Raw genomic sequence first — 57671 nt, 5'->3', positions numbered from 1 at the left:
ATGGCGAGCTGCTTGGAGACCATCATTTATTCCGGAAGTCTCTTCCGTATGAAGGAAGCACCCACGTGCCGTTTATCGTCAATGATCCGGGCAACCGATTAGGCTTGCAGCGGGGAATGGTGTCGGATCAAGTGGTGGAGATGCGGGACATCATGCCTTCGCTGCTGGAGGCGGCCGGCGTGCCTATACCGGATACAGTCGAAGGAGAAAGCATCTGGAGACTTGCCTCAGCAGAAGAGAAAGAAGGGCATAGCGCTTCGTCTTGGCGCCACCATCTTCATGGCGAGCATGCACAAGGAATGCAGTCCAATCACTGGGTGACCGATGGGAAGGAGAAGTTCATCTGGTTCTCCCAAACCGGCGAGGAGCAATTCTTTGACCTGGTTCATGACCCGCAAGAGCTGCACAATGCGATTGCGGATGAAGAACGTCAGGAACGTATCCGACATTGGCGCTCCGTTCTCATACAGGAGCTTGATGGTCGTGAGGAAGGTTATACGGATGGGCAACAGCTGATTACAGGCCGGAAACCATCCGCAATATTATCCCATATCAAAATATAGCTGCATTTTTGATTGTGCTATATTCGAGCCCATAAAACACGCAACAGGTTGAATCATACCACCAAATAGAGGTGGATTCGGCACCATTCTGTTACAATGAAGTTAAAACCTTTTAGAAACGAAGTTGAATATGAAAATTGAACTAGGACAACAACAAATAGAATGTCATGTAGAATATGGCCCACGCAAGAAGATCTCGATCCATATCGATCCTTCAGGGCTGGTTACGGTGAAGGCACCGAATCATACAGCTGATGATGTGGTGCTGAACGCCGTGAAGCAGTATGGGGATAAGATTATGAATCAACTGCAATCGATTGAGGCAGCTCGAAATGCTCCGAAGGTTAGAGCATACGAAGAAAGTGGCAAGTTCCTTCATCTTGGCCGATATTATTCGCTTGATGAGTTAATCGAGACGCATAATCGTACGGAAGAAGCGCTCCAACATGAACTGAAGAAGTTCTACTTTGCCAGCTGCAAGAAGGTAATCGGGGAACGAATTAAGATCTATCAAAAGCAGCTGAAAGTCACGCCTAAATCCTTCACCATTGAGGAGTCGCAAACGAAGTGGGGCAGCTGCAGCTCGACGAAGCATCTCACCTTCAATTACCGGCTCGCGATGGCGCCCCTTGAGGTCATTGACTATGTGGTCATACATGAGCTCTGCCATCTCATTCACATGAATCATGATCGCTCCTTCTGGCGGCTCGTTGGCAGCGTGATGAAGGATTACAAAGCGAAGGAAGCGTTCCTCGCGAAGTACGGACACGCCATGACATTATAAATAAAAACATATGCATGCTTAAGCCGCCAATTTGGCGGCTTTTTTTCTTGCCCCATATCGAAGCGCGGTCTATCCATTGCGTCCAAGACAATGTAATATCTAATTAGATACCCATTTAATTTAAACATTATCAAATTGATGGACGTATGAAAGGAATGATGATGGTGAGCACAGAGTTTTACTTAGTTCGACATGCTGAAAAAGAGAAGCGTGTTGGAGATGTTTCCATTTCAACCGAAGGGCTAAAGCAGGCTCATATGATGGCCCTTCATTTTAGTAAAATGTCCATAGATAGAATGATTAGCAGCCCGCTGAATCGAGCAAAGCAGACCGCTCAAATTGTTGCAAAAGCCGTTAATATAACCGTATCAGAGGACATTCGGTTACGGGAACGTGCGAACTGGGGAGACTCGCCTGGTCAAACCTTTCAGGAGTTTGTTGAGATGTGGAATCGCTGCAATAAGGAACGAGACTATGTGCCTCCTGTGGGAGACTCCGCTAGGAGAGCCGGTGAGCGGTTGTCTTCCTGCTTACTGGAGCTGTCAGATCAGCATCCACACGAAAGCATGGTTATTGTGACACATGGTGGTTTAATCACAGACTTTATGGTAAACGAATTTACCGAGGAAGAGTTGAACGGTACACACCCGAATTTTATACTGGCACAAAGCGATCTGGCCCCAGAATGTTCTGTAACGCATATCAGGTGTTGTGATGGGCGTTTTACATTAGTCGATTTTGCCAGCATAACTCACTTACTTCATTAAACTAAAGGGGTAGAAATGCCGAATCTGCATACAAAAATGAAGGAGGGAGAGAGGTCCTATACTATAAGAGGAAAGGAAAGAAAGTGACGTTTATGATATCTTCACAGCTTCAACACATTTATTATGTATGATAGTGGAAGTTCATTATTGACCTAAATATGAGTAGGAACATGCCAGCTATGAAGGTTCTTTAATTCATATCGGACAAGGGTTGTCCAAACATGCATGAGGGTCTGGAAAGGAGGTGAACATCATGAACTCCAAGTTCATCGCGATAGTAGGTGCTGCTGTTTTGACACTTGGCATCGGAACTGCTGTCTATGCTTCGGAGGTGGCTCCAAGTACCTTTAAAGACATGATTCCTTTCATGAAAGAAATGCATCCCAATCTCAGCGATTCCGATTTAGAGCAAATGTACAACAATTGTCACGGAAACTCGATCCCTCAAGGGATGATGCAACATAACTCGAATATGCCAGCAGTAAATTCAGGATCCATTTATAATTGATTTAAACCAGCCCCAAAAGACTGTCTATGCACAGTCTTTTTTTTGTTTAGATCATTTTTCTTTTGTCTTCACTTAAATAAACCGGGTAATTGACAGATTTGATATTGATATTGATATTGTTATTTAGTACAAAACCGTGTCATTCTCGGATGGCTTATTGGGGGACTACCAAGTATCGACTCTATAAAGAAAACGGGCTGCTCCCAAAATACAGGTGCAAAAGTTCTAAAACTAAGATAATCTGAATTTTAGATAATGATATCCTTCATTTTATAAAACGATGTCACACATCTGCTGGTTCTCCACTGATTATGAATTTCTCAACATGTCATTACACATTACCAGATTGACAACAACCCGGCTTCTGGAAGTTTTCATGGACAAAACCTAAGATACGGCCCAGAGAGGCCTTCGAAAAGAGGATACATGATACAAGAGAGAGAGGAAAGCCAGTTCTTGCTTCTAACTAAATTGAAACTGCCCCAGCCCCTTTATCCATCTGTGCCACGTCCCCGGCTGCTTGCGCGATTGAATGCGGGACTAAACCGCAGGGCGACATTCGTGACGGCTCCCGCCGGATACGGTAAAACGACACTGGTCAGTGATTGGGCCAGACAACTGGACCGACCCGTCGGGTGGTTATCGCTGGATGACAAGGATAATGACCTCATCCGATTTTGGAACTACTTCATGAAAGCGATCGAACAGGCAATCGGCAGTTTGCCAGACTCCGTCCGTGCCTCAAACGCAATGCTGACTCCCGGTCAATACGAGCCATTTATCGTTGCTCTGTTAAACGAATTGAACGGCTTGAATGAACCGTTTATCCTGATCTTGGATGACTGGCATGTCATACATAATACGGATATCCAGGCATCGGTTTCTTATTTTCTGGAGTATTTGCCTTCCCGGGTGCATCTTTGTTTCTCTAGTCGAAGCAGCCATGGATTTCTGAAGTCGAGATGGATTAGTCGGGACTGGATCCATGAAATCCATACCCGGCAATTGTGCTTCAATTTGCAGGAGACGGTGAATTTCTTCCACATCGTTGAGAAGAGGGAGCTGCCAAGGGAGCAGATTGAACACATCCAAATCCAGACCGAGGGCTGGGTGACGGGACTTAGGCTGATCTCGTTGTCTATTCAGGACGATGAGTGGATGGGAGCTTTCAAGCACGTACAGTCCAACCCTGAACGCGTCGAGCTATATTTATTCGAGGAAGTGTTTGAATCGTTGGACGAGCCAACAAGGCAATTTCTGTTGAACGTCTCGATTTTACAGCGGATGAACGGGCAGCTATGTAAGGTTGTTGCTGGAGAACACGGTGCACAGATGCTGGCCCAGCTGGAAAAACGCAACATGTTCCTCATCCCGCTGGATGAAGACAGGGATTGGTTCCGATTTCACCATGTGTTCGGCGAGTTTCTGCTGAAGCAGCAGCGACGCCTTGATCCTGCGAAGACAAACGTGCTCTTCCAATCGGCTGCAGCCTGGTGTGAATCGCAGGGACTGATGGAAGAAGCGATCGATTACTACTTGGCCGGAGACTATCATTCGGAAGCGATACGTCTGCTAGAACAGTTGAGAAGCTTGATGGTCCGCAGGGAATTCTCGACCATGAAGGTTTGGTTGTCAGCGATTCCCGAGGAACTGCTTATGCAGTATCCTTACCTTTATTTTTCTTACATTTTTTCGTTATTGTGGTCTCAGGAGCTGGAGCTGTCGGAACGGTATTTACAGCTAGCAGAGAAGCATTATGCTGCTTCCTCAGCAAGCTGGAGTCCGGAGGAGAATAATCGCTATTTGGGTTATCTGTATTATGTAAGGAACTTTAAAGCGACCCAATATGACATGGACATGATAAAAGGGCTGGAGTATATCCATCTGTCACTTCAGCATAGTCCTAAAGGAACGGATCTGATCTTCGCATCTCCTCATATGCCACTGTCTCCTTCTATATACAGGTCATACAATGGCAAGCGTGGCGAACATTTGCCTCGGGGCCTTTCGGATACTTTCTTTTTGAGCATGATCGAATTCATGAAACCAATGGGACTACAGGATTCGGTCGTTGTATGTTATGGCGAATTACTCTACGAACGCAACGAGCTGGAGCAGGCGGAGGAGTACTTGAAGCTTGGATTACAAGGCACAAGTCAGGCGCATTACCAACCAGAGAAGGTGTACGTTCCCGCCAGTCTTTTCTTGTCGCGTATCAGCAAATCCAGACAGGATATCAGTCAGGCCGAAAAATGGTTGGAAGAAGCCTATAGAAGGGCGATTGAGGATGGCGCTAAGGCAGCCCCCATCTTGCTCGATGTCGAAATGGCAAGTCTGCGAATGGAGTCCGGAGACTTGTCTGCAGCTGTCGAATGGAAGGATCGATACAAGGTCTCGTCGGATGATCCGGTATCCGTATTTCAGCTATTCGCCTATATCTTTCTCGTTAGGGTGTTGATGGAGACCGGCAACAGTCAGGAGGCATGGACGTTATCGGAGAGATTGCTGCAAATCGCGATAAAAGGCCATCGTCCGATGGACGCCTTGGAGCTCCAAGTGCTTCAGGCGATGCTGCTGCAGATGATGGATAAGCCGCAACAAGCGCTGCTTAAGCTGGAAGAGGCGCTTATATTTGCGAAGCCCGATGATTATATCCGTGTGTTTGTTGATAAAGGCCAGCTGGTGGCACAACTGCTTGCGGTATATGTCCAGCATCGTCAAAAAGGAAACATCCGAGATAAAAACGCGCCTTCACTTGCCTATGTACGGAGAATTTTGTCCGCTTTCGGAGGGACAGCCGAATTTCCGCTACAAGGCAAAGCAACATTGGAAAAGCTTCTGACACCGCGAGAATATTCGATATTTCGTTATATGGAGGAAGGGCTGGACAATCCGGAGATCGTTGAAACGCTCGGCATCGGAATGGGGACCTTGAAGGCACACATCAATCGCATTTACAGCAAGCTGCAGGCGAAAAACCGAGTCGAGGCGATCAAAAGAGGGAAAGAGTTCCAGGGTTAAACACGGAAGGTTGTAACAGGAGGCTCGCCGCACGGCGGGTCTCTTTTATTGCGTAACTATAACCGGGCCTATAACCGGGGTTAGATTCGAACTCTCGAAAGATCCAATATAATGTACATCGTGGCAATTGAATAACGAAAGGAAGGAAAGACCAGATGAGACGCATCTTCTGTATTTCGATGACATTATTACTCGTGATCGGCATCATCCCGCTTCAAGCATTCGCTAATTCGAATGATGCGATGTCCGGCGACGGGACGGCGAACAATCCTTACGTCATCACAACGTTAGATCAATTAAACGCCGTGCGTAATGACTTGAATGCTCATTACAAGCTCGGAGCGGATATCGATGCTTCGGAGACTGCAAATTGGAGTAATGGGGCTGGCTTTATGCCTATCGGCGATGACAAAAACGGCAATAGCCCGTTCACTGGTGTCTTCGATGGAGCGGGACATGTCATCCGCAATCTGACCATGAATCAGCCCAAGATGGACATGGTCGGCCTATTCGGAATTGTAGGCTCCAATGGTGTGTTAGAAAATATCGCTCTCGAAGGTATTTCGATCATTGGAAACAACCATGTGGGCGGGCTCGCAGGGCGCAGCGATGGAACCATTAACGGGTCCTACGTTACCGGAACGGTTAGAAGCAACATGGCCACCGTCGGAGGGTTGGTAGGATACAATGGCATTCAGGGTAAAATAACCTCCTCCTACTCTACGAGTACCGTCACCGGGACCGATTATGTGGGTGGTTTGGCAGGGCGCAGCGACGGGATGGTAAGTGACTCCTATGCTGCCGGTACGATCAGTGGCACCTCTATAGTGGGTGGGTTAGTAGGGGACAGCGAAGGTGGAGAAATCATCCGGTCCTACGCCACGGGTGACGTCAGCGGGAGCGCTGAACACGTCGGCGGACTGGTCGGTTATAATATTTCCGCTCTTATAAGTAGGTCATATGCCACGGGAACAGTCCGTGGCAGGAGTGCTGTCGGCGGTCTTGCGGGCAGCACGGGCCACGGGTTGATCCTTCAGTCATACGCCAGTGGCAGCGTCAGCGGGCGCGATCAATCTGTGGGCGGTCTGGTTGGGAGTAATAGTGGGAAATTGAGCGACAGTTTCTGGGATGCTGAAACTGTCGGCTTGAATAGTGCCTGTGGATACGATACATACGGATCCTGTACCGCGAGCGGCCTCACGACTGCACAGGCACTAACCCAATCGAGTTATTCCGGCTGGGATTTCAACAATGACTGGTTTATGGTCGAGGACTCGACGCGACCATTCCTTCGCTCCGAATGGTCGACCGAAATATGGAACTCGCATCAACTGCAGCTGATGGCAATGGATCTGTCGGCGAACTACATACTGACGCAGGGTATTGATTTCGACACGACATTCACTGATAACACCCGCTCCGATATGTGGGGGACGAGCACAGGGAACGGTTTTGGATTTGAACCCATCGGTAATGGCAGCACTCCGTTCACAGGTACACTCGACGGCCAAGGATATGATATTACGGGCTTATATATCAACAGGAGCAGTTTAATGAGTGTCGGGATGTTCGGTAATATTTCTAGTGGTGAGGTTCGAGACGTTCATTTGAAGAACGGGAATGTCACCGGCGGCCTTCAGACAGGCATGCTGTCGGGACAAAACGGGCCCAGCAGCCAGATTATGAAGGTCCATGTTACAGGGAATGTTACCGGAGCAGGCATGACAGGTGGCCTGGTCGGGAATAACGACGGAACGATTGGCAGTTCTAGCTCGAGTGCTACTGTCGGTGGAGTGGATGAAGTAGGCGGTCTGGTCGGAAGGAACGGCATGGGGAGTGTTACTGAGGCTGTGTATGCTACCGGGAGCGTTAGCGGAAACAGCCATATCGGTGGATTGATCGGCTCGAATGCGGGCCTGGTGTATAACGCATATGCAACGGGTCAAGTCGATGGTCAATTCAATATCGGCGGATTGGTCGGACACAATGATATGAATAGCCAAGTGAACTTGTCTTTCGCCGCCGGGAGCATTACCGGTATGGATTTTGTCGGAGGCCTCGTGGGTCGGAATGAGAGCGGTAAGGTAAATGATTCGTATGCCATCAGCTCCGTTGACGGTCGTTACGATGTTGGCGGCCTCGTGGGAAGGAATATCGGTGATATCAAGACCACGTATGCCGTCGGAAGTGTAACTGGCAGCGGCGAAGTCGGCGGCCTGGTCGGACGGGAATTCGGTACGGTTACCTCGAGCTTCTATAATAAGGAAACGACCGGACAATCGGATACCGGCAAAGGTGAACCGCGGATTACGTCGGAAATGAAACAGTATGCACGATTTGGTACCGATTGGGACTTCAGCGGAATATGGGCGTTACAGGAGGGAGCCATGTTTCCTGTTTTGCAAGGAATTGCAGCCAACCTCGAATGGGACGCTGCTCCACCAACCATCACCAGTGCGAAGATCGAAAGCGAGCATCCGAGCAACGTCATCGTGAGCTTTGATGAAGAAGTCAGCCTCACTGACGCCGGGGGAATTATAATTACAACAGACGGAAAGCCTTCTACCATTTCTCGGGTGGACGGATCAGGAACTAATACACTTGTCCTTAAAGTAGATAAAGCATTTGAAGAAGACCAACAAGTTCTCCTATCCTACGATAAACCATCCGGAAACATTTCCGACCGCGCAAACAATGCGCTGCTCAGTTTAACGGATCGGATCGTCGATAACCTGACTCGTCCCGTTGACCATATACCGCCATCCATCGCCATTACGATGACCACGGCGGATGGAATGGAGTATGTTGATCGCACGTGGAGCCATCAAACGGTTAACGTAAGTGCAGAAGCATCTGACGAGTCTGGCGTCACTTCATTTACGTATTCGCTAAATGACGGCGTGTCGTGGAGCCCTTATTTATCTGATATCGTCCTGGGCGATGAAGGTGTTCATAGAATCGCATTCAAAGCCGTCGATACTGCGGGCAATGAATCGATTGAACGACGCACAGTCTGCATCAGCACAACTGGAATAAACTTGACGCCTACATTAGTGAAGGCGGACGGAAGTGAATATACGAGCGGCGAATGGAGTAGGTCGAGCGTAACTTTGAGCGTCTATGCTGAATCGGCAGTCAGCGAGATCTCCAATCTGACCTATACGCTGAACGGGGGGCTTTCACAAGTCTACGAGAACAAAGCACCCATCGAAATTTCGAGCGAAGGCGAGACGAACATTCGATTTGAGGCGTCCAATCAAGCAGGCAATACGTTATTCCTCGACATCACGGTGAAGATTGACAATACGCCGCCATCGATTACGATTTACCCTAATGGAAGCGAAATGCAGGTAACATCGGTAGTACCGAGGGTGACGGTCATTGATTCAGGGAGCGGCATAGATCCGGCCTCGCTGGAGTTTCAGTGGACGACCGATTCGTCCATACCAGCCACAGGCTGGAGACCGTTTGCGAACGAGGCCGCGCTAATGAAAAGCGGCGTTGACGGTGATTGGTACTTGCATGTAAGAGCACATGACCAAACAGGTAATCCTGTTAACGTGACGTCCAGCCGGTATCGTTTGATAACGCAGAAGGCGAGTGAAGCAAGCGGTTCAAATCTCACTAACGGAAGCCATGTATGTTCACTGCCGAACAACGCCTTTCTTGTAGGCCTGGAAGGGAGAACCATTGCTTTTGAGGGGGGACAGATTCTCATCCCTGCTAAAGCACTGAATCGACCATTTTGTTTATCCATAAATCTAACACTTCCAGATGGTGATAAATTTCTTCTATCTGAAGGAGAGCGAGCAGTTAGTAAAGTCGTTGAGTTTAAGAAAGATGTGTCTGGAAAATTCGATCAAGACGTAACCATCAGCCTGAAATTTGACGCCAACACCATACAAAAAGGCAGTCATGAGCTCCAACTTCGTCAGGTTAACGAAGAAACGAAGGAATGGGAAGCACTGGATAACGTCAACATAGACTGGGATGAGGGGATTATAAGTGGTACTACCGACCACTTTACTCCATTTGCGATTTTTGCGAGAACGATTGTGCCTGTTGAAATCGGTGTTGCGTTTTCCGATATAAAAGGTCATTGGGCGCAAAAGAACATTGAGAATCTCGCAGAAAAGGGCATTGTGAACGGTTATATAGACGGAAGCTTCAGACCTGACCGTACGATGAGCCGAGCAGAATTCGCGACAATCCTGGTTCAAGCATTAAGTCTCACTAATAAAGGCAGTAAGGAATTCGCCGATACCAAGGATCATTGGGCGAGGCAAGCCATTTCAACAGCGTATTCTTACGGAATCATCCAAGGATACGATCCGGTTACTTTTGGCCCCGACGATTTCATTACGCGCGAAGAAATGGCACAAATGGTGGTTCAAGCCTTTCAATTGGATCATCCCCTTACCAACAAAACCTTTATCGATCAGGATAAGATTGCTGTTTGGGCACGGAAAGCGATGTTGATTGCAGTAGATCATGGAATCATGAAGGGTTATCCAAACGACATGTTAAAACCCAAATCTCATGCTAGCCGTGCGGAAGCGATTACCGTGATTTGGCGCGCCATGGAGACAAAATAAAAGGTGTCGATTAACGAGTTGCCGAATATTTATAGCAGAGTTTATTGATTTCGACAGTTAAAAGGAGAAAAAAATGTTAACGACACAGCAACTACAAGACATTGAACAATTGCAAAAAGAGTGTGAACTTCATGATCATGTACAACTGAAGCTAAACTGGGATATGCTCAGAGAACGCAAAACGGAGAATCTGGATTTTTTTCATTATGAGGATGACGAACTAGTAGCGTTTCTAGGTTTATATCCTTTTGGTTCGACTGTCGAAGTATGCGGCATGGTAAAGCCTAATGAACGTCGAAAGGGGCATTTCGGGCGATTGTTTCACCTTGCAATGGAACAAGTAAAATTCAATGGATACAAAAAAATCTTGTTGAACGCGCCTGCGAGATCCGATGCGGCAACATTCTTTTTGAATGAACAAGGTGCTGAATATGCATTCTCGGAGCATCAAATGGAATGGCACGAAACGCCTCTGGAGGAGACAACCGATATTCTTCTCAGACAGGCAACCGAAGAAGACTACGAAATGAGCGTTCGTTTGTCCGTGAGGGCTTTCGGATTGGACGAAGAAGACGCCAGAGTGATGGAGAGCCATCATTTCGCGGATCATACGGATATGCTCATGATTGACGTGAACGAAAAAACGGTTGGGAAACTTCGGGTAAGTCGTGAAGAGGGGCAGGCGTGGATCTATGGCTTCTCCATATTGCCAGAATATCAGGGCAGAGGGATAGGCAGAAAAGCGCTTCGCCAAGTCGTTAAAGAGCAAAGCTCTGCCGGATTTACGGTACACTTAGAAGTCGAAACGAAAAACAACCATGCGCTGAGGTTATATGAGTCGGTTGGATTTAAGGCAGTGCATGTACAAGATTATTATAAATACGAATGCAGATGATAATAATCGAAATTTGTGCAAGAAAAGTCGCCATCAGGGCGACTTTTTCTTTTAACTGGGATTATTTAATTTAACGTATATCTATTGAAGTCTATTTATTCTGCCGATATTGAAGGGGCATATAATTTTATCATTCAGGAGGAATTATGATGAAAAAAACAGTTATTCTGCTCACCAGTGCGGCACTGATGTTTGCGACCGCCGCTGGCACGATCTCAGCCAAACCGGGTAACACCCCACCTGGCAAGACGAGTAACGCGGCATCGACAAAGGGACCTAAAGAAAAAGAAACTCGAAATGAAGAGCCTCAAACCGAGGAAGCAGAGGCATCTGATACGACTAGCAAAGAAGAAGACCAAGTTAAGGATTCAATATCTCCGGAAACAGAAAATACAAACGACAATTCCACCGATAAAGTCGATTCCAAGAACAAAGGACACAAAGGATACAAAGGCTTGCTAAATGCCATTCAAAACGTAGAAGATAAACCGGCAGGCGCCGTTTTAGCCAATATTTTGCTTACCGAATATACGGCCGAGCTGACGGACGAACAACAAAAACAACTTGAAGCCATTATGGAAAAGGACAAGGCGTTAGAAGCGGCGGCGGGCATGCTTGAAACAAACGGCAGCGTGACGGACGCTGTGTATTTGCAAGAAGAAGCTATTCAAGCAAATTTTAAAAATTTGGATCTATACAAAACCATGGGTAAGCTTAACGAAAAGGCGGGTAAAAAGAATGGGGTTAAGCTGTATGTGAACGGCGAAGCTTCGGATGCCGAACCTTTTGTCAAAAAAGGCAATACATATGTTCCTTTTCGCGCCATAGCCGAGGCTTTGGAAGCCGAGGTCATATGGAATCCGGAAAAGCGTTCCATCACCGTTACGAAGGACGGGGTTAGCATTCAACTCCTGGTGGGCAGTAAAACAGCAACCGTTAATGGGAAGAAGGTCTCATTGGATGCCCCAGCCACCGTTACAAAGGGCAATACGTATGTGCCCGTACGCTTCATAAGTGAGGCATTGAATGCAACCGTCAAGTGGGAATCAGAAAGTCAGACCGTTGTTGTTTATGAAGAGGAAGCATAATAGGTAAATTTTTTAGCCGCTAATCTGGAATGAGATCAGCGGCTTTTTTGTTTAAATAAAGTCTTTGATAAAGAGGGGCATTTCGTCTGCCGAAAAGCCGTATGGGAATCAGGACTATGCATGACGCTAAATATGTGTACCATATGTTAAATTTTTTCAGTGTCTTCTTCATTGTAAACGCTTTAATATCGATTTATGACCGACTGAACAGGAGGAGGAGTTATGAAGGTTGCAGGACGTTTCTGCAGGGTGTTATGGATAGTCGTCATGATGGTGTCGGCAGCTGGATGCATGGCGGGGAGGAACGGAGCTGACAGCAGAATGTCCGAATCGGAACGACCGTTTGACAACGTGCGGATTACCGCATATATGGCCAAAAACCCGGTTGCGGATATCCTTCGCGCCCATCTTCCCGAATTCGAGAAGGAGACGGGCATCAAGGTTGATTTTCAAGCGTTGACCAATGAGCAGCTCAGCCAAAAGATGTTCGTACAGATGACGGTAGGTAGCGAAAGTCCCGACGTGTTCATGATCCGGCCTTTGGAAGAGCTGAGTCTGTATGAGAACAATGGCTGGCTAATGCCCTTGGAATCGTATGCCGTATCGGATCCACGTTACGACTTTGCCGATTTTTCGTCAACGGCGCTGGAATCGGTAACGGTGAAGGAAAAGCTGCTTGCCGTCCCGCTTTCAACCGAGCAGCAGATTCTATTTTATCGCAAGGATTTGCTGGAGAAAAAAGAAATCGAAGTGCCGCAGACTTTGGACCAGCTGGAAGCGGCGGTCAAGCAGGTGCACGATCCCGAGCGTGGCGTCTACGGTTTTGTTGCAAGAGGGCAGCGAAGCGCTCTCGTCACCCAGCTCTCGTCCTTCGTATACTCCGAAGGCGGAAATTTTACGAATGAGGATCAGGCGGTACTGAACTCAAAGGAAGCGGTCAAGGGAATTGAACGGTATGTAAGGCTACTCGGAAAATATGGTCCACCGGATGTGCTGAACTACAGTTGGACTCAGTCCGCGGAGTTGTTCGCTCAAGGAAAGGCGGCGTTTTTCACCGATGCCAGCGCGATCTACCCCATGCTCACGCAATCAGGACTGGCGAAGGAGAAGATTGGGTATGCGCTGTTTCCGGCAGGCGAAGCCGGCCGCAAGCCCTACAGCACTACCGCTTGGGGCATTGCGATCAATGCGAAATCGGCCCGCAAGGATGCGGCCTGGGCTTTCATCGAGTGGGCCTCGGGCCGGGACATGGTGCTGCAAGCCCAGAGGATTGGTAACCCGGGAGCCCGGAGCTCGCTGTGGCATGACAAGGAAGGCATCTCCGGCTTTCCGGAGGAGCTGATTCCGGTAATCAATGAATCCATCCCGATCGGAATGAGTTATGATCGTCCAAAAGTCATTTACGTGAAGGAAGCACGGGACATTATCGGCAGCGTTGTGGTGAAGGGACTCATCGGCGAAGATGTCGGGGTTGCTGCGGAGTCGGCAAACGTTCAATTGCAAGAACTGATCGACAGCGAGAAGTAGAGCGAATCGCTCTGACACGGGGGTATGTTTTTTGATGAAGCGGTTAAGGACAAGTACGTTTGCGAAGCTAACAACACTGCTGGCGGTCTTGGTTATTCCGATTATTTTGCTGTATGCCTACTCCCATCAGGTCAGCATCAACGTCGTTCGTTCGGCTGTGGAGGAGGGCCAGCGGAACCGACTGACGTTCTTCATGAGTCAGATGGACAACATGATCGATCAGCTAACCAAATATTCGGTGATTGCGAGCAATGATGACGGGATCAAGAGTTATCTGGCGGAGCGCCCACGGAGCACCCTCATGGAACGAATCGACAGCCAGCAGCGGATCACGGATATGTTGAATATGCAGATTGCAACTAGCAGCTGGGACAGCCAAATCCTTATGTACGTAATGCAGTATCAAGAATTGCTGACTACCGACTTGTCGGCAAGGTATGATGCCGAATACTTGGCTAATGCGCATGAGCAGAACTGGTCTTATCATCGGGATTCGCGAGGACAAGCCTTTTTCAGCTGGATGAGAACGTCCGCTTCTTCGCAGGATCTGATCGTGGAGGTCCGTTTCACCGACCAGAATCTGGTCAATATGCTGAATCGGTTGAAACAGGATGGGGACAGCGAGCCATTCCTGTATGCACCTGACCGAACCGTTATTGCCAACAGCACATCGGTCGAGGAGACGATACAAATGGCGGCCGGCATCCTGAACGAGATGCAGCTTGGGGAAGAGGGCAGCCGAATCGTGCAATCCGGGCAGGGCAAATATGTAATGAATTACGTCTTGTCCAGCAGTTTGGGCTGGTATCTGGTGGATTTCGTCCGACTGGACAGTGTTTATTCTCCGATCACTTTAAGCAGCACCCTCTTTTACATTTCCGTATCGCTCCTGCTTGTTCTCGTCTTACTGCTGACCTTGTTGTTGTACCGCAATGTTCAGCGTCCGATTTCCCGCCTGCTTCATGCGGTGAGAAGGATCAGGGACGGTCAATATATGACGCGTCTGAAGGATGCGCCGAAGAATGAATTCATGTATCTGTTCCATTCCTTCAATAATATGGCGGAGCAAATCGAGGAGCTCATCGAACGGGTATACAAAGAGTCTTTGCGATCCAAGGAAGCCACGCTTAAGCAGCTCCAATCGCAAATCAACCCTCACTTCCTGTATAACTGCCTGTTCTACATCAAGAACATGGCAAATCTCGGTGAGAAGGAAGCTGTCGTGGCCATGGCCCTGAACTTGGGGGAGTATTACCGGTACACGACTCGACTGGAAAACCCGACCGCGCCGCTTGAAGAGGAAATGAAGCTGGTAGACAATTATTTAACGATTCAGATGCTGCGGCTTCAGCGCCTAACCTTCGAGATCGAGGTTCCCGAAAGAATGATGCAGCTTGAGATTCCGCGCTTACTGCTCCAGCCTATCGTGGAGAATGCCGTCATTCATGGCGTCGAGGATCAATTGGATTTTGCGATGATTCATATTTCCGGAGAAACCGAAGGGAGTCGATGCAGAATCAGAATTGACAACAACGGCCAGGGCATGGACGTTGGCATCATCGACAAGCTGAAGCGGCAGGTCGAGGAGCCCTTGAACGAAAGCGGGGGATTCGGCCTGTGGAACATTCATCAGAGACTGATCACCCGGTACGGCAAACATGCGGGTTTGACCTTCTCGGAATCGCCGTCGGGAGGGCTTCGCGTAGAATTATGCTGGGAAGATCCAAGTAGAGCAAGGGGGGATGATGTTGTATACATTGCTGATCGTTGATGATGAAGCAAGCGTGGTAGAGGGGCTGGCGCATACGATACCTTGGCGTACAATCGGGATTGATGAAGTGCGCAAGGCATACTCCGCTTTCGAAGCGCTGGAAATACTGCAGACGCAGCCGGTCGACATTATGATTTCCGACATCACGATGCCACGGATGAACGGGCTCGAGCTTATCGAGATCACGAGATCGAGATGGAAGAAGATCAAAACGATCCTGCTGTCCGGTTACGCTGAGTTTGCTTACGCGAAAGAAGCCATAACGCTTGGCACTTACGAGTACCTGCTTAAGCCCGTCAGCGACGAAGTCGTGCTTGAAAAAGTAGGCGGAGCTGTGGAATCGCTGCGGCAGGAGCGTGAGTCCAGCGAAACCTACAACCGTGCGGTTCAGGCTTTTCGAGCTAATCTGCCTCAAATTCGAGGCGAATTCCTGAATCAGCTGCTTCAAGGCATGAAATCGCCGAAGAACGTTTGGGCCGAAAAACTGGAGCTGCTTGAAATGAAATCCGCCATCGGCAATCAAGCGGCCTTGATGCTCGTACGGATGGAGGACCGTCTGACGGAAATGAGTCCTTATGACTCCTCCATCATGGAGTACGCGATCGGTAACATGGCGGACGAGATCTTCGGGGAACGGTTTCGGTTGTGGCGATGCAGGGACATACACGGATATCTCGTCTTTTTTGTTTTTGTAAGCGATGAATCGGCGGACAGGATGCACCCCCATGAGCATGCACAGGAAAATGAACTCAAGCATCTCGCGGCGCAGTTACAGATGAACGTCAGCCGTTACCTGAAAGGAACGATCTCCGTCCTGATAGGAAAACGAGGTTCCTTTCCGGAAGATGTCCGAAAGCTGTACCAGGACAGTCTTTTCGCTTTGCGCCGCCATATTGGCAGTCACAGTGATATGTTCGTTTACGCAGAAGATGAAGAGGAGCTTCATCCGGTCCGTTCCTTGCAAAAGTGTTATGAGCCCCCGCTTCTCCCTCATCTGCTGGAATCCGGCAGTTGGAAGCAGATTAAAGAGAAGCTTGAGCAGATCCTCAAGGAATTGTCGCTCGCGCACAGCCAATCGCAGGAGCATGTAATCGAAGCCTTTTTCTTTATATACTCCTCGCTAAGCGCGTATGCGCACAAGAACGGACGCGGTCTGGCCGATATCGTCGGAGCGTCCCTTGCGGACGTAACGGGACTGTCGCAATGCACAACCGCGGCCACGCTCGGCAAATGGGTGGGTCAAGTGCTGCCTCTACTGGAGTCTAGCGCCGAACAGGCAACCCGCAGCGACCGGAGCGCTGCCGTGTCCCGGATGAAACGGTTCATACGGGACCATCTGTCTCAGGATATTTCCCTGCAAGCCATTGCGGATCATATGTATATGCATCCGGTTCACGTGTCCCGCCTCTTTAAAATGGAGACCGGATCGAACTTGAGTGATTATGTGCTCCGGTTGAAGATGGAGCAAGCGGCCGAGCTGCTGGCCGACCACTCCTTGAAGAGCTTCGAAGTTGCCCTGAAGCTGGGATACCACAACCCGAACTATTTTATTCGGGTGTTCAAAAAGTATTATTCCGTGACGCCCCAAGAATACCGAAACAGCTTGGAAGCCGGAAAGCCCTAATAAAGCCTGTATACCGTCCGTTTCCAGCCATGCGTTTGCGCTGGAAGCGGGCTTTTTTTGTGTAATTCGGCCGCTGCTTTCGATAGCGTTATCATGTTAAGTAAGGAGAGGGGATGTTAAGCCTATATCATTTAACCCTGTTTATGAAGCCCTTACAATGAATGGTGTAAGGACATTCCACTATATGCTGAGGGGTGAACATGATGAAGATGAAGAAAACCTCTATACGATGGATAACGGCAGCTTTAACCATGTTATTGATGGCAGGATGCAGCGTAGGGGGAACGGGAGACAGCGGATCGGGGAATGCCGATCCGGGGAAGGAAACCCTGACATTCTGGATGAAGAAGCAGATGTTCGAAGAGCAAAACCAGATGATCCAAGAGAGGGCAAAGCAGTTCGGAGAAGAGCATGACGTGAATGTCAACGTGGAGTTTATCGCGTACGAGGACTTTTATCCGAAATGGTCGGCAGCCATCGAATCGGGTACAATGCCGGACGTCTCTTTCTTCGGCTACCAGGAAGTCGGACAATTCTACGCCAAGGACGTTCTCGAGGATGTTACCGACGTTGTGGTCAGCGTGGAGAAGGCAAACGGGGAAATACAGGACAGCCTGAAAACCTCCGTAACGTTCGAGGACAAGCTATACGGAGTGCCGTTCTGGACCGAGTCCACGGCTTTATATTACCGTAAGGACATGCTTCAGGCTGCCGGGTACAGCGAGCCGCCCGGAACCTGGGAAGAATTCCGCGAAATGGCGAAGGCACTCTCGGATCCTTCCAAAGGGATATACGGTGCAGGGCTCGGTTACGGGAAAGGCAATTCGGATGCCGAATGGCTCACCCGGGCGATCATCTGGTCCTACGGAGGTTCCCTCGATACCGAGGACGGCAAGAACGTGGCGGTGAATTCGCCCGAAACTCTTCAGGCGGTTCAGCTGATCAGGGACATTTTCATCGAAGATAAGGTGACGCCTCCAAGCTCCATCGGATGGGATGACAGCGGCAATAACAAATCGTATTTAAGCGGCCAATCAGCCATGATCTTCAACGTAGGAAGCTTGGCTGCGACGATCAAGAACGATAATCCCGAATTGTACGAGAATACAGGGATCGCCATGCTGCCCGCAGGACCGAAGGGAGCCGTAGTGCCTGGCATTAGCAATAATCTGGGCATATTCAAGGCATCCCGGAACAAGGAGCTCGCCAAATCCTTCATCGAATATATGGCGGACAAAACGTGGTACGGCCAGTGGGTGCAGAACGGGGCTCCATTGACCGGTCCGATCTACACGGATCTGGCAAACGAATCCGTCTGGCAGGAGGAGAAGAACAAAGGATTCGTCGACTCCATCGCACATTTCGCTTTCCTTGGATACCCCGGGGAGTATAATCCGAAAGCTGGAGAGATTTATAACCTTCGATATGTCAACGACGTCTTCCAAAAAATGCTGCTGGATTCAGGCTTCACGGCTCAGCAAGCAGTGGACGAATTACAGAGTAAGATCGAGGCGGTATACGCGAAGTAGGGTTATGACTTAGCCGCGCATCAGGCTACCGCAGTCCGAATACAAGGCATCGATGCAAGGTCCGTGGCTGCGGACGAGCCTGAAGCGACAGAAAGAAGGTGCTCTCAATGAAAAGCTTGGAAGTTCAAACCTCACCGGGGAAGCCCCCGGCGCCTAGGCGGGAACAAGGCGGTACAAGCAGCAGGCTGGCCTACCTCCTCATGAGTCCGGTACTAATTTATTTGCTGGCTGTCATGGCGCTCCCTTTTTGCTGGGCGGTCTATCTTAGCTTGACCAATAAAGTAGTCGGCGTTCCCGAAACGTTCATCGGTTTGCGGAACTATGCGGAGCTGTTTACCGATTCCGTGTTTTGGAAGGCGGTATGGAACACCGTTGTCTTTACGATGGTGGCGGTCATTCTGAAAGCGGTGTTCGGAATGATTATGGCGCTCGTGCTCAACGAGAATATCGTCGCCCGAAACTTTTTCAGGGTGATGCTGTTTCTTCCGTGGACCATTCCGACGATCGTTTCCGTTTTTACCTGGCAGTGGATTTATTCCGACGTCGGCGGCGTGCTGAATGCCATCCTCCTCAAAACAGGGATCATCGACAGTCCCGTCGGCTGGCTGGCCACACCTGACCTGGCCATGTTCTCCGTCATTCTCGTCAACGTGTGGCGCGGCATTCCGTTCATGGGCATTGCCATTCTGGCCGGCCTGCAGACGGTGTCCAAAGAGATGTATGAAGCCGCCATGCTGGATGGAGCGGGAGCAGTCAAGCGGTTTTTCTACATGACGCTCCCCTCGGTAAAAGAAGTGACCATTCTATCTTCCGTTATCACCACCATCTGGACGCTGAACGACTTCGAGATCATCTGGCTTCTGACACGCGGCGGCCCGGACAACGGCACGCAGGTGCTGTCCACGCTTAGCTATACCGTTGGCTTTCTGAACATGAGTCTCGGTAAAGCCATTGCGATATCCCTCATTACGCTGCCGCCTCTGATCATGCTGATCCATTATGTGACCAAGCGTTCGCTGGCGTCCGACAAGTAAGGAGTGATCTTGATGAAGAATTCGCTCGGCAAGCAAATTACGGTATACTCGACGCTCGCGCTGCTGCTAATATTCGCGCTCTTCCCTTTATATTGGATGGTGATTACCTCTTTCAAGTCCAACGGGGAGATCTATTCCATGACGCCTACGTTTTGGCCGAAGGAATTTCTCGGCACCGCCTACGATAAGCTGATCAACGAAAAGGGATTTATGACGAATATCAAAAACAGCTTGTTCGTCTCATTGATCGTATCCTTGTTCTCGATTACGGTCAGCATGCTGGCTGCGTATGCGATCTCCAAGCTCAAGTTTAGAGGGAGAAGCTTCATCTCCAAGAGCATCCTCTATGCGTACCTGATGCCGAGGGCCGTTCTGTTTATCCCGCTCTACATGCTGGTGACGGCAATCGGCATCAACAATTCCATTTACGGCCTCATGCTGATTTATCCGACGATCACGATTCCGTATGCTACTTGGATGCTCATTTCCTATTTCAAATCCATCCCGGACGAAATCGAGGAAGCGGCCATGATCGATGGATGTTCGAGAATCCGTACGATGACCCACATCATTTTTCCATTATCGGCGCCGGGCATTGCGGCTACCTTCATTTTTTCATTCACGTTATGCTGGAGCGAATATTTATACGCTTTGGTCGTTGTCACTAAAGGCGCAGACAAGACGATCACGCTGGGACTGTCGGATATGATCGTCGGCGACGTATTCGCGTGGGGACCCCTGATGGGCGGCTCCATCATTGCATCGATTCCGGTCATCGTGATGTATCTGTTCACATCGAAATATATGGTAAGCGGAATGACGGTAGGAGGAGTTAAATAATGAATGCGAAAAGGGTATTAGTAACGGCTACGAATTACTCCAAACTGTGCGCGGATGCGAAGCGGCTGCTCGAGAGCCATGGATGCGAGATTATCGAGAATCGTTTCGGACGTCCGCTGACGTTCGAGGAGCTGAAGGAAGTGGTTGGATCGGTCGACGGCGTCATCGCCGGCGTGGACACTTGGAATGAGGAGGTATTCAAGCTTGCCCCGCAGCTTCGAGGCATCGCCCGTTTCGGCGTCGGCGTGGACAATATCGATTTGGGGGCTGCAAGGAAATATGGAATACAAGTGACCAATGTACCAAGGGGCAATGCCAACGCGGTGGCCGAGCTGGCGATCGGATTGATGATCTCGGTCCGCCGGCACATTCCGGCGCTGGATCGATCGACGAAGAACGGCGGCTGGGAACGCTTTGTCGGCTCCGAGCTTGCTGGGGGAACGATCGGCCTTCTAGGGTTCGGTAATATCGCCCAGCTCACCGCGAAGAAGTTAAAGGGTTTTGATGTCGAGATTATCGCTTATGATAAATATCCAGATACAGCCAAAGCTTCGGAATACGGCGTTACAATGACAACCTTCGAGCAAGTGCTGGCGCATAGCGACATCGTCAGCATGCATCTACCTAGCCTGTTAGAGACGCACCATATTATGAATGACAAGGCTTTTGCCAGGATGAAACCATCCGCTATTTTCATTAACACCGCGAGAGGAGCCGTCGTGGATGAACAGGCGCTGTCCCGGGCGCTGTCTTCCGGAGTTATCGCCGGGGCGGCCATCGATGTCTACGAGTCCGAGCCCGTATCCGCCGACCATCCGATTCTGCAGATCGGAAACCTGATTACGACGCCGCACACCGCAGCCGAAACTTTCGAGACGTATACGCGGGTCAGCATGATAACCGCTCAGGCATTGCTTGATATATTCGAAGGAAGGGAACCGCAAAATATACTCACATCAAAAGAATAATGTTCAACCATTGATACGAACCATTCGGGAGGGGACGCATATATATCAGATAATTACCGACGGCAATTGGCCGGTTATGCTAACGCCGTTTACGGAGCAGAACGAAGTGGATTACGAGGCCTTGGAGCGGCTTATCGACTGGTATATCGAGCGGGGGGCCGACGGCCTGTTTGCCGTATGTCAATCCAGCGAAATGTATACATTGACCCTGGAGGAGCGCGTATTGATCGCCGCCTTCGTCAAAGCGAAGGCGGCCGGCAGGGTACCGGTCATTGCATCGGGTCATGTATCGGATGCGTTTGATGATCAAGTAGCGGAGCTGAACGCAATCGCGGAAACCGGCGTCGACGCCGTGGTCCTAATCACGAACCGGCTCGCCGCTGCTGAGGAATCCGATGACGTGTGGCTGGCGAATCTCGATAAGCTGCTCGCGCGCATTCCGGAACACGTACCTCTCGGACTGTATGAGTGTCCAGCCCCGTATCGGCGCCTTCTGACGCCCGAAATGCTGAGGACATGCTCGGATACCGGACGCTTTCGGTTTATCAAGGACGTGAGCTGCGACCTGCAGCTATTCGGGGATAAACTCGAGGCGGTCAAGGGCGGGAGTCTGAAAATCTTCAACGCCAACACGGCGACGCTTCTGGACAGCTACAGGCTCGGCGCTTTCGGCTTCAGCGGCGTGATGGTCAACTTCCACCCTGAGTTGTATACGTGGCTGTTCCGAAATTGGGAGAGTCAACCGGAAGCGGCAGGGGAACTGTCCGATTTTCTCAGTGTGTCGTCATTTCTTGAAAGGCAGCTCTATCCAGTGAATGCCAAGTATTATCTCATGCTGGAGGGCGTACTGACGAACTATCGCTGCCGTTCGAAAAATCACGAAGAGTTCAGTGCCACCAACCGGTTGGAGGTCGAGCAATTGTACCGGGTGTCCAAACAATATGCCCGGAAGTATCCCGTTTTTACTTAAAGCGATTTAGGGAAATATAGCGTTGGAGAGTAAAAGTCGCCTATCATGGCGGCTTTTTTACAGGCGCTCAATTATGCAAGTGAATGATGAAAGCAGCACGAGTGATAGTCACCCGTGCTGCTCTTCCATTCTAAGATCCAGACTTCTTAACGACAGGGATCCAAACTTCCATTTCATACATGCTATTGCCTCTATCGTAAGTCATTTCAAACTCAGGACCATTTGCCGGTTCGTAATTGCAGGTTGGAAACCACTCTGCCCAAATGCGCTTCCACAATGCATGGATCCCGCTTTGCCCGTCGGGATAAAGGCCGGTTGAGAATATCGCGTAGGTTTGAGGTGGGATAGAGAGCCTTTCAAACCCTTCCGGCATGCCACTCTGGGGTATAAAGTAACCGATCAGGTAGGAAAATTCTCCACCTTCCTTGTTGTATAGTCCCCCATGAATCTGACCATTTTCCCCCAGACCCGCAGCTGTTCGGATTCGATCAACAGTGCCGTCGGATATGCACTTCGTCCAAAAAGCAGGTATATCAACAAAAGGATTATCGCCATCGCTATTCACCAGGGTTGATATGCCGAACATCTCAAAAGCCTGTTTTTCCTCTATTCTGTAATTCATCTCAACATCTCCTCGAATCGAAATGTGAAAGGATAACCGAGGATAGGCCTTCAGTGTAACTCCTTTGTCGCACGCTGACATTGGCATCACACCGTGCATTTTTTTAAACGCTCTAGAAAATGCTTCAGGCGATTCGTAACCATACTTTAAAGCGATGTCGATGACCTTTGTACCGCTCTGCTGCAGTTCAAATGCGGCAAGGGTCAGCCGCCTGCGTCTAATATACTCTGAAAGCGACACATTCGTTATGAACGGAAACATTCGCTGAAAATGGTATGTTGAGCAGCAGGCAATTCTAGCCACGATATCGAAATCAATCGTATCAGACAGGTGTGTTTCTACATACTCCATAACGTTGTTCATACGATCCAGCCAATCCATATAGACCATCCTTTCAAAATTGAGTATAGGGGATGGTAACCAATGAAACCTTGCAATCCATGCACCGAAATATCATGTTCGAGAGGATATGAATAAATCCTTTTTTGTTGATTATTAATTTCAACGATGATCTGCCCAGATACAGTTTCCATGGGATTTCATTTTGCCAAACGAACGGAAGAGTGAGTATACTATAAGAATGGATTGATGGAGTAAACCAGATATGGTAAATAAAGGTGGACACATATGGCTAAATCCGACCGGTATACTTTTCAAAATAAAATGAAGCGTATGGTGACCGACCTGCGCCAAAAAATTAAAAACGGCATTTACGCTCAGGGCGATTATCTTCCGTCGGAAATGTCTTTGATCGAGCTGTACGGTCTAAGCAAAAATTCAGTCCGGCAAGCGCTGGACCAGCTGGTCCAGGAAGGGTTGATCGTTAAAGTGCCCCGGGTGGGCACCCAGGTGGTTGCCTCTACCGGACAAGTCCGGAAGATTCGTTTCGGCATGTATCCATCTCTATATGCAGAGGCGGAAATGGAGGCCTTGCTTTCCCTATTTCAGGAGCGGCATCCGGATATTTTAGTGGAAATCGTGGACTTGCCCTATGAACATGCGGAAAGCATCGCGAACCTGATGCGGCTTGGTATTGTGGACGTGCTGTCCGTCAACATGCAGGATATGATGCACTTTCAGGAGAGCGGACATACAGGTCTGTTTCTCCCGCAGCAGCCCTATGCGTCAACCTACACTTTTTTGCATGCTCCCTTCGTGGATGCTGAAGGCCAGCTGGCGGCACAGCCGTTCATTCATTCTCCTGTGATATTGGCTTACAACAAAGAACATCTTCGGGAAAAACGCCAGTTTGAGCCGGACAGTGGTTGGAGCTGGGACGATCTTCAGCGAATGCTGCAGGAGTTGAAAAGCCCCGGACGTTACAGTCTGGCCCTGCAATTGTATTCGCTGAACCGATGGCCCATCTTCCTCATGCAGAGTAGAGGCGATATGGAGATTGATTCGTCATGGAGCCGGGCGATCGAGGGTCTGTCCTGGCTCCGCGGGCTGATTCATGAGGACGGCATGTTCCCGTTAGCGCTGGCTCAAGGGGCTTTTGAAGCGGAGAATTTGTTCCGTGAGCAGAAGGTCTCCGTCATCCTGACGACGTATTATCTGCTCAACCAGCTGAAGGGAGCGTCCTTTACTTATGACGTGGCGCCTCTGCCGCATTTTGATAATGGGACAACTCTGCTATTGGGCACCGGGATCGGGGTAAGTGCTCACTCCAAAGAGCGGGATCTGGCCCAAAGCTTTGCCGATTTTCTGGCCTCCGATGAAGTGCAGGAATACATCCGCAGGCATTCGTACAGCCTACCAGCAAACCGCTATATTACCGAGAATGTAGACCCGGAGCTGGAGGGACGGCCATCCCGTCTCAACCTGCACCGTGAAATGGCTCATCTATATAAGACCTGCAAAGATATACCACTAAGCCTGGATGAGATGCTGCTGTTCCGCGAACAATTGAAGCAATACTTCTCTTATCTGATCGATGAGGAAGAGCTGATGTCCGTGCTGGGAAGTAAAACAACAAGAGACAAATGGATTCATAAGCTGTGACCACCGTGGTCACAGCTTTTTACTTTATAGTATTTAAAAGTTTTAGCGATGCTGAACGATTCTATTATTTTAAGATAATGACCAGATAAGAACCAATTGACACTGTAGAGGAGATATGCTAAATTCTTTGCGAGTATATGAACTACATAAATACCAGAACATCATGATGTAACTCACTCTTAATCGGGGAGGGATGCCGCGATCCTTACTTGGTAAAACGATCCATTTTACCGCTACAGGTCGGACAGTTGTTTTGTCTATAGTACATTCCATTATAGAAATGAGGATGAATTAATGAACGTAACCCACAGCAAGCCTCGCGTGAAGGAGGGACTCCATCGCCTGTGTCTCGCGATTTGTGTTACGTTACTGACGGCGGTTTTCTTCCCGGCAAGCGCCTCGGCGGACATTAGAAAAAGTTACAGTAATCCTATCGATTTGGGCTCCCCGATGCAAAGCGTTGCGATTTATGACGGGGCATTCGGAATTCAGGACGGGCGCAAGGTTATGTACACAACGGTATCCGGTAAGCCGGCTATCTTTCATGTCATTGATCTGAAAACCAAAGAAGTGCTGAGCACGCACCCGTTAACGGGATCCGAAAGCTCTTGGACGCATTTGACGACCCCTGACGGGACGGTGTATATCGGGGGGAACGGTACACTGTACTCCTACTCTCCGGTGACTAAACAATTGAAAGTTCTGGGCGGCATCGATGAGCAGGTCGTATATGGCTTGTCTCACGATGAGGAGGGCCGGGTCTACTTCGGTTCTTATCCCCATGCGAAAGCGGGCCGCTACGATCCTTCTACAGGGGAAATGAAAGACTACGGCATTGTAGGCACGGGCCAAAGCTACAGTCGTTCCACTGCGTATCATGACGGATATCTGTATGTCGGTATCGGAATAGAAGGCAGCATTGTGAAGGTCAATGTGGAGTCTGGCGAGAAGGAGACCATCCAGCTTCCGAGCTACAACGGAGCGGTTGACATCGGCATGGTGAACCAGTTGGATGTCGCGGGCAAATATTTGGTTGCGGGCATCAGCAAAGGAAACAGCGCGCTTCTGTTCTATGATCTGGAGCTGCAGCAGTGGAGCGAGACATACCACTTGAACAATAAAGGCATTCGTCTCTCTTATGGACCGGAAGGCAGCAATAAAATCTATTTCGTGCAGAATAACCATCTGATGGAAGTGGATTTAAATACCCTTGCTGCTGTTGACACCGGTGTGGTGTACGGAACGTTCCTGCGTAATACGGCCTGGGTGGAGGTTCCGAACGATCCGGATCTTCCAGGTGTTTCTCTAGCAACCGTTCAATTCGGCGGCAGCGTAGCCTTCATGAATCTTACGACCAAGCAGGTCAAGGCGATTCCGTATCCGGTGAATGGCAACCCGATTCCTGTTCAGACGATGGAGAACGGTCCGGATGGACGTCTGTTCATTAGCGGTTACCCTGGGGGTACAGGGTCTGCGTATTCGATAGAGACCGGTACCTTCGAGACCTTCCCCATGGGTCAGTCGGAAGGGATGGTGTCCATGAACGGCAAGATGTATATGGGCGTTTATCCTGGCGCGGATATCTTTGAATACAATGCGGAAAATCCGACGCAGCGCAAAAGCCTGTTTAAAATTACCGGGCAGGACCGTCCGTTCATCATGAGAGCCGCGGAGGGCAAGCTGTTTATCGGTACCATTCCGGATTACGGCAAACTCGGCGGATCCCTAACCATTTATGATCCAGCCAACGGCAGCAATTATACCGAATACAAGAACGTCATCAACAATCAGTCGATAGTCGGCATTGCGGTGAAAGACGGCAAGGTTTACGGGTCCACTACCGTTGCTGGCGGACTGGGCATCACTCCTTCAGAACCGGCGGCCAAATTGTTTATCTGGGACATCGCGACCGGTAAAGTAGAGAAGGAATGGGTACCTTCCATTGAAGGCGCTTCTCCTACGCCTCATATTATCAGCGGTACCAGTTTTGGTCCGGACGGCCTGCTGTGGGCGGCTTTTGACGGAACGATTTTCGCTGTAGACCCGAACACCCAGGCGATTGTCAAAAGCAAGACGATTTACGAAGGTGTTGAGAAATACGGCAATTGGCGTCCGGTCTATATTCGCTGGAGCGAGGACGGCCTCATGTATCTGACGCTTGCCGGTCATGTCACCGTGGTCGATCCGGAAACGATGGAGCACCAGACGCTGGCGGAATCCCAACACGTGAATTTGGGACATGACGGTAACATTTACTACACGAACGATACGCAGCTGATGAAGATTGAAGTGTCTGATGGGGCGGCACCGGATAGGCTGGGCTCCCTGATGGACGATATTCAGTCCTGGAAGTCGCAGGGGGATATCAGCCATCCGCTTAGTCAGCAGATCGGCAATGCGCTGAAACAAGCGGAGCTGAAGCATAAGCAGGGCAAGAAGGATCAGGCCGTAAAGCATCTGAACGATGCGCTCAAACATCTGAATAAAGCCAAAGCGGGAAGTATTACGGAAGAGAAACGTTCGGAAGTGGAGCAGCGCATACAAGCGATCATTGGTGAATGGTCCTGATTTTTGCAGGGAATCGCTTTAAATAGATTTTCATTGCAGGAAAAACATCTGCGTATAAAAAGTCGCCTACTGGGCGACTTTTTTTCTCTTCCCGATGATGTGTTAATATAAATATGGTTTTTAAGATGAGTTGAATGGATTTTTCCACAACCAAATCAATATTGAATTTATTCATCAGCTGTGGGATTCCTATCTCCAAGGGAAATTCCAAAAATGAATCATGGTGCAAGTTTTTTTAGACAGAAAGGAGAGCAAACATGAAAATAATCATTGTTGGGGCAAGCGGTACGATTGGACAAGCGGTCGCCAAGGAACTAGGGAAAAAACATGAAATTATTCGTGCCGGAAGGAACGGAATGGACGTAACGGTTGATATTACATCGATGGAGAGCATCAAAAACATGTATGAGCAAGTTGGGAAAGTGGATGCAGTCATTAGTGCAACAGGAGGCGCTCATTTTGCTTCTATTACAGAATTAACGCCAGAGTTAAACGAAATAGGGATTGAAAGCAAACTGAAAGGACAAATCAATTTAGTTCTTTTGGGAATGAACTATGTTAATGACAGTGGAAGCTTTACTTTAACTACGGGGATCATGATGGATGATCCAATTCCGCTAGGCGCATCGGCAGCCATGGCAAATGGTGGTGTTAAAGCGTTCGTGAAGTCCGCCTCAATTGAAATGCCTAGGGGAATCCGGATAAATAGTGTTAGCCCTAATGTCTTACAAGAATCACTGGGGAAATATGGCGACTTTTTTCCCGGCTTTGAAGCAGTTCCTGCTAGTCGCGTAGTTCTTGCTTTCAAAAAAAGCGTAGAAGGAGCTCAAACTGGACAAAATTATGAAGTTTATTAATCAAATCTCCTTTTGTCAATTTTTGTTCGTGGGATAAGTATATTCAGTCATCGGAAGTCGCGGAAATCGCGGCTTTTTTTGTTTTAACGATGGCGAAAATCATGGAAGACTAGGACTTCATGTTTTAAGCTCAAACCAGCCAGTCACTACCCAATGACCCAAAAGTCCCTCTTGCTGAGCCAGCAGAAGCCTAATGGTTTGGGTTAATTAGTATGACCAACCAAAGCACACCTTTCGGACGAATACCGACAAAATTTTATAGACGAAAAGAATCATTTTTTCGGGAAGTTTGATGAAATGGGTGTACGCTGCGTGTTGGATATAATACGATCAGACAAAGTATTTTTATTCATTACTACGAATGAACTCGAATCACGCAGATAAACGGAGGGAAACACTGTGAAATTATTAGGGACGATTATGATTGTAATGGGGAGCTTCTTCTTGCTCGGCATAGGATGTACGGATCAGGAGCAGGGAGTGGCAACGAAGCTTGGACAATCCGAACAGAACGGCGACGATATACGCGTTCCGCACAATGAGCGGCTTCATTTGTCCACCGACAAGAAGTGGATTGAGGAAGAAGGGCATCAGTCTGATCTGATTCGATTGCAATGGACGGCGGAAAGGGCCAAGCCGGCGATCGTCTGGGTTGACGAGAATGGCAAGGACAAGACGGCGATCATTTCCCATGACAAGGCAAACAATCCGGAGCAGCAGGATCATAAGCATATCTCGTTCGAGACGACTATGTCGCCGACTGGTCAATACCCCAACCAGTTGTTTACCCGGTTTGAAATTCCGTTTGACACCGACGTAAGCGAGATCCGTACGCATTCGTCCAATTTCAATGTCATGAGTGGTATCTTGCGGGTAGCCGGCGAAAGCGGGACGAACCGGGATATCCAACTAAGTGCAGCCGGCAAGGATAATGAGACGACACCGAGATGGGCCGTACGGGCCGACAGTTTAGAGGAATCGGGTGACAATGCAGGTGCCAACCTGCAGTTCGTCCGTTATGGAGATGACGGCAAAGTGCTCGATTCCCCACTCACCGTGCAGCGCAGTGACGGCAATATCGGAATTGGCACGAATGAACCCGACACCAAGCTTGATGTAAACGGGGATATGCTGCGTCTTCGCGAAAAGTATACGCCCGCTTCGTCCACTGCTGCATGCAGCCAAGGCCAGATCTCTTGGGACGACAAATATGTATATGTTTGCGTTGCCCAAAACAATTGGAAAAGGACCGAACTATCCTCCTGGTAGTTTCTGCGCCGCTGATCTGTATCAAGATCAGCGGCTTTTTTTGTTATTAGCTATGTTCTAATGCCGCTGATTTCTTCGACTAGGGTCTAGGTCCAATTCAGTCTCAGGAAGGATTTGGAGTAAACGAGCCTAAGGTACAATGAGATGTAATGAAATCTACATTGGATCTTCCGCAATCCGCAATTTACTTCAAGCTTTAAGCTGAAAGGTGTCCCAAGACCATGAGAAAATTGAAAAAAACATTAAGAATTATCGGTATAACACTAATAGGGCTACTCATAACAGCCCTAATTTTTCCTACATGGACATCGTCCATCAAAGGTGAAAATAGTATTAGCATATTAGAACAAGTAGAGATCAATGGAAGCAAGCAAGAACTGATGATACGCGGCAATGACAAGAATAATCCCGTCATTTTATATGTACACGGAGGACCTGGAGCCCCGGAAATCCCATATGCGGCGGCATATCAAGACTTGTTGGAAACCCGGTTTACGGTTGTTCATTACGACCAAAGAGCCAGCGGAAAATCCTATCATTTTTTTGAGGACTACTCTAATCTTACATCGGAATTGCTGGTAGATGACTTGTTGGCATTGACCGATTATGTTTCGGAGCGCCTGGGCAAAGAAAAGGTAATCCTTATTGGACATTCTTATGGCACGTATATTGCTGCACAGGCGGCCCAAAAGGCACCCGAAAAATACGAGGCTTACGTGGGGATTGGTCAGATGGGGGATACCGTAACAAGCGAGATGGACAGCTTGACCTACTTAATCAGCCAAGCTCAACAGGCCGGCAACGCAGAAGACGTCTTATATCTGCAAGGACTAACCGATAAAATCAAAAAGGGCGAGATGTTCACTCCACGAAATTATGTCATTCAATATGGTGGAGCTTCAAGACTTATTGACAGTCCCGACGGCGATAGCCTCGGGATGCTATTAAGCAGCGAGTATAACTTAATGGACGTCATTCGGTATAACGTCGGGATATCATATTCTCAAAAGATTTTGTTGCAGGAGGTTATAGAACATCCGTTGCCAACGCTTGTAACGAAACTTGAAATACCGTGCTACTTTATCATGGGCGATTATGACTATATGACGTCCTCCCATGCAGCAAAAGATTTTTTTGATAGGCTTGAAGCCGATCAGAAGGAGTTTATCGCGTTTGATCAATCTGCCCATTATCCGCAATTTGAAGAGAAGGGGAAATTTTTTGAATGGGTGTCCGAGACATTTCTTTAGCATGCATTCTGCAATACTGGAATTGGGCAATTCACCTATATAGGAAATGGCAATATAATGTAGTATTTCTTTTATGTAAAGGAGAGCTACCATGTACAAACTCACTTTAACTGCGGCTAAGAAGTTATTGGAGACTGCTGAACACCAAGCACGACAAATGGGTTTTAATTCTGATGTAGCGATCGTCGATGAAGGGGGAAACCTCATTGCCTTTCATCGAATGGACAATGCCAGAATAGCAGGTATCGATATTGCCATCGGCAAGGCTTGGACCAGCGTAGCGATGCAAATGCCGACAGCGAATTTAGCGCAATCCGCGCTTCCAGGCGGGGCTACATTTGGCATTAATACAACGAATCAGGGGAGAGTCGTTATACTTGGTGGGGGGATTCCGCTCGTTCACGAAGGCAAGGTTGTCGGCGGCATTGGTGTAAGCGGAGGAACAAGCGCACAAGATATTGACGTTGCCAATGCAGCAGTGCAAGCTTTTGAAAATATGAGATGTAATGAAATCCAATATGCAAACGCTCGGATTGGCACGGTACAACAGTCGTTTACTTATTAACGGCTCTCCTGCTACGATGGTAAGGGCAGGCTGCTTCTATGCAAGAAGCGGCCTGTCTTCATTCTATCTGCGATTGTATCTGGGCTTATGTCACGATTGCCGGAATGGAAAATGTCGAAGATCTAGCCTATGCGTACTTTAAAAACCGCGATGATCGTGGTTTTTTTTTGTTTTAACAAAAACAATAAAAGCTTATATATACTTATTGATTGTTTTAAATTACTTATATATACTTATATTTAGGATGTAAATGCTTAAGCAGGGAGGGATAGGATGTGTTCCAAGAGGAACGATTAGTAAAAATCCTGGATTACTTAAAACAACATAAAACGATGAGTGTTGGAGAGATATGCTCATTCTTTCAAGTGTCGCGGGATACCGCGCGCAGGGATATCGTCAGATTAGTTCAAGAAGGAGTTGTTGTTCGAACGCACGGAGGGGTAGCCTTGCCTGAACTGCAAAAGGAACTGACTTCTTATCAGGAACGGCTTATTGATCAGCCGACGAGCAAGAACGTGATAGGCGAGCATGCCGCTAAACTGATTCGGGACCACGAAACGGTATTCTTGGACGTATCTACGACCGTACAATTTGTTGCGGAACATATTCAAGCCAAACAGATAACAGCGGTTACGCATTCCATAGATAATGTAGGGATACTCTCCAAGCGAGAAGATCTGAGCATCTACGTGCTCGGAGGTTACCTGCATACCCAAAACCGGCTATTATACGGTCCTTCCGTCATTGATAAAATCAGTGAAATCCGTGCCGACAAAGCGTTCATCGGTGCGACGGCAATTCAACCTGACGGACTCTATTATCCATACGAAGAAGATGTCCGGGTGAAGAGAGAAATGGCGCGGCGCTCGGACCAGGTTATACTTGTTGCGGATCATACCAAATTCGCGGTGAAATCGAGGTTCAAGTTAGACTTTGATCACGTGGATATTATTGTAACCGATCAATCGATTCCCGCTGAAATACAAGAAATATTAGACAACAAGAATATTACACTTATAGAGTGTCAGACTCATAACCAACGGGAAGGAGCTTAAGTAGTAATGAACAACAAAATCATTCAACATGTTAAAGTCCACCTGCCTCATCAAATACTTCCTTCTGCAACGGTCTGGATTACGAACGGGAAGTTGACGAGAATAGAACCGACGCAAGAAATGGAAAAGATCGAAGGCGATGATGAACGAATTGATGGCAAAGGAATGTGGCTCTTACCGGGGATGATTGATGTTCATATTCATGGGGCCAATGGCTATGACATGATGGACGGAACCGAGGACAGCATTCAAGAAGTATCACGGGCTTGTGCTGCAACCGGATGCACCTCGTTTCTGGCAACTTCCGTGAGTTCGACGATGGAAGACCTGCTGAACATGATTCGCAGCGTGAAATCTGTAATCGGACGAGAACAAGGGGCAAGGATCGCTGGCATTCACTTGGAAGGCCCCTATTTGAATCCGAAGCGTAAAGGGATGCAAAACGAGAAATATCTTCGCCATCCGAATCTGGAAGAAATAAAGTTGATTTTTCAGGAAGCGGGTTCGCTCATTAAAATGGTAACGATCGCACCAGAATTGCCTGGAGGATTGGAGCTCATATCCTATCTGAAAGAGCAGGATGTTGTGATTGCCGTAGCTCATTCCGATGCCACGTACGAGGAAGCAAAGCTGGCTTTCGCAGCCGGAGCGAGTCATGTAACCCATTGTTTTAACGGCATGAGACCGATTCACCATCGAGATCCCGGAATGATTGTAGCCGCATTCGAAGAACCGCATGTAAGCTTGCAAGCGATTGTCGATCAAGTCCATCTTCATCCAGCCATTGTCAGATTAATGCACCGACTCAAAGGACCTGCTGGCATGGTGCTTATTACGGATGCGCTTCAGGCGATGGGATTAGGTGATGGTACTTATATGTTTGGAGGTCATCATGTTACCGTTTCCGAGGGGATTGCAAGGCTTGCGGATGGCACTTTAGCATCAAGTACCGTGACTATGAATGAAGCGTTACGTCTGACCGTAGCTAACGGAATATCAATGGAGGATGCCGTGCACATGGCTTCAACAACGCCGGCCCGTATTCTAGATTTATCTCGTAAAGGAAAAATCGAGGTAGGATACGATGCGGATCTCGTCCTGATGGACGAATCGTATCAAGTGCAGTGGACGATGATTGAGGGTAAGCTCTATTGTTAGAATGGAAGTAATCACAAGAGGCTGGTGTAAAGTTGACTAAACCTATTCGTTGCCTATATCCCATACATGACCAATGTTATCATTACCCCATATCAGGTGCGCAGCTGATGTGTATAACCATTGTTGATGTAAAGGAGATATGAACATGAGTAAAGACAGTATAATTAAGTCCATGCTTTCGGATCAGGTAAGTATGACACCAAATGGATTTGTCGCAGATGAATTAAGCCCAACTCAGTTTGCAGATTGTTACGAGTTGTTTTTTGACAAAGTCTTGGAAATTAGTGCAGCGGATATAGCGGGAATAGAAGGCTATGGTGAGTTCAACGAGGATTGTAAAACAGAGTATAGCACCTGCAGGCAATTTCTAATTGACACATTTGCAGAAGATAAAGAAGGATACTGGTTTAATTGGAAGGAGCTCTTTGATACAACGATTTTAGATCGTGACTTTGTCGAAAAATACTTGATGGAAATGGACGCTAGAATTGATTATTGTGAAGGAAAACGTTATTTAGTTAATAATAACACGTTTTTTGAAATAATGATCACAGATGGAAAAACGACGGTCGGATTCCCAGACTGGAGCAGATCCGGCATATGCGATTTCCTTTTAGACTTTGTCATTATGGACTTAAATAAGCCTTACTTAAACATACCTGAATTGTTATTCGAGTACTGCAAAAAAAGGAACATTGTCATTCCGGATTTTAAAGAACGATTTTTATGTATGGCGTATTATAAGGGAATCGATGTTTTGCGATGGCATGCGTCGATCGATGACATAGAATCTTGCAATTCTATTATGAAATCTATCGGTCAACTGAAGGATCGAATATACGCCTTATAAAGGGTGATCCTATGAAATATGAAAATGCCAGCGATATCATACCTGAGAAGTTATTGAAAGAAATTCAGAAATACGCTGCAGGAAAACTTCTTTATAACTGACCAACAATTCACTTATGCTCCAACTGTACGATCGGCAGTGCAATATGCGAATATCGGAATGCTCGAAGAATGGATTCATTGTTATATGCTCCACTCCCGAAATGCTGCTCCTAGTTTACATGATTTTATGAGAAAAGAGTATTTGTATTTCGGTGTTGTTAAATTTCCTTTGCGTCTCATCGAACTTAATGGAATCATGCCTGGGAAAGACTGTACCGATGAAGCAGACGCAGCTGCTCTTCCACCGCTTCTTATTGAGTATAAAGAAGGCAAATTTTATTGCATCGAACAGAAGAATGTATTAGCTGCACTAAAACAATGCAAAGTAAATGCTTATCCAACCATAATTGTGCTGAAGGAAACAACGGATTATAAAAGGTTTATGAAATACTATGAAAACGTCTTGTTTTATATTAATCAAGCATGACTTGCGATTGGAAGAAGGATTCGTACGCATTGCGTCATACAACATACAGCGGGGGTGCCCCAAGGTCTTTGGACCTTTTGGGGCACCCCTTTTTTTGCATTTAAAAACTTCAACAGCTTATTCGGACTTGTGTTGCTTCAATTTGTAATCGGATGAAAAGAAGTCACCATTGTGGTATCAGAAAGTCATATGGATAGTGGTTGACCAAAACCATTGGTTATAGAATGAGGGTGTAAGGGTTTACATGACGTGATAAGAAGGGGCTGGAACATGAGGGGTTCGTCTCATTTAAGGAAGAGGCTGAAGAAGTATAAGTGGCTGCTGCTAATGACACTGCCGGGGATCGTCTACTTGTTCATCAACAACTATGTCCCGATGTACGGTGTGATTCTAGCATTTAAAAACTATAATTATGTCGATGGCATATGGGGAAGCGCGTGGGCGGGTTTCGATAACTTTAAATTCTTGTTCAACTCACAGGATGCGTACGTTATTACCCGGAATACCTTCCTTTATAATTTCGTTTTTATTGTGCTGAACCTGGTTTTAGCCGTTCTGGTAGCGCTGCTGATTAATGAAATTAAGGATAAAGCAATCAGCCGTTTCTATCAAAGCACATTCCTGCTGCCGCATATCATCTCGATGGTCGTAGTCGCCTATCTGGTCTACAGCTTTTTGAATGTGGATAGCGGACTTGTGAACAGGTTATTGATCCATTGGTTTGGTTCTGAGGCTGTATCTTGGTATGGGGAACCGAAGTATTGGCCGTACATCCTGGTCATCGTCAATGCATGGAAGAACGTAGGTTATCTATCCATCATCTATTTTGCCTCCATTATCGGGATAGACAAAGAATATTATGAAGCCGCCACGATTGATGGTGCAACCAAGTGGAAGCAAATGACCCGGATCACCATCCCGCTTATTTTGCCAGTCATCACCACCATGACCCTGCTTGCGGTCAGCGGCATTCTCCGGTCGGACTTTGGATTATTCTATCAGGTTCCTATGAATACAGGCGCTCTAATCCCGACAACGAATACCATCGATACCTTTGTCTATCGTGCCATGATTCAATCGGGGGATATCGGCATGTCGACAGCGGCTGGATTCTATCAATCCGTTGTTTGTTTAGTGCTCATCCTAGTAGCCAATACGGCAGTAAGACGCATTAATAAACGTGACGCTTTATTTTAACAGAGGGGGGAGGTAGAAATGGTGAAGGTGTTGAGTACTAAAAAATGGATCGGCGCATCCTCGATTCACCTGTTCTTCTGGGCCTTTACAGTTGCTTCGTTAATTCCGTTTATCCTGGTCTTTATGGTGTCGATCTCCAGTGAAGATTCCATTCTGCAGAACGGATACTCGTTGTTTCCCAGTCAAATCAGCTTTGCGGCCTATCAATTTTTGTTCCATGATTTTTCGGAAATAGCGAAAGCTTACGGCGTTACGATCTTGACCACGCTCGTTGGAACGGTGGTAAGCCTTTTGATAACAGCGCTTTTTGCGTATCCGTTATCCAGACCCGAGCTGCCGTTTCGCCGCACCATTTCCTTTTATATTTTTTTTACCATGCTGTTTGGCGGCGGAATGGTACCTTGGTATATCACTTATGTGAATATGTTTGATCTGAAAAATACGATTTTTGCGATGATCATTCCCAACTTGCTGTTAAGCGCCTTTAACGTGCTGCTCATGCGGAGCTTTTTCGCCTCGACCATACCCGAATCCGTGGTTGAATCCGCAACGATTGACGGTGCAAGCGAGCTGAAGATTTTCTTTAAAATCGTCGTTCCGCTTTCTTTGCCGATTATGGCCACGATTGGACTGTTTAACACGTTATCCTACTGGAATGACTGGTACAACTGCATGCTGTTTATCGATAAACCTGAATTATATAACATCCAATATCTGATGACAAAAACGCTTACTAACATTCAGTATCTTCTAATGAAGTCTAACAGTTCGGCTCAGGTTGGGGACCTGCTCGCCAAGATGCCAAGGGAAACCGTCCGCATGGCACTTGCGATTGTCGGCATTGCCCCCTTGATGTTCGCCTACCCGTTCTTTCAGAAGTATTACATTAGCGGGATCACAACCGGTGCCGTAAAAGGTTAGCGGCCATACGATTGTTCATTAGAGGAGGTGGGGCAGGTTAGCGATTCGCACTCCAATTCGTGCCTTATATAAAAGTTAATAGTTGAGAGGAGAACTCAAGGATATGAAAAAAGCGCATCATCTGATGCTTATGATCATGCTTTGCGGAATGCTGGCATTAACAGGCTGCAGTAAGGGGGGAACTGAAAATACTTCGGATACCGGGGGCAAACAAACCGATGAAACAGGACAACATTCAGATTCCTCACTCAAACCGTATAAAATAACGCTCGTATATCCGGCAACCGCTCCCAAAGACTTGCAGCTTGTTCAGGAAGAGATGAGCAAATATCTAACGGAAAAGATAAATGCAACCATTGAGCTCAAGCCTATTGAGTGGGCTTCTTGGGATGATAAGACCAACTTGATGAAAATCTCGAATGAGCCGTTTGATCTGATGTTTACGGCCAGCTGGTTCTCGTATCCGAAGGATGTCGCTAAAGGGCAGTATCTGGAACTTGATGATTTGATGGCCGAACACGGAAAAGATATTCCGGGTATCCTTGGCGAGGAATTTATTAAGGGATCCAGAATTGGCGGCAAGCTGTATGCACTTCCTACCAAGAAAGAATTCGGCCAGGGTTTCGGATTCCTGCTCGATAAGAAGTTGGTTGATAAATACAAATTTGATACGAATGGCATCAAAACACTGGAAGATATGGAAGCCATGTTCCAAACCATTAAGGACAATGAACCTGGCGTGACTCCGATCGTTTCAAGCAAATTCACAAACGTTTGGGAAGCCGCCAATTATGATGGCATCGTTGCCAATCTCTCGATTCCACGGGGAAGTAAAGAGTTGAAAGCCGTGGATACCCTGGAGGATCCGAAGTTCATCGAATTTTATAAACGGATGCATCAGTGGAATCAGAACGGTTGGTTTGATAAGGATATCCTGACATCAGACGCTGATCAAGGGATGAATATGATTAAGGCGGGTAAAGCCTTTGCAGTTGCCCAATCCTTGAAGCCAGGGAAAGACAAGGAGATGACCATAAGCTCGGGCGTTGAGGTGGTGCAAGTTGAAACGGCGGAGCCGTTTACGACGACAGGAGACGCGCAAGGCGCGATGCTGGGTATTTCACGAACGTCCAAAGATCCTGCACGAGCCATGATGTTCCTTAATCTGCTGTACAGCGATCCGAAGCTGCTCAATATGCTGGATTGGGGTATCGAAGGCATTCACTATGTGAAGAAATCCGATAACATGATTGATTTTCCCGAAGGCGTGAACGCGGACACGCAAACTTATCCGAATCCGGGGGGCTGGATGTTCGGGAATCAATTCAACTCCTATCTATGGACAAACGAGGATCCGAATAAGTGGGAAGAGTTTAAGAAGTTTAATGAAAGAGCGGAGCATTCCATCGCGCTCGGATTTGCTTTTAATCAAGAGCCTGTCAAATCGGAGATGGCATCCATTGCGAATGTCGAGAAAGAGTTTGGAGCTTCGTTAAGATCCGGAGCGGTGGATCCTGAAAAAATCATTGCCAAGTGGAAAGAAAAACGGAAATCTGCCGGCTTTGACAAAGTGAAAGCCGAAGTTGAAAAACAGCTGGCAGCATGGGCAGAAACTCAGAAGTAACGAAGATAAGGAATAGGGGGATTCCGAACCGGGACTATCGTTGTGTGTCCTATAAGGGATTCCTTTTTTTCCTATGTGTGACTATACTCAGAGTGTAGATGACCTGCTATACTGCAAAGCCATTCTGCTAACTTTCCATGAAGCCGGGGTAGTGTATGCCTATGTTGAATATTAAAGACTCGCTTCGCTTTAAGCTAATCATCGGATTCTTTACGATCGCGGTTCCTCTTCTGGCCCTGCTTCTCTACAACAACTACTATGCATCCAATACGATCAGGGAGCAGGTGGCGGATTCAAATAAAAATTCGATGATCCTCTATTCCCACCAGATCGAGGCAGCCCTGAACAAGGAGACGAATTTTTTGTACAACATTGCTGTTGAAGATCCGAACATTGCGGCGCTCTCACAGCTTCTGAATGATCCCGATGAGTACTATCTTGCCAAAGCCAGAATCTTGAATACGCTTACGCGTTATCACCGGTTTGACAACAGCGTCGATCTTCAATTTATTTACTCCGTACAGAAGCAGGATTTATTCACTACACCGATCAAGACTCAATCCTACGAAGAGCTATTGTCCATCAAAACGACCATTGAACAGCTCGTCAAGGAGGTTCAACCGGACAGCGCCTATTTCCGCGAATGGAAGGCCATTGAGTACAGCCAGCATAAATACGCGTTGATCAGACTGGTGGATACGGGGGATGATTTTTACCTCGGGGCGTTTGTAAAACTGGAGAACTTGATGATACCGCTGGATTTGATTCATCTGGAACATGGCTTTGCCAGCTTTGTGAATGAGCAGGGAGAACTGATTACCAACACGTCAGCTAGTGGAAGGAACCGCCTGAATACCTCTCTTGCCTCTGAATCCAACGAAGTGTATCAAATCGTGAAGAGGGATGATCAAAAATTTATCGTAGTCATGAATCAAATTCAGGGGACAGATGTCATACTAAGCGCTTTTGTACCCGAGTCCCAGATGCTGAAGAATCTGTATCACTTTCGTAGAGGCATTATCATCATATCCATCGTGGCTTTCATCATTCTGATTGTCTATTTGGTTTATCTCAATGAGATCATTCTGAAGCCCATGAACAATCTTGTCCGCGGAATGCGCAGGATCAAGCACGGGGACTGGAATACGCGGCTTCATACTTCTAAAGCAAAGGAATTCACCATGATCAACGAAGCTTTTAACAGCATGGCCTCCGAGATTCATGACCTGAAGATCAGCGTTTATGAGGAACAGATCAAGGCGCATAAGGCCGAACTTAAGCATTTACAGCTTCAAATCAATCCCCATTTTTTATTGAACTCCATCAATATCGTTTACAATTTGGCTGAAATCAAGAATTATAACGTGATCCAGCTCATGTGCATGAACCTCGTCAAGTACTTCCGTTTTACAACGAAGACGAATCAAGTCGCGGTGACGATTGCTGAAGAAATGGAGCATATGGAGAGTTATATCAAAATACAGCAGGTCCGGTTTCCAGAGCGAGTCACCTATGAAATACATATATCGGATGGCGCAGACCAAGCGGCCATTCCGCCGCTCTTAATTCAGCCATTTATTGAAAATGCAATCAAATACGGATTTGATTTCATGGATCATCCTTTTCATATTGCCATACATATCTGCCTTTCCGTGCATGATCAATTGGAGATTGTGATCTCCGATAACGGGAGTGGCTTCTCCCGGGAAGTGCTGGAGCAATTGCAATCGGGCGGTTTCATGGAGAATCAGACAGGGGAGCATTTAGGAATCACCAATGTTCAGTATCGTCTTAAGCATATCTTTGGGCATATGACTCGCCTGGAGTTTGATAACGCTCCGGATTCCGGGGCCAGGATAAGAATTGCACTTCCTTTCCGAACGGTAGAGGAGTTTACTTCATATTGATGATCTGTATGGGGGTAGTCGCATGTTTAGGGCACTTATTGTAGATGACGAGATTTATGCGGTAATGGGAATTAAGAGCGGTGTGAATTGGCAGGATCTGCAGGTATCTGAAGTGTATGAGGCTTATAATATGCGCGATGCATTACAAATTTTTGAACGCACACCGATTGATATTATGATCTGTGATATTGAAATGCCCAAGGGGACAGGAATTGAGCTGCTTGAGCGGGTGAATGATATTTCTCCCGATACAGAAACCATTTTTCTAACCGCCCACTCTGCCTTTGACTTCATGAAGAGAGCGATTCAGCTGGATGGCTTCGATTATTTGTTAAAACCGATAGAATTTGATGTGCTTCAGGCAACCATAGCCAAAGCGCTGCAAACTATTCAACAGGAGCAGGAACTCCGTCATATGCGCGAGCATTACAAACCGTATTATGAGCTGTGGCGGAAGAAAAAAAGTCTGATCACGGATAAGTTCTGGAATGATGTATTTTCGGGCAGAATCGTCTGCACTCCAGCTAATGTTACGGATGTTCTTGAAGAGCATGAGCTTAGCGGACTGCAAGATGCAGTATTCTTGCCTGTTCTGGTGAGCGTGGAATCCTGGCTGCGCGAGCTCAGCACAAAGGATGAAGAGATCATGGAATACGCCATCCGCAAAGGTGCATCCGAAATGCTGCTGCCGGCCGGCAAAGGAGAGGTCATTCAGACCAAACAGGGGGTGAATGTCGTCCTTATTGTTGGAGAAGAGGGGAAGGAGGGGGATGCTGCTCATGAACTGAACTTGCGCTGTGAAAAATACATTCAGGACTGTTATACCTACTTTGGTTGTAATATTTCCTGCTATATCGGCAATCACTCCACCTTGTATGAAATTGCCGATACATACAGGCAGCTGCTGGAGATGGAGTACAACAATTTGAATAAATCCAACCAAGTGTATCTGCTGGCTTCATTAGGTACCCATTCCATGAAGACGATGATTCCGCGACTATCGACCTGGACCCTCCTGATGGAGCATGGGCAGCTGGAAGAAATGCAGCGAGAGATTCATGGACGTATCGAAGAGCTGAGCCGAAATCCGCAGCTTTCGGTTAGTGAGCTTGAAGGCTTCCGGCAAGAATTTATGCAAATGGTGCATTACATTCTTCATAAAAATGGACTGACTGCGTTGGAGTTGTTTCAGGATCAGGCAGGAAATCATCTGTATGCACAGCCGCGTAATCTTGAACAATTGAAAGCATCGGTTCTTCAAGTTGTTCAGGTCATCCATGATCAGCTCCATCCGAATTGCTCCGTGATACAACGTATTCAATCCTATATAAAGGAGCATTTGCACGAACCGATCACAAGAGAACAGCTGGCCGGCTTCGTACATCTCAATCCTGCTTATCTGTCCCGTCTATTCAAACGCGAGGTAGGCGAATCGATTACAGATTACATATTGTTTGTCCGGATGTCACAGGCGAAAGATTTAATCTTGACCTCGACCATTCCCATATCCGAAGTAGCCAAAACCTTTGGCTATCATAACTTCTCGCATTTTTCCAAAATGTTCAGAAAGGTATACCGCGTTTCTCCGCAGGAGTTTAGACAGCAATCTTAATCTCAAGTGAGCGGTATATCATGACGCTATTCATTAGATCCTTTTGTTGTTTGTTTTATGACAGAAGGGCTGCCATTTGGGTAGCCCTTCACTTTATTACACATGAACCATAGGATCATTGAACTTGCGTTATCGATAACCAATCCTCGCTTCACTAAGCCGGAGGTATGCTTTGGGGGTTGCGGAATACGTTTTGAGGATCATATTTAGCTTTGACTCTCCGCAATCTAGGAAAATTAGCTCCATAGTAAACCGGCCCGGAATTTTCAATTCCCTGGTCTGGTACGTTTATATAGGATCCCACGATAAAGGGCTGTAATTTTCGGCGCGTATTGCGAGTTAAGGCGATATTTCGGGCTGCATCGGATGGTTTGATCCATGAGGTGTTCCATTCCACATAAAATTTCGCTTTACGCCAGAAGAACGCAGTAGCTTTAGGGGAAACCCGACTTACAGCGCCGCCCCAGTTGAGGAAAAAGAATCCGGCGGTAGAATTTGCCTCCGCTTTCTCGAGAAAATGGCGCATCACCTTAATAGCCTTATCGGGGAAAGGACGTTTTCCGAAGCCGGAAGAGAACTGGTTGCTGAACCTTTGGGTAAGGACCGGATCAGGAGGTAATAAGAATTTCACGGCCTCCGTATAAGGCAGCAAGCGGATGATGCTCTCCGTTGGCGTTCCAACGGATGTAAGAGGTTTTAATAGTCGAATGGCCTCTGTTTTTGATCCGAGGAACAACCCTTCCATCATAACATTGCCGCCTTTTTTCGGGCCAATATTTAATTCGCTGCCCAGCCTGGTATCGACGGATGGAGCCCATTGCTGCCACGCCTTTAACACCTTTTCGAATTGATTCCATGGCCAGCTAATCTTAAATACGGTTGCTTTTGCTGGTGCCCGGCGCACTTTGAATTTGTATCTTGTGTATATTCCAAAGTTTCCGCCCCCACCTCCACGGGATGCCCATAGAAGATCAGCATTTTGTTTCTTATTGGCAACAATCACTTTTCCATTTGCATCCACCATCTCCAGCTCGATCAGGTTATCGCTGATCAGGCCGATTGTCCGCTGCAGCGGCCCGATTCCCCCGCCGAGCGTGATTCCCCCGATTCCAACCGTAGGACTGTCCCCAAAGGGGGCTATAAATCCTTGCGCAGCAAGCGTGTTGGCAATTCTTCCTACTCTATTACCCGTCTCAACAATAACCGTTCCATTTTTTTTGTTTAACTTAATTTTCTTCATTTCACTTACATCGATTACAATGCCTCCGTTGACTTGGGAGAGATTGGTTTCTAGCGCATGTCTTCCACTTCTGGCGCGAATGGGTACATGATTCTCGCGAGCCCATTTTATGGCGTTGGCAACGTCTTGGGTTCTTTGAGCAAAAACAAACACCTTGGGGAACCGGTTCGTATGGGGATCCCAGTTCTTACGTGCCGATTCATAACCTGGGTCTCCTCGGAAAATAACTCTTCCGGTCAGCTTCGTTTTTGAATTCACCAAAAACAGCTCCTAATCTGAAAGTGTATTTGACCGTAATTCATACAAATACGGTATCGTTTATTTTATGGAGTACAATCGTCTATGGTTACGTTTGTGAATCAAGTATATTTGCAATGAATGACTACCCGGGGCTATCCTTTCATGAAGAATGTGCTCCGGATAGCCTGTTTTCTAATGTATGTAAACATCGTAAACTATACATGCTATGATGATAAGCTTCTATAGGCTTCTATATGTAAGAACATAATTGTAATCTATGAAACACTTAATAATCCGTTCGATATGTAAAATAAAGATATATGGTTTACAGTTCATTAGAAATGAGGACAAATTATGCGTTACCTTTATGAATTTATCGAGCATCAAGATGATATGCCTTTTAAGCTGTTTGTTAATAGTGTGAAGCATGTTCCCTTTCACTGGCATAAAGAGGTGGAGATTGTCTATGTTCTCCAAGGCTCTGTTATCCTGCATCTTGACCAGAAGGAGTATACCCTGCATCAGGACGATGTCATTGTGGTGAACAGCATGTCGATCCATAAGTTTGAACAGAATAACCATGACAATATTTTATTAACACTTCAGTTTGGCCCGGAGTGGCTGCATAATAACGTTATCATTTCCTGTAATTCAACGACTGAGGCTGAGCCGAGCGGCTTTCGATTTGACACAATCAAGCAAGAGCTTGCGAAGATGGTATGGGAAATGAACAAGAAGTCTCCAGGCTATCGAAGTTATACCATGGGGAGGCTGCAAACGTTATGTGGACATTTATTGCGATATTTTTCGGATGGAATCAACCCGGAAGCCGATGAAGGCGGCAAGAGTTATGACTATAAAAGGTTGAACCGGGTTCTTACCTATATCGATCAAAATTACAAAGAGAAGATTACGCTGCAGACGATGGCGGAACAAGAGCACTTAAGCTTGCATTATTTTTCTCACTTCTTCACCGATAAAATCGGTATTCCTTTCCAAAAATATTTAACGCTGATCCGTTTGGAGAAGGCCCAGTCGGAGCTATCCGGAAGTGATAAGAGCATTACCGAAATTGCGATGGATTGCGGTTTTGCGAACGTAAAGCTATTCAATAAGTACTTCAAAGAAAAGTATGGGTGTACACCAAGCTCGTATCGTGAGGCCGCTGCTTCACTTCAGGATAAGCCGAATCGAAAACCGCTTACATACGAAGAGTCCTCTAGTGGAGACTATTATGAATTAGATACGATCAATGCAATGGGATCGTTATATCGATACCTGGTAGTGAAGTCGGATCAAGAACCGGAGAGGGAAAACCCTTTAACAGCAGTTGTTACGGATCATGAGCATATTCAGTTTCAGCCGGGAATGTCGTCAACAGGGTACAAAAAGCACTGGAATGTTACCACAACAGCGGGCAGGGCAGTTGAAGGGCTGCGCGATGACTGGCGTCGGCAGCTTACCGAGCTTAAAGGACGAATTCCTTTTGAATACATACGTTTCCATGGCATCTTCAATGATGAGATGATGGTATACAACGAAGAGGATGACGGTACTCCGGTTTATAACTGGGCATATGTTGACAAGCTTTATGACTTTCTGATTGGGCTCGGCATCAGGCCGTTTGTGGAGCTTGGTTTTATGCCGACCCTGCTCAGCCGTTCCAACGAAACGGTTTTCTGGTGGAAAGGGAATATTTCCCCTCCAGCCGATCAGGCAAAGTGGGAGGCACTCGTTCGTGAATTCGTTCGGCATTGCTTAAATCGGTACGGGGTTGAGGAAGTAAAGCAATGGTACTTTGAAGTGTGGAACGAACCGGATTTATCAGGCGTTTGCTGGGCAGGAAGCAAAGAGGAATACTTCTCTTTTTATGAATCTACCGTTCGAGTGATCAAGTCGGTGCTTCCTGAACTAAAAACAGGAGGCCCTGCTTTAGGTTATGGTTCACTTTGGAACGACACATGGGCCGAGGATTTTATGGAATATTGTAAGAGCCGCCAAGTAGCGATCGATTTCTTTTCCTTTCATATCTATTCGGAGTATCCTCACCTTAAAGCAGAGCAGAACCTATTAACGAAGATGATGCCGCCAACCTTTTATAAAGAGAGCATCTATCGACTGCAGGAAAAAATGAAGCTTGCCTCTTTCCGTGAGATCGAGCTGCATATTACCGAATGGAACTTTTCGCTCTATGACCGGCATCTGCTGCACGATACCATGTTTATGGCCCCGTTTGTGATGTATCATGCGATGAATACACTGGGAGACGTAAAGGCAATGGCTTTTTGGTGCTTTACGGATGTGTTTGAGGAAAGTCTTGTTCCATCGTCCCCGTTTTATGGCGGCTTTGGCTTAATGAATCGGGATGGACTTAAGAAGCCGAGCTATTACGCCTTTGAGCTTCTTCAGAAACTGGGGGAAGAGATCACCGTTAAGGGGGATGGTTATGTAGGCACTCAGAAGCAAGATGGGAGCATGCAGCTTTTGCTCTATCATTACGTCCATTTGGATCATATGTTTTCAAGCGGGGACTGGTCGGAGATGTCCCATCTTAACCGTTACGGCGTGTTCGAAGAGAAAGGCAGCAAGGTGTATCAAATCAGCATTCCTCATCTATCAGGAGCCTATAAATGCACAACCTATCAGATGGACCGGGACCATGGCTCCGTTTTTGACGAGTGGGTTCGCATGGGGGCACCCGAAACCTTGACGGAGGAGGAACTTGCGTATCTTCGCGGAAGAAGCGGCCCGGTCATCCGGACAGAGATTGTAGAGAATCAGGGTTGGCATAAAGAACTCATTCTTCCACCGCATGGTGTCCTATTGCTCACCTTTGAGAAACAGTTTTAAACACTAAAACCTTCAAGAACACCACCGCTCAATAAGAGAGGGGTGTTTTTTGCTGTCCGCTTCAGGTGGCTTTGTTCAGCCGGTCCCAAAGACGAGAAATGAACAAAAAACGACCATTGGCGAGGCAATTTACAACGAGTAAGCGTTAACAATGGAATCTATACTATAACTATGTCCATAACAGAATTACAGGAGGGAATAAACAGATGAAGCGTTTCATGAAATGGATGACGGAATCCTTTGCGCCAAGATTGGATGCGATTACAAATAACATTTGGATAGCATCGATTCAAGAAGCCATTATGGTTGCCATCCCGATGATTTTTATTGGTTCCATTATTACTTTGATTTCAATTTTGCAAGACTTCATTCCTGGAATGCCGGATTTAACGCCAATCACAACATTCAGCTTCGGTCTTCTCGGTTTGTTTATTGCATTTCTAACGCCGTATACGGTCATGGAGAAAAAGGAGAGGCACAAAATCAAGCTGCTGGCGGGAATGACCGGCATATCCTTATTCCTCATGCTGCTTAATCCCGTCGTAAACGAGGATGGAACCGTTCAGTTCGTTCTTGAGCGTTTCGGTCCTGCGGGTATGGTAACGGCACTCATTGTAGGCATCTTCATCGCCGTCATCATGAATGTTTGCGCGAAGTTTTCTTTCTTTAAAAAAGGGTCTTCCATGCCAGAGTTTATCATGGATTGGTTTGACTTCCTGGTACCGATTGCCGTGATCATGGGTTTAGGCTGGGTTCTTGTATATCAGCTCCACTTTGATATCTTTGGACTGATTGTGAGCGTGTTTGAGCCTATTAATGCTATGGGGCAAAGCCTGTTTGGGTTTATTCTGTTCAACTTTATTGGGGTTGTACTGTATTCCTTCGGAGTTAGCCCATGGGTTCTGATGCCCATCTGGTATGCCATATGGATTCCGGCGATTGAGGAAAATGCCGCATTGGTGGCACAGGGACTGGATCCCGTCAACATTAATACCTTTGAAACATTCTTTTCCGGATGGCTTGGAATTGGAGGCATGGGTGCAACCTTACCGCTTGTGATTTGGTTCCTGTTTGCCAGATCCAAGAAGCTGAAAACCATTGGTAAAGCAACTTTAATTCCTTCTCTATTTAATATTAACGAGCCTGTTGTGTATGGAGCGCCTGTTGCTTTCAATCCGTTATTGATGGTGCCTATGTGGATCAATGGTCTAATTACACCCATTATCGTCTACTTAGCGCTTGATATGGGGTTTGCACAAATCCCGAGTAAAATCTTTCAGCTGTGGTATACGCCGATCGGTGTATCGACTTACCTCATGTCCGGATTCAATGGACTTATTCTGCTCGCCGTTGTCTTGCTGATTGTGTTCGCCGTATGGTTTCCGTTTTTTAAACTGTACGATGCGCAGGAATTGAAGAAAGAGCGGGAGTTACAAGAAGAAGCTTGATATGAAAGGATGGATACAAATGAATGCATCGATTAACGAATTAATAAAGGAAATGACACTTGCTGAAAAAGCATCCCTCTGTGCGGGATTAAATATGTGGATGACCAAGGGGATCGAGCGACTCAACATCCCGCCGATTCATATGTATGACGGAACGAATGGGATCCGCAAAACGAACAGTGACGATGAAATGGGGATCACAACAGAGAATGTTCCGGCAACTTGTTATCCCACGGGCTCAGCTATCGGTTCTTCGTGGAATACGGAACTGCTGCAGGAAGTCGGGGAAGCACTTGGTAATGAATCCAAAGAGATGGGCGTAGAATTGCTGCTCGGCCCAGGAATCAACATGAAACGGACTCCGCTTGGGGGAAGAAATTTCGAATATTACTCCGAAGATCCTTGCCTGACAGGGGAACTAGGCGCTGCTTTCATCAATGGCCTCCAGAGCAAAGGAGTCGGGGCTTCACTTAAACACTTTGCTTGCAACAACCAGGAATATGAGAAGATGGTGACGAGTTCAGAGGTAGACGAACGGACGCTGCGCGAAATTTATTTAAGCGCCTTTGAGCGAATTATTAAGAAGTCGGACCCCTGGACCGTCATGTGCTCTTATAATTTGCTTAATGGCTCGTATACCAGCGAGAATGAACACTTATTGCATGATATCTTGAGAGAAGAATGGGGATACGAGGGGGTTGTCATCTCAGACTGGACGGCCGTGAATGATCGGATTCGTGGGCTGAAAGCAGGACTTGATCTCGAAATGCCGGGACCAGCCGGTTATAACACGAAAGCGATTATCAAAGCCGTTGAGAACGGAGTTCTTGCAGAAGAGCAGCTCGATAAAAGCGTTGCCCGTATTCTAAAACTCGTAGAACGTGTAACCGGTATGGAAGAAGCTGCTCCGGCATCCGCTATGGAGTACCATAATCTTGCGAGAAAAGCTGCAGCAGAAAGCATTGTGCTTCTAAAGAATGAGAATGGCATCCTTCCGATCCATGCAGAGTCAACCCATTCCATTGCGGTTATCGGCCGTTTTGCCAAAAAACCTAGAATTCAAGGAGCCGGCAGCGCAAAAGTTACGCCTACACGCATTGATATTCCATTTGAAGAGATGAAGGCGTTGACCGGAGATTCCGTTGAGTTGAGTTATGCTGAGGGTTACCCTGAAGATGACTCCGTCAATGAGGAAATGATCAAAGAAAGTGTCGCATTGGCGGCAAAATCTGATGTCGCAGTCATTTTCGTTGGCCAGCCTGAATACGCAGAATCCGAGATGCGTGATTTGAAGGGCATTGATTTGCCGGAACAGCAGATTCTGCTTATTCAAGCGATTGCAGCCGTACAACCTAAGTGCATTGTGGTGACCAGCAGTGGTACAGCCTTGGCGATGCGTCCTTGGGTTCAGCATGTTCCCGCTGTCATTCACTCATGGCTTTCCGGACAAGGCATGGGTAAAGCGATTGCTGAAATCTTGTTTGGACAGGTGAGTCCCTCCGGTAAACTGTCCGAGACGTTTCCGGTTAAGCTTTCAGACAATCCTTCACATATGAGGATCCGTGGTGAAAACGGCAAGCTGTACTATCGTGAAGGGCTGTTCATCGGCTATCGATACTATGATCGAAAGGAACTCGCTCCGCAGTTTCCGTTTGGCCATGGCTTATCCTACACTTCATTTGCCTATAAGGATATGAAGGCAGCTCAAACGGAGACAGGGATCACGGTCTCTTTCTGGCTGGAGAATATCGGAAACCGAACAGGGAAAGAGGTCGTTCAGCTTTACGTGCATGACGAAGAATGCACCTGGACACGTCCTGAGAAAGAATTGAAGGCATTTTCTAAAATCGAGTTGGCTCCTGGGGAGAAACAGCAGATTGTTTTTGAACTCGAAGAGAGAGACTTTGCCTATTACAACACCAAATATAACCGCTGGGTAGCGGAGAGTGGTTATTTCCAAATTGCGCTTGGCAGCTCTTCTCGCGATATAAGAATTACGGAGCGATTGTATTGTGATTTCGGGAAGGAAGAAGTATCATTTCATAAATTCAGCTTGATTAGCGATTGGATTAGCGATCCAGTGGCGAAAATGGTATTGGAAGAATGCCTCGATGAGATGAACCAGCATGTCGTAGAAAAGATTTACCTCAATGATGAATTCGTCGGATTTTGGGAAGATGGTCCACTCATTAAAATATTGCAAATGTATGGTCAAACCTGGATGGTTGACCGGTCACCGGATGAAATTATTGAAGAACTTATAAGTCGAGTTTATGAGCGACGTGTTAACATGTAAGTCAAGAAATATTCCTCATAAAAGCTTGGGATCTGAAAAGGATCCCAAGCTTTTTTAGTATTCCAAAAATGCCCCATAATTAGGCCCTGTATTGCAGATTGTCAGAGAACCAGCTCTGATGCAGCAACTGTGCAGAACATGGCGATCCACCCGAACAAGCTCCTTGCGAAGTTCGTTTTAGATTGTAGTGATTTTTCGTGCTGTCACATTTTTGGTCGAGTTGTTCGTTGTATAGAGTGAAAGGGGGGGAGAGGGCTTGAATGACACGGAGATAAGTCAGATCATTGCAGATGTGTTGGATGGGGGGACAGAAAAATTCGAGAAAATCATGAAGGTTTATCAAAAACCGATTTTTCTCTATTGTTATCATATGCTGGGCAATTATGCCGAAGCCGAGGATAATGCACAGGAAGTATTTTTGAAGACATTCCGCAACTTGCGGAAATATACCCAATATGAGATGGATTTTGGCGCATGGTTATACAAGATTGCCTATCATCAATGCATTGACATCATCCGTAAGCGAAAATTGGTGAAATATTTGCCCTTCTTTTACCGGGATGAGAAAGATAACAATGATGTCGATATGCATATTGAGGCCAACTATTTTGATGAATCCGTACATCAGGCCATGGCGAAATTATCGGCGGAAGAGCGTAATTTGTTAATCTTACGTTGTGTCGAGGATAAAAGCTACCAGGAGATCGGTTTGATTCTCGGCAAGAACAGCGCAAGCCTTCGTAAAAAATACGAGCGTACATCTGCAAAATTCCGAAAGTATTATGCTCAAGTAAAGGAAGTGGGAGTGTATGAATATGGACAGGGATCGGGATTTGAAAAAACTGTTTGATGACCCGCGCATTCCCGACGCCGACCTGACAGGAAAAGTAATGAGAGCACTACATACTGAGAAAAAAGAAAAGGAGAGGTTTTTTGTGAAATATAAAGTTGCTTTAACTGCGTTTGTAGGTATGATGTTAATGGCATCCACGGGGTATGCGGCCGTGCAGTATCATTCTTTGACAAATAAGGATGGCGAAGTCGTATATGAGACTAAATCGACGAAAGAGTACGGAAAAACAGAATCGAAAGATGAAATAGAGCGTTTTAAGGCATTTTTTGAACTTAAGGAGAAGGTGCTAACGAACGGGGAAGCTGGGCTGTTCTATATGGTTGCCAATAACCCGAATCATCAAACAGATCTGGGAACGAAGGTGGCTATCTTCCAAAATCTTTCTCACTTGCGCGATAAGATTACGGATAAATCCATTAAGATCGCAGACAAAGTCAATGGAAATTATACATTCCAAAAGGCGGAAGTGCTCTTTAAAAATGTTCAGGAAGTAAATCCGCCTTCTCCGGAAGGAAAAGCGTCGATGGCTAAAAAACTGAGAAAGCAGGCGGAAGAGTCCAATAAGGGATATGCCATGATGCCAGTTGAAATGACAGATCAGATTTCCCTTCTCTTTGCTACATATCAAAATGGCGAAGATAAAATCGAGGTTATGATCAATAATCTGACCGGGAAGAGCAACCCCACATCGTATATTGACGAGAAAGTAGAATTTAAACAGGAAAAGGTTCATGTGAAGGGCGTAGAAATGCTGCTAACAGAATTTGGTCCTTCGCGTGCGAGCGAGTTGAAATGGGTATACGAAAGCCCGGACAAAAAACAAAGATACAGCTATTCCGTGCTGGGAAATACGGATAGAGTAAGCAAAGAAACTTTGATGAAAATTGCCGAAAGCTATTTGGAATTGTAAATACTAAATCAACGGGAATCTTCTCCAATGTCAATTGGGGTGATTCCCGTTTGGCATGATAAACAGTTTTGCGTGTAGGCAATTACTTAAGGAAATTTAAAGAGATTTTATAGTTCGCTTGGAACTTTATCCCTTCTTTGAGCGTTATATTTGTCGTGAAGCAAGAAGCCATAACAAATGGGAGGTCTATTCATGCTTAAAATCAAGAAGAAACAAACAAGTATAAGCTTCAAAGCTCGATTACGACGGAGTCTCATTGCAAGCATCGCTGCAGGCATACTTACTGTCCAGGGCGTGCTTTTAGTACCACCTTCGCAAGTGAATGCAGAAACTGCCGATGTTTCGGTACGTAACTGGCATTATTCATCAACAATCGAGGTACCCGAACTGAAGCCTTCCTGGACGGTAAAGGTGGACAATTATCTGAATATGGGCGAAAACGATGTTTTAGGTCACCAGGCAATTGCTGAAGAGGGCAAGGTATTTGCATTCGCGGGAAACAAACTCATCGCAATGGATGCGAGGACAGGCAAGCGGCTGTGGAGCTACGGTAAAGACCTGAAACCTTATATTGTTTATGATAAAGGCGTTATTTACGGCCTATCGGCAGGTCAGAAGCCATACGCGCTGAATGCGAAGACAGGAAAATTGAAATGGCAGTCGAACACATCCATCTTTATGGATGCGCACCTACGAACGGAAGCGCTGGTGCCGACGTATGATACGCTCTATGCAATCAAAGGGAGCGCAACTTTCGCATTTGATAAGGCAACAGGAAAGCTTCGTTGGAAAATGAATGAGCCGTCGGGAGAAGGAAACGGCTCAGATTACCTTCAGGAGGCGGAAGGAGTCATCCTTCGGACGTTCTATGTACAAGGAGCGCTCACGTCTATTCAACTGACTGCCTTTGAGAAGAAGACGGGCAAGAAGTTATGGGAGCATTTTGGTCAGGGAGCAGCGCTTCAAATTAAAGATGGTCTCGTGTATTCGGTTGACTATTATTCTCCATTGCTGGCTGATTATCAGTCGCTGCCGGACCGCAAATGGATCGTAAATGTATATAACCTTAAGACAGGCGTAAAGAAGAGCAGCCGAGAGTATAGCTGGAAAATGTCGGGGGAGCCGCCATATGAGTACAGCGGAGGCAGCTTATTTATAAACCAAGGGAAGTTATACATGGATCAGGGGAATAGCGTGGCTGAATACAATTTTGACACCTATAAGAAGGGTGAGGTTCCTCTGCGAACTTTTCCTCGCCCTTATGGGGGCGACTGGGAGTTGATCGGACTGGTTCAGGAACGGTTGATTTTCAATAACAGAATGACGGGGGAGCTAGCCGGCACCAAACTTGCAAATGGTCAACGGATCGGATGGAACGGCGATGCACCTGCTGCACAGATTGATGTGCATGGGAAAGGATTATACCGGGCACAGCGTAACGGTACACTGCTCGGCATCAACTTGATGACGTCCCGGCCAGTCTTTAAAGTAACAACTGGAGCGGATTTACACGAGTCGACCCTAAAGACGAACGGTATGATCATCATCCAAGCAGAGGGGAAGCTCCTCGGTGTAAAGGTACCGGCATCGTTGAAATAAGGGTATAGCTTGTACTACTTGAATCATATTTCGTTTAAGAAAAACAAAATCCCATCAACGGAATTGAGATGGGATTTTGTTATTTCAGGTTTGTTTATATTAGGGTGAATATCTTCTATCCTAAGGATGCTCGGTGAGACTGGATAAAGGGACGGTCATTTCTTCCTCCGAGTTTCCGATCGGATAGACCCGAACGGTTTCATCCTCATTAACATGCTGGATATAAATAGGGGTATCCTGATACGTTACATTTTTCATAATGGCTGATTCCGAAATTTCAATCGCTCTTTGTTTGTTCATGACAATTCTCCTTATTTCGAAAGGTCTTTCAATGGATCAACCCGACGGTGAGTGGCTTTTTTAATGTCTCGGTCCAGCTTCGAAGGTCCTTGAATTTCTTCGGCAGCCTCCATTTGATTATTCAGCTGTTGTTCTACTTGTCCAATCCCATGCGCTTCCTGATGCTGTTTGCTCTTCGCCAAAACGATCCCTCCATGCTGTGATAAAACCTTTATATTCTCTGCATTACTACAATGCGCCAAACCTTACGAACTTATGCAGTGGTTTGCGTGCGTTCGCGAAGGAGCGGCTTTTAAAATTATTTGTGTTTGAGTAACTATTCATGAATTCATTACGTTATCCCAAGGAGCCCCAATCTGGGCGGTAGTAAAATGACTCTTATAAAGATGGAGGCATTCTTATGGCAAGCTCGAACATATTGCTTAAAGCCGCAGAGTCTTTCGAATTTAATGTAGGAACGTTAATCTTCGTGAGTAACTCAACCAATGAAGTGTATCGGTTTACTAAGGGCGGTCAGTCCTATATCTTACGGTTATCTCTGAAATCACACGAATACGTAGCGAAGATAAGGGCGGAGGTGCATTGGGTTTGTTTCTTGGTGAAGAACGGAGTACGTGCTTCATTACCCATTCATACATGTAATCAGGAACTAATGGCCGTGTTCTGCGATGAAGATAAGTGTTATATTGCAACTGCTTTTCACGAGGCTGCAGGTCGCTTTTTTGATAAACACAATGAGCAGCTATGGGGACCAAAGGTATTCAGGAATTGGGGAGAAACCATGGGAAGGATGCATAGGCTATCGACAATATATGAAACATCAGAAATTCTTGTAAAGAGAGACAGCTGGAGCAGAAGAAATATCAATAATCCTCATTTGCAGCGAGGCCGTTTCTATGTACTTCTTGAAAAATTGATTTCCATGGAGAGCATAATTGATTCACTGCCTAGGGGCAGCGATTCGTTTGGACTGATCCATAATGACTTCCATCCGTATAATTTTTTTATCGACAACAGTGAAATAACGGTCTTTGATTTTGACGATAGTATCTATGGCTGGTTTTCGTTAGACATTGCAATAGCAGCCACTCATGCCGTTTGGTGGGGAGTGCATGCAGAGGATCGTGTCACCAAAAACAGGTTTGCCCAGCAGTTCTTGCGTGAATTCCTCATGGGTTACGAGAAGGAACACCATATCTCCGAGTTCTGGAAACAAACAATCCCCATGTTTATGGAGTATAGAAATATTTGTTCTTTCTTCTGGTGGTTAGGTGAATGGGATGGTCATGAGAGCTCCCTTACAGAGGACCAACAGAATGCAATAAACCATGCTGTTAAGCTGATTGAGAGAGGTTTGCCTTTTGATGGCTGCGATATTCACTTGTAGCATCGATTGATTCAGGATACGCGACCACGTTCGTTTACGATAGATCAGCCCGTACATGTATTTGGCATGCATGCTACAAGTACCAATAAAATACATACAGCGGATTTTTCAACGGAATCGTTAACAAAAACAGAGTGGGCACTTGTGTTCACGTTGAATCTGGATGAAGATATGGAGTAAACGGTTTGAGTTAGAATAATCGATCCAGGATCATGTTTAAAGCAGAAACAAGTCTGGCGTTGAGAAATGTAAATAGGATCAATATAATGGGGTGGAATTATAAAGACGTGAAGGGGAGATTGCAGTGAAGCAAAACAAGTATGACGATCAGGGATTTTTTGAGAATTATAATCAACTCCCCCGTTCCATCAAAGGATTAGAAGGTGCAGGAGAATGGGGTGCTTTTCGATCCATGTTTCCGGATCTCAGGGATAAAAAGGTGCTTGATCTCGGCTGTGGATTCGGGTGGCACTGCAGGTACGTGAGAGAACAGCATGCGCGATCTGTGGTCGGAGTGGATATCTCAAAGAAAATGCTGGAGAGGGCAAGGTTGATGACCGATGATACGAATATAGCCTATGTGCAGTCCACAATAGAGGATTTTGACTACCCTGCTAACGAGTTTGATGTCGTGATTAGTTCGCTTGCCCTTCATTACATTCGTGATTTCGAGGATATCTGTAAAAAGGTATATCAGAGTCTAACGGTTGGAGGTTCGTTTGTCTTTTCAGTTGAACATCCCGTGTTTACTGCTGTGGCCGAACAAGATTGGTATTATAGCCCGGACGGGAAGAAGCTGCACTGGCCTTTGGATCACTATCATGAGGAAGGAGCACGCCAATCTAGATTTCTTGATCATGATGTCACCAAGTACCATCGGAATATAGCCACACAGATAAATGTGTTAGTGAAAACAGGATTCCAGTTTAGGGAAATGTCTGAACTTAAGCCAGAACGCGAGCAGCTTCAGGATCCAGAATGGCATGATGCATTAAGGCGCCCCATTTTCTTATTAATCGCCGCTGATAAGCAAGTCTGACCAGCTTGCACAAAATAAACTGAGGGACACCAAAACAGGTGTCCTTTTTTAGTTCACGAAGGGAATCGGTTAAAGTGACGAAAAATACTTATTAAACTGCCGGATAATATTCATTTGATTTCGGGAACTTTCATCGACCTTGTGGAGTCTGTTTTGATAAGGGGGGAGAACAGCTTGAGGGAGATGCAGATGCAGCATTCTGCGGAACTGAATATTTCGGACATACGGATGCTGATGGAATCCTACGGTGAGGACGTTTGGAATTATGCTTACGTGATCACCAGAAATACGTATACAGCTGACGATGTCGCGCAGGATGTATTTATCAAAGCTTATCAAAATGTTGCCTTCTTTCGAGGGGAGGCTTCCGTCAAAACCTGGCTGCTCAAAATCACCCGAAACACAGCGCTTTCCTATCTGAAACGAGCGTATTTGCGCAGAGTGGTGTTGTTCGGAGAGAGATCCCCGGGGGATGGACTGAACGGGACGATGTCTTCGCCATCTGCCGAGTCGGAATATTTGAAACGGGAGGAGGCGGATGAACTGTGGCAGCAGGTTCTAGAACTACCCGGCAAATTTCGAGACCCCCTCGTGCTGAGCGTACATCATCAGCTATCCATAGAGGAAATATCCGGTATTACAGGTCTTTCGCCAGGGACGGTAAAGTCTAGAATTTACAGAGCTAAAAAGAAGGTTGCCGCCAGGTGGGAAGGAGTGAACGACGATGAATGAATGGAAGCCGGAGTGGAATAAGAGACTGGCTGAACCGCCCTTTAAGGAGCCGCGTTTTAAAGCCGATATGATGGAGGATGTGGAGAAAAGGCTTATGCTTGTTGATATGAAACGCACCCGCCGTGGCTGGAGGCGAGCTGCTGTAGCCATCGTTCCTGTATTACTGCTTCTGTTAGGGATTGGTATCTGGTTCGGAAACTTGGCCCCATCTATCCCCGATCCGGCAGCCCCAAGTCCAGGCACACAAGGGGGAGGAACGTTTGAATCCAGTTTCCTACTTGGGGCAGGAGGCGACTTCGATTGGTGGAA

45 protein-coding genes (2 of these 45 running past the window's edge) are annotated in these 57671 nt (G+C 46.9%); 41 read left to right on the top strand and 4 right to left on the bottom strand.

Features of this window, described 5'->3' with window-relative positions:
• From OHJ21_RS10500 to OHJ21_RS10425, 16 genes are all read left to right on the top strand, one after another.
• Nucleotides 1-563 carry the 3' end of an arylsulfatase gene (locus OHJ21_RS10500; protein WP_486020012.1) on the top strand. 931 nt of this gene lie to the left of the window's left edge, so 563 of the gene's 1494 nt are visible here — the last part of the coding sequence; its start codon lies off the left edge, out of view; it ends in the stop codon at nt 561-563.
• A gap of 130 nt (nt 564-693) precedes the next feature.
• Entirely contained in the window at nt 694-1347 is a 654-nt protein-coding gene (locus tag OHJ21_RS10495) for a M48 family metallopeptidase (protein WP_394055307.1), read from the top strand.
• A 146-nt stretch (nt 1348-1493) separates the two neighbouring features.
• Nucleotides 1494-2114 carry a histidine phosphatase family protein gene (locus OHJ21_RS10490; protein WP_394055309.1) on the top strand — a complete coding sequence of 207 codons (621 nt, stop codon included), beginning with the start codon at nt 1494-1496 and terminating at the stop codon, nt 2112-2114.
• Between the two features lie 253 nt (nt 2115-2367).
• The gene (locus OHJ21_RS10485) at nt 2368-2622 is read left to right on the top strand and encodes a CUE domain-containing protein (protein ID WP_326113343.1); all 255 of its coding nucleotides are present in this window, start codon (nt 2368-2370) and stop codon (nt 2620-2622) included.
• Nucleotides 2623-3048: 426 nt separating this feature from the next.
• Entirely contained in the window at nt 3049-5643 is a 2595-nt protein-coding gene (locus tag OHJ21_RS10480; protein ID WP_100537582.1) for a winged helix-turn-helix domain-containing protein, read from the top strand.
• 179 nt (nt 5644-5822) lie between these two features.
• Nucleotides 5823-10238 (top strand): S-layer homology domain-containing protein, encoded by a 4416-nt coding sequence (locus OHJ21_RS10475; RefSeq protein ID WP_486020011.1) that lies wholly within the window; start codon nt 5823-5825, stop codon nt 10236-10238.
• 73 nt (nt 10239-10311) lie between these two features.
• A complete protein-coding gene (locus OHJ21_RS10470; RefSeq protein WP_394055314.1) occupies nt 10312-11133 on the top strand; it encodes a GNAT family N-acetyltransferase in 822 nt (273 codons plus the stop codon).
• 149 nt (nt 11134-11282) lie between these two features.
• Entirely contained in the window at nt 11283-12221 is a 939-nt protein-coding gene (locus OHJ21_RS10465; protein ID WP_394055316.1) for a copper amine oxidase N-terminal domain-containing protein, read from the top strand.
• A gap of 222 nt (nt 12222-12443) precedes the next feature.
• Nucleotides 12444-13748, top strand: a complete 1305-nt coding sequence (locus OHJ21_RS10460) for an ABC transporter substrate-binding protein (protein WP_394055318.1) — start codon at nt 12444-12446, stop codon at nt 13746-13748.
• Nucleotides 13749-13782: 34 nt separating this feature from the next.
• Nucleotides 13783-15519, top strand: a complete 1737-nt coding sequence (locus OHJ21_RS10455) for a sensor histidine kinase (RefSeq protein WP_394055320.1) — start codon at nt 13783-13785, stop codon at nt 15517-15519.
• On the top strand, nt 15497-17143 hold the full coding sequence (locus OHJ21_RS10450) for a response regulator (RefSeq protein WP_100537576.1): 1647 nt from the start codon (nt 15497-15499) through the stop codon (nt 17141-17143). The genes OHJ21_RS10455 and OHJ21_RS10450 overlap by 23 nt, the downstream gene beginning before the upstream one ends.
• 203 nt (nt 17144-17346) lie before the next feature.
• Nucleotides 17347-18672 carry an ABC transporter substrate-binding protein gene (locus OHJ21_RS10445; RefSeq protein ID WP_243390729.1) on the top strand — a complete coding sequence of 442 codons (1326 nt, stop codon included), beginning with the start codon at nt 17347-17349 and terminating at the stop codon, nt 18670-18672.
• A 107-nt stretch (nt 18673-18779) separates the two neighbouring features.
• Complete coding sequence (locus OHJ21_RS10440; RefSeq protein ID WP_394055325.1) at nt 18780-19706, top strand: carbohydrate ABC transporter permease; 927 nt, start codon at nt 18780-18782, stop codon at nt 19704-19706.
• 12 nt (nt 19707-19718) lie between these two features.
• Nucleotides 19719-20546, top strand: a complete 828-nt coding sequence (locus OHJ21_RS10435; RefSeq protein ID WP_071218478.1) for a carbohydrate ABC transporter permease — start codon at nt 19719-19721, stop codon at nt 20544-20546.
• Nucleotides 20546-21514, top strand: coding sequence for a phosphoglycerate dehydrogenase (locus tag OHJ21_RS10430; RefSeq protein ID WP_100537573.1), 969 nt, complete (start codon nt 20546-20548; stop codon nt 21512-21514). The genes OHJ21_RS10435 and OHJ21_RS10430 overlap by 1 nt, the downstream gene beginning before the upstream one ends.
• Before the next feature lie 40 nt (nt 21515-21554).
• A complete protein-coding gene (locus OHJ21_RS10425) occupies nt 21555-22484 on the top strand; it encodes a dihydrodipicolinate synthase family protein (protein WP_100537572.1) in 930 nt (309 codons plus the stop codon).
• Nucleotides 22485-22614: 130 nt separating this feature from the next.
• On the opposite strand, the gene OHJ21_RS10420 is transcribed toward OHJ21_RS10425, so the two are convergent.
• Entirely contained in the window at nt 22615-23487 is an 873-nt protein-coding gene (locus OHJ21_RS10420) for an AraC family transcriptional regulator (protein ID WP_100537571.1), read from the bottom strand.
• 246 nt (nt 23488-23733) lie between these two features.
• Between OHJ21_RS10420 and OHJ21_RS10415 the strand changes: the two genes are divergently transcribed.
• The 15 genes from OHJ21_RS10415 (at nt 23734) to OHJ21_RS10345 (ending at nt 42468) form a co-directional block, all read left to right on the top strand.
• Entirely contained in the window at nt 23734-25107 is a 1374-nt protein-coding gene (locus OHJ21_RS10415; RefSeq protein WP_100537570.1) for an extracellular solute-binding protein, read from the top strand.
• A gap of 294 nt (nt 25108-25401) precedes the next feature.
• Entirely contained in the window at nt 25402-27675 is a 2274-nt protein-coding gene (locus OHJ21_RS10410; protein ID WP_486020009.1) for an FIMAH domain-containing protein, read from the top strand.
• A 257-nt stretch (nt 27676-27932) separates the two neighbouring features.
• Complete coding sequence (locus tag OHJ21_RS10405) at nt 27933-28532, top strand: short chain dehydrogenase (RefSeq protein WP_100537567.1); 600 nt, start codon at nt 27933-27935, stop codon at nt 28530-28532.
• Between the two features lie 399 nt (nt 28533-28931).
• Complete coding sequence (locus OHJ21_RS10400; protein ID WP_100537566.1) at nt 28932-29801, top strand: hypothetical protein; 870 nt, start codon at nt 28932-28934, stop codon at nt 29799-29801.
• 221 nt (nt 29802-30022) lie between these two features.
• Nucleotides 30023-31051, top strand: coding sequence for an alpha/beta fold hydrolase (locus tag OHJ21_RS10395; RefSeq protein ID WP_100537565.1), 1029 nt, complete (start codon nt 30023-30025; stop codon nt 31049-31051).
• A gap of 91 nt (nt 31052-31142) precedes the next feature.
• Complete coding sequence (locus tag OHJ21_RS10390) at nt 31143-31616, top strand: GlcG/HbpS family heme-binding protein (RefSeq protein WP_486020008.1); 474 nt, start codon at nt 31143-31145, stop codon at nt 31614-31616.
• A 275-nt stretch (nt 31617-31891) separates the two neighbouring features.
• Nucleotides 31892-32671 carry a DeoR/GlpR family DNA-binding transcription regulator gene (locus OHJ21_RS10385; RefSeq protein WP_100537563.1) on the top strand — a complete coding sequence of 260 codons (780 nt, stop codon included), beginning with the start codon at nt 31892-31894 and terminating at the stop codon, nt 32669-32671.
• Between the two features lie 6 nt (nt 32672-32677).
• Entirely contained in the window at nt 32678-33829 is a 1152-nt protein-coding gene (gene nagA, locus OHJ21_RS10380) for an N-acetylglucosamine-6-phosphate deacetylase (protein WP_100537562.1), read from the top strand.
• A 145-nt stretch (nt 33830-33974) separates the two neighbouring features.
• Complete coding sequence (locus tag OHJ21_RS10375) at nt 33975-34679, top strand: hypothetical protein (RefSeq protein ID WP_100537561.1); 705 nt, start codon at nt 33975-33977, stop codon at nt 34677-34679.
• Between the two features lie 228 nt (nt 34680-34907).
• Nucleotides 34908-35207 carry a hypothetical protein gene (locus OHJ21_RS10370; RefSeq protein WP_486020007.1) on the top strand — a complete coding sequence of 100 codons (300 nt, stop codon included), beginning with the start codon at nt 34908-34910 and terminating at the stop codon, nt 35205-35207.
• Between the two features lie 270 nt (nt 35208-35477).
• Nucleotides 35478-36404 carry an ABC transporter permease gene (locus tag OHJ21_RS10365; RefSeq protein WP_098745917.1) on the top strand — a complete coding sequence of 309 codons (927 nt, stop codon included), beginning with the start codon at nt 35478-35480 and terminating at the stop codon, nt 36402-36404.
• Between the two features lie 18 nt (nt 36405-36422).
• Nucleotides 36423-37325, top strand: coding sequence for a carbohydrate ABC transporter permease (locus tag OHJ21_RS10360; protein ID WP_165789654.1), 903 nt, complete (start codon nt 36423-36425; stop codon nt 37323-37325).
• Nucleotides 37326-37428: 103 nt separating this feature from the next.
• The gene (locus OHJ21_RS10355; protein ID WP_486020004.1) at nt 37429-38949 is read left to right on the top strand and encodes an ABC transporter substrate-binding protein; all 1521 of its coding nucleotides are present in this window, start codon (nt 37429-37431) and stop codon (nt 38947-38949) included.
• A 161-nt stretch (nt 38950-39110) separates the two neighbouring features.
• Nucleotides 39111-40856, top strand: a complete 1746-nt coding sequence (locus OHJ21_RS10350) for a sensor histidine kinase (protein WP_486020003.1) — start codon at nt 39111-39113, stop codon at nt 40854-40856.
• Nucleotides 40857-40878: 22 nt separating this feature from the next.
• A complete protein-coding gene (locus tag OHJ21_RS10345; protein WP_100537559.1) occupies nt 40879-42468 on the top strand; it encodes a response regulator in 1590 nt (529 codons plus the stop codon).
• A gap of 154 nt (nt 42469-42622) precedes the next feature.
• Here OHJ21_RS10345 and OHJ21_RS10340 read toward each other — a convergent pair whose 3' ends face one another.
• A complete protein-coding gene (locus tag OHJ21_RS10340; protein ID WP_100537558.1) occupies nt 42623-43966 on the bottom strand; it encodes an FAD-binding oxidoreductase in 1344 nt (447 codons plus the stop codon).
• A 336-nt stretch (nt 43967-44302) separates the two neighbouring features.
• On the opposite strand from OHJ21_RS10340, the gene OHJ21_RS10335 reads away from it, so the two are divergent.
• From OHJ21_RS10335 to OHJ21_RS10310, 6 genes are all read left to right on the top strand, one after another.
• Complete coding sequence (locus OHJ21_RS10335; RefSeq protein WP_100537557.1) at nt 44303-46798, top strand: GH39 family glycosyl hydrolase; 2496 nt, start codon at nt 44303-44305, stop codon at nt 46796-46798.
• 206 nt (nt 46799-47004) lie between these two features.
• On the top strand, nt 47005-48246 hold the full coding sequence (locus OHJ21_RS10330; RefSeq protein ID WP_100537556.1) for a PTS sugar transporter subunit IIC: 1242 nt from the start codon (nt 47005-47007) through the stop codon (nt 48244-48246).
• Nucleotides 48247-48265: 19 nt separating this feature from the next.
• Nucleotides 48266-50542, top strand: a complete 2277-nt coding sequence (locus OHJ21_RS10325) for a beta-glucosidase family protein (protein WP_100539417.1) — start codon at nt 48266-48268, stop codon at nt 50540-50542.
• A 256-nt stretch (nt 50543-50798) separates the two neighbouring features.
• On the top strand, nt 50799-51392 hold the full coding sequence (locus OHJ21_RS10320) for an RNA polymerase sigma factor (RefSeq protein ID WP_100537555.1): 594 nt from the start codon (nt 50799-50801) through the stop codon (nt 51390-51392).
• Nucleotides 51352-52305 carry a hypothetical protein gene (locus tag OHJ21_RS10315; protein WP_100537554.1) on the top strand — a complete coding sequence of 318 codons (954 nt, stop codon included), beginning with the start codon at nt 51352-51354 and terminating at the stop codon, nt 52303-52305. Before OHJ21_RS10320 ends, OHJ21_RS10315 begins: the two co-directional genes overlap by 41 nt.
• 192 nt (nt 52306-52497) lie before the next feature.
• Complete coding sequence (locus tag OHJ21_RS10310; RefSeq protein WP_100537553.1) at nt 52498-53904, top strand: outer membrane protein assembly factor BamB family protein; 1407 nt, start codon at nt 52498-52500, stop codon at nt 53902-53904.
• Between the two features lie 120 nt (nt 53905-54024).
• Here the strand turns inward: OHJ21_RS10310 and OHJ21_RS10305 are convergent, their stop codons facing one another.
• Nucleotides 54025-54204, bottom strand: a complete 180-nt coding sequence (locus tag OHJ21_RS10305; RefSeq protein ID WP_100537552.1) for an H-type small acid-soluble spore protein — start codon at nt 54202-54204, stop codon at nt 54025-54027.
• Nucleotides 54205-54215: 11 nt separating this feature from the next.
• Entirely contained in the window at nt 54216-54386 is a 171-nt protein-coding gene (locus OHJ21_RS10300; protein WP_164817442.1) for a hypothetical protein, read from the bottom strand.
• A 218-nt stretch (nt 54387-54604) separates the two neighbouring features.
• Here OHJ21_RS10300 and OHJ21_RS10295 point away from each other — a divergent pair, with 218 nt between their 5' ends.
• From OHJ21_RS10295 to OHJ21_RS10280, 4 genes are all read left to right on the top strand, one after another.
• Nucleotides 54605-55591, top strand: coding sequence for a phosphotransferase enzyme family protein (locus OHJ21_RS10295; RefSeq protein ID WP_394055351.1), 987 nt, complete (start codon nt 54605-54607; stop codon nt 55589-55591).
• Nucleotides 55592-55895: 304 nt separating this feature from the next.
• Nucleotides 55896-56630: a class I SAM-dependent methyltransferase gene (locus tag OHJ21_RS10290; RefSeq protein WP_100537550.1), complete on the top strand. Its 735-nt coding sequence runs from the start codon at nt 55896-55898 to the stop codon at nt 56628-56630.
• A 183-nt stretch (nt 56631-56813) separates the two neighbouring features.
• Nucleotides 56814-57362, top strand: a complete 549-nt coding sequence (locus OHJ21_RS10285) for an RNA polymerase sigma factor (RefSeq protein WP_243390865.1) — start codon at nt 56814-56816, stop codon at nt 57360-57362.
• Nucleotides 57355-57671, top strand: partial view of a hypothetical protein gene (locus tag OHJ21_RS10280; RefSeq protein ID WP_394055353.1) — the 5' portion only. It continues 982 nt past the right edge of the window; the window shows 317 of its 1299 coding nt (coding positions 1-317); it begins with the start codon at nt 57355-57357; its stop codon lies off the right edge, out of view. Before OHJ21_RS10285 ends, OHJ21_RS10280 begins: the two co-directional genes overlap by 8 nt.

Source organism: Virgibacillus sp. LDC1 (genome assembly GCF_025792345.1).
Lineage (GTDB): Bacteria > Bacillota > Bacilli > Paenibacillales > Paenibacillaceae > Paenibacillus_AQ > Paenibacillus_AQ lautus.
The sequence above is the reverse complement of the archived record's forward strand: the minus strand, read 5'-3'. Positions and strand labels throughout refer to the sequence as shown.

What these genes read in the sequence shown, in the direction of transcription:
- OHJ21_RS10470 (WP_394055314.1), top strand. Translation starts at nt 10,312, where the DNA reads ATGTTAACGACACAGCAACTACAAGACATTGAACAATTGCAAAAAGAG.
- OHJ21_RS10435 (WP_071218478.1), top strand. Translation starts at nt 19,719, where the DNA reads ATGAAGAATTCGCTCGGCAAGCAAATTACGGTATACTCGACGCTCGCG.
- OHJ21_RS10410 (WP_486020009.1), top strand. Translation starts at nt 25,402, where the DNA reads ATGAACGTAACCCACAGCAAGCCTCGCGTGAAGGAGGGACTCCATCGC.
- OHJ21_RS10445 (WP_243390729.1), top strand. Translation starts at nt 17,347, where the DNA reads ATGAAGATGAAGAAAACCTCTATACGATGGATAACGGCAGCTTTAACC.
- OHJ21_RS10285 (WP_243390865.1), top strand. Translation starts at nt 56,814, where the DNA reads ATGCAGATGCAGCATTCTGCGGAACTGAATATTTCGGACATACGGATG.
- OHJ21_RS10485 (WP_326113343.1), top strand. Translation starts at nt 2,368, where the DNA reads ATGAACTCCAAGTTCATCGCGATAGTAGGTGCTGCTGTTTTGACACTT.
- OHJ21_RS10465 (WP_394055316.1), top strand. Translation starts at nt 11,283, where the DNA reads ATGAAAAAAACAGTTATTCTGCTCACCAGTGCGGCACTGATGTTTGCG.
- OHJ21_RS10365 (WP_098745917.1), top strand. Translation starts at nt 35,478, where the DNA reads ATGAGGGGTTCGTCTCATTTAAGGAAGAGGCTGAAGAAGTATAAGTGG.
- OHJ21_RS10440 (WP_394055325.1), top strand. Translation starts at nt 18,780, where the DNA reads ATGAAAAGCTTGGAAGTTCAAACCTCACCGGGGAAGCCCCCGGCGCCT.
- OHJ21_RS10420 (WP_100537571.1), bottom strand. Translation starts at nt 23,487, where the DNA reads ATGGATTGGCTGGATCGTATGAACAACGTTATGGAGTATGTAGAAACA.
- OHJ21_RS10430 (WP_100537573.1), top strand. Translation starts at nt 20,546, where the DNA reads ATGAATGCGAAAAGGGTATTAGTAACGGCTACGAATTACTCCAAACTG.
- OHJ21_RS10295 (WP_394055351.1), top strand. Translation starts at nt 54,605, where the DNA reads ATGGCAAGCTCGAACATATTGCTTAAAGCCGCAGAGTCTTTCGAATTT.
- OHJ21_RS10475 (WP_486020011.1), top strand. Translation starts at nt 5,823, where the DNA reads ATGACATTATTACTCGTGATCGGCATCATCCCGCTTCAAGCATTCGCT.
- OHJ21_RS10390 (WP_486020008.1), top strand. Translation starts at nt 31,143, where the DNA reads ATGTACAAACTCACTTTAACTGCGGCTAAGAAGTTATTGGAGACTGCT.
- OHJ21_RS10345 (WP_100537559.1), top strand. Translation starts at nt 40,879, where the DNA reads ATGTTTAGGGCACTTATTGTAGATGACGAGATTTATGCGGTAATGGGA.
- OHJ21_RS10395 (WP_100537565.1), top strand. Translation starts at nt 30,023, where the DNA reads ATGAGAAAATTGAAAAAAACATTAAGAATTATCGGTATAACACTAATA.
- OHJ21_RS10480 (WP_100537582.1), top strand. Translation starts at nt 3,049, where the DNA reads ATGATACAAGAGAGAGAGGAAAGCCAGTTCTTGCTTCTAACTAAATTG.
- OHJ21_RS10490 (WP_394055309.1), top strand. Translation starts at nt 1,494, where the DNA reads ATGAAAGGAATGATGATGGTGAGCACAGAGTTTTACTTAGTTCGACAT.
- OHJ21_RS10375 (WP_100537561.1), top strand. Translation starts at nt 33,975, where the DNA reads ATGAGTAAAGACAGTATAATTAAGTCCATGCTTTCGGATCAGGTAAGT.
- OHJ21_RS10350 (WP_486020003.1), top strand. Translation starts at nt 39,111, where the DNA reads ATGTTGAATATTAAAGACTCGCTTCGCTTTAAGCTAATCATCGGATTC.
- OHJ21_RS10415 (WP_100537570.1), top strand. Translation starts at nt 23,734, where the DNA reads ATGGCTAAATCCGACCGGTATACTTTTCAAAATAAAATGAAGCGTATG.
- OHJ21_RS10325 (WP_100539417.1), top strand. Translation starts at nt 48,266, where the DNA reads ATGAATGCATCGATTAACGAATTAATAAAGGAAATGACACTTGCTGAA.
- OHJ21_RS10310 (WP_100537553.1), top strand. Translation starts at nt 52,498, where the DNA reads ATGCTTAAAATCAAGAAGAAACAAACAAGTATAAGCTTCAAAGCTCGA.
- OHJ21_RS10370 (WP_486020007.1), top strand. Translation starts at nt 34,908, where the DNA reads ATGAGAAAAGAGTATTTGTATTTCGGTGTTGTTAAATTTCCTTTGCGT.
- OHJ21_RS10335 (WP_100537557.1), top strand. Translation starts at nt 44,303, where the DNA reads ATGCGTTACCTTTATGAATTTATCGAGCATCAAGATGATATGCCTTTT.
- OHJ21_RS10355 (WP_486020004.1), top strand. Translation starts at nt 37,429, where the DNA reads ATGAAAAAAGCGCATCATCTGATGCTTATGATCATGCTTTGCGGAATG.
- OHJ21_RS10360 (WP_165789654.1), top strand. Translation starts at nt 36,423, where the DNA reads ATGGTGAAGGTGTTGAGTACTAAAAAATGGATCGGCGCATCCTCGATT.
- OHJ21_RS10455 (WP_394055320.1), top strand. Translation starts at nt 13,783, where the DNA reads ATGAAGCGGTTAAGGACAAGTACGTTTGCGAAGCTAACAACACTGCTG.
- OHJ21_RS10315 (WP_100537554.1), top strand. Translation starts at nt 51,352, where the DNA reads ATGAATATGGACAGGGATCGGGATTTGAAAAAACTGTTTGATGACCCG.
- nagA (WP_100537562.1), top strand. Translation starts at nt 32,678, where the DNA reads ATGAACAACAAAATCATTCAACATGTTAAAGTCCACCTGCCTCATCAA.
- OHJ21_RS10405 (WP_100537567.1), top strand. Translation starts at nt 27,933, where the DNA reads ATGAAAATAATCATTGTTGGGGCAAGCGGTACGATTGGACAAGCGGTC.
- OHJ21_RS10305 (WP_100537552.1), bottom strand. Translation starts at nt 54,204, where the DNA reads ATGAACAAACAAAGAGCGATTGAAATTTCGGAATCAGCCATTATGAAA.
- OHJ21_RS10495 (WP_394055307.1), top strand. Translation starts at nt 694, where the DNA reads ATGAAAATTGAACTAGGACAACAACAAATAGAATGTCATGTAGAATAT.
- OHJ21_RS10460 (WP_394055318.1), top strand. Translation starts at nt 12,444, where the DNA reads ATGAAGGTTGCAGGACGTTTCTGCAGGGTGTTATGGATAGTCGTCATG.
- OHJ21_RS10330 (WP_100537556.1), top strand. Translation starts at nt 47,005, where the DNA reads ATGAAGCGTTTCATGAAATGGATGACGGAATCCTTTGCGCCAAGATTG.